Source organism: Marivita sp. S6314, from assembly GCF_023015985.1.
In the GTDB taxonomy this organism is placed as follows: domain Bacteria; phylum Pseudomonadota; class Alphaproteobacteria; order Rhodobacterales; family Rhodobacteraceae; genus Marivita.
Map to the genome: position 1 here is coordinate 338,247 of NZ_JALKAO010000004.1, position 57,409 is coordinate 395,655.

Genomic DNA, 57,409 nt, shown 5'->3' on the forward strand with positions numbered 1-57,409 from the left:
CCTTTTCGCACAGCCCGCCGGGCACTTCGGATTTCCAGCGACAGCGCGTCTGGAACGGGCACCCGGAGGGCGGGTTCATGGCTGACGGAATGTCGCCTTCCAGCACGATATGTTTCTTGTGCACCTTGGTATCGGCGATGGGCACCGCCGACAGCAGGGCTTCGGTATACGGATGGTAGGGCGGCGAGAACACCTGGTCCGTCGTGCCCAGTTCGACCACGTGTCCAAGATACATAACCATAACGCGATCAGACAGATAGCGCACGATGCTCAGGTCATGGCTGATGAACAGCAGCGTGGTTTTCTGTTCGCGCTGGATCTCCATCAACAGATCGGTCACCGCCGCCTGCACCGACACGTCCAAAGCAGACACCGGTTCATCCGCCACCACGATGCGCGCATTGCCCGCGAAGGCCCGCGCGATGCCGACGCGCTGTTTCTGACCGCCGGACAATTGGCGCGGCATGCGGTCGGCAAAGGCGCGGGGCAGTTTGACCAGATCCAGCAACTCCAACATGCGCTGTTTGCGCGCCGCGTCACTGTCACCGATGCCGAACACCTCAAGCGCCCGGATGATTTGGCGGCCCACGGTCATGGACGGGTTCAACGTGTCAAACGGGTTCTGGAACACCATCTGCACATCGGCAATCGTGCCGGTGTCGCGCTCTTCGATGGGGGTGGCTTCGATATTGCGGTTGTCGAGCAGGATCTGGCCTTCGGTGGCGGTTTCCAACCCCATCAGGACCTTGGCAAAGGTGGATTTCCCGCACCCGGACTCGCCCACAATCGCCAGCGTTTCGGATTCGCGGGCTTCAAAGCTCAGCGTTTCGTTGGCCTTTACGACCTTCTTTTCGCCGGAACTGCCAAACAGCGCGTTTGCCGCCACCTCGTAATATTTCTTGAGATTGTCCATCTTGAGAACCACCCGGCCCGGTTCGGGCTTTTCGGTGGTGTCGGCAAGCTCCAGCGGAGCGGCCCAGTCGATTTCCTGAAACCGCAGGCAGCGCGTTGTGTGGCGGTCATTGCCCGGCACAACCTTCATGCTGATGTCGGTGGCATCGCAGCGGTTCTTTTCGAAATAATCGCAGCGCGGACCAAAATTGCAGCCCGGTGGCCGTTCATGGGGCAGGGGGAAGTTGCCGGGAATGGCGCGCAACGGCTGGGCGTTCTTGTCGGCCCCCGGCAGCGGGATCGACCGGAACAACGCCTGCGTATAGGGGTGCTGCATTTCGTCGAACACGTCTTCGATCGACCCGCTTTCCACCGCCTCACCGGAATACATCACACAAAGCCGGTCACAGGTTTCCAGCACCAGACCAAGGTTGTGGCTGATGAACAGCATCGAGGTGCCGTATTTCTTGCCCAGCTCCTTTACCAGATCGACCACGGCGGCTTCGACCGTCACATCCAGCGCGGTGGTGGGCTCGTCCAGAATAAGCAGCGCCGGTTCCGCCATCAGCGCCATCGCAATCACGATGCGCTGCTGCTGGCCCCCTGACAGCTGGTGCGGATAGCTGTTCAGCATGCGTTTGGGGTCGGGCAGTTTCACATCCGTGACCACCTGCAGCGCGCGGTCGTAAGCCTCTTTTTCCGACACCCCGTTGTGGATCATCGGCACTTCCATCAACTGCTTGCCAATCTTCATCGCCGGGTTCAGGGAGGCCATCGGCTCCTGGTAGATCATCGCGATCTCGGACCCGCGGATCTGGCGCAGCTCTTCCTGGCTCATCGCATTCAGATCGCGGCCCTTGAACTTGATCGACCCGCCGACAATCTGGCCGTTCTTGCCAAGATCCTGCATCACCCCCAGCGCGACCGTGGATTTGCCACATCCGGATTCGCCCACAAGCCCCACCGCTTCGCCCGGCATGACCTTGACCGAAAAATCCATCACGGCGGGGATTTCGCGCAGGCGTGTGAAAAAGGAAATCGAAAGCTGGTCAATCTCAAGGATCGGACCGTCATAGCTGTCTTTCATGTCATCTCTCCCGGTTGGGATGGCAGGGCAGGTCCCCTGCTTCTTTGGTTCAAAAATACCTCGGGGGGTGTGGGGGGCTGGCCCCCCACCTCCGTCCAAAGATCAATCGCGCAACGATTCCTCGCGCAGACCATCGGCCAGCAAATTCAGACCCAACACCATGCTGAGCAGCGACAGCGCAGGCACAATCGCCGGATGCAGATAGATCTGCAGCAAGCGCCGCCCGTCATTGATCGTGGTGCCCCAGTCCGGGCTTTCGGGCGACAGCCCCAAGCCGAAAAAGCCCAACGTCCCCAGAAGGATGGTTGTGTAGCCAATCCGCAGGCAGAAATCGACGATCAGCGGACCCCGCGCGTTGGGCAGGATTTCCCACAGCATGATGTACCACGGGCCCTCGCCGCGCGTTTGGGCGGCGGCCACGTAGTCGCGCGTCTTGATGTCCATGGCGAGCCCCCGCACGATGCGGAACACCGTGGGCGAGTTCACAAAAACCACCGACACAAACACCACCAGAATGCCGCTTGAGACGTTGAACAGATCGAGGAAGTTCGGGATCAGCGCCACCTTTGTGCCGGTCTCCGAGATCAGTGACAGGTACAGCCATCCCATGATGCCCAACACGATGATCAGCATCGGCGTGCGCAGTTTGGGCTGTGTCTTGTAGCGCGAATTCAACAGCACGCCGACAAAGATCAGCGGGAAGATGAACAGCACCGTGGCCATGTAGCTTGGGATGCCGGTTTCCACGATTTCGGGAGTGACCAACAGGTAGAACAGCAAGATCACAGGGAAGGCGAGGATCAGGTTCGCCAGAAAGCTCAGGACCGTATCCAGACGGCCCCCGTAATAGCCGGCCGGCAGGCCCAGCGTGATGCCCACCATAAAGGCGAAGACCGTGGCCAGTGGTGCAATCTGCACCACGATCCACGCCCCGGCCACCATGCGGCTGAACACATCGCGGGCCAGGTTGTCGCCTCCAAACAGGTAATACGCGTATTGCCCGTCATCCGGGTTGCCCAACGGCGTGCCGGGCAATTTGTTCTTCATGCCCGACACCTGTGCCAGGGGGTCATGCGTGATGATCAGGTCCATCGCGCCGTAGATGCCGGTGAAGACCCAGAACATGACCAGGGCAAAGCCGATCATGCCAATGGTCGAGTCAAACAGCTTGCCATACAGCCCCAGCCGCCGCTTGTAGACGATCGACAGGGTAAAAAGCGCGACCAGCGACACCCAGACGGGCATGAACTGCAACAGGACGCGTGTGATGATTTCAAACCAGCTGAGCGGTTCCATAAGACTACTCCTTCCGCTCAGGTCACGCTGATGCGTGGGTTAAGATAGACGTAGCCGATGTCGGAGATGAGCTGGGTGACCAGCACGACAAAGACCGACACAACCGAGACGCCCAACAGCAGTTCGATATCGTTGTTGCTGGCAGCCTGAACCAGGGTCCAGCCAAAGCCCTTGTAGTTGAACAGCGTCTCGACAATCACCACGCCGTTCAGCAGCCATGGGAACTGCAGCATGATCACGGTGAAGGGGGCGATCAGCGCGTTGCGCAGCGCGTGTTTGATGACGATGTTGGGAAAACTCACACCTTTCAGCCGGGCGGTGCGGATGTACTGCGCGGTCATGACTTCGGCCATAGACGCGCGCGTCATGCGGGCGATATAGCCCATGCCGTACAGCGAAATGGTCAGCACCGGCAGGAAGAAGTTTTCAAAATTGGCGCTTTCCATCGCCGACGTCGCCGTACCCTTGAACCATTTGAGCCCCATCGTCGAGGACGCAAACACCGCGATCAGGATCACACCGGACACGTATTCGGGTGTGGCCGTGGTCGTGATCGCCACCGTGGACAGGGTTCGGTCGGTCTTGGACCCTTCGTTCATCCCCGAGAGCACCCCGAGGATCAGCGCCGAGGGCACCATCAGGACCATCACCCAGAACATCAATTTGGCGGTCAGGCCTAGCCGTGTGCCGATGATACTGCCCACCTCGTCCTTGAAGACGGTTGAAAAACCCCAGTGGCCTTGCAGAACACCGCAAAAGTTCGGCGCGTCTTCGGCAGACTGTCCGGGAAGAATACAGCGTCCCTGAATGCTGCCATCGGGGTTTTCGTGCCGGTAGGACGGCAACACGCCCAGCCATTCGCCGTATTTCACGGCCATCGGTTGCAGGTAGCCGCCTTTTTCAAGGAAACTCGACACCTCTTCGTCGCTCATCCGGAAGTTGCCCTGTGTCTTGGCGAGCTTTTCCAGGTTCGGATAGAGGTTGGTTAACGTAAAGACGAGAAACGTCAGGCACAGACCGGTAAGGATCATGATGCCAAGACGCCGGAGTATGAAAAGTCCCATGGTTCACCCTGTTGGTGGACGCCGCTTCGGTCACGACAGGTATTTTTTGGTTGTTGTTTTGTCTGGTCCGGACAAAAAACCGCGCCCCGTGGGGCGCGGCTTGGGGATCAAGGTCAGGCCTTGAAGCCGAACTTGTACAATTGCGGCAGGTCGGCGATGTGCTTTTCGACCCCCACAAGGTTGTCGCGGTGGTGACGCATGGCCGTGCGCCAGTAGGGCTGGATGGTCACGCCTTCGTCGATCATGATCGCCTGCAGCTTGCCCATGACCTCGCGGCGTGCCTCGACATCGGCCAGCGAATTGGCTTCGGCCAGCAACGCGTCGAACTCTTCGTTGGCAAAGCCTGCTTCGTTCCACGCCACGCCGGACTTGTAGGCCAGACCCAGAACCTGCGTGCCCAATGGGCGATGGTTCCAGTTGGTCGACGAGAACGCGTATTTGGTCCAGTCGTTCCAGAAGGTCGAGCCCGGCAGGACAGTGTGCTTGGCCTTGATGCCCGCGTCATTCAACTGCGCGACCACGGCGGCGGTGGTGTTGCGACGCCAGTCATCGTCAATTGACTGAACTTCATGTTCGAAATCACCCATGCCCGCTTCGTCCATCATGGCCTTGGCCTTGGCCGGATCAAAGGGCAGGCGGGTCACTTCGGCGTTGTGCTCGGGGTGCATCGGGCCAACATGGCAGTTGTCGGCCGGAATGCCGTAGCCCGCCATCCCCAGTTCCAGACAGACCTCGTTGTCGACCGCCATGGCAAGCGCCTGACGCACACGTTTGTCGCCGTAGATCTTGTTGCCGTTGTCGTCTTCGGCCAGCTGGTTCGGACGGATGACGATGGTAAAGCCGGACGGGATTTCTGACCGGGTCAGGCCAATCGCGTCGAACACGTCGATGAATTCACCAACGGATTCCCAGTTCATGTCGATCTCTTCGGATTCGAACGCAGCCAGGAACGCAGCCGGATCGGTGCCGTAGTCGATAAACTCGATCCGGTCGATATAGCCGCCCTTGCCAGCGGCGTAGCCCCACCAGTCAAAGTCTTCGTTGCGCACAAGCACGCCCTTGACGCCGACTTCGTGGCTTTCGGGAAGCATGAAACCGGTGCCGAGGGGGTTGGCCATCATGTTGTTGGCGTCAAAGCTCGAATGGACAATCGCGGCCGGATAGTCCGCCATGCCCGGCACCAGCGTGATGTCCGGCACATTCGCCTTGAGCAGAACCGTGTGACTGTCGACAACGGTGATCGCACCTTCGGCGGCTTTGCCGGTTGCTTCGTCAACCAGCGACGCCATGCGTGCGGCCATCGAGTTGCCTTCGAGCGTTGTATCGCACCAGCCTTCGATGTTGCGGGCCACGTCTTCGGCGGTGAAATCGTCGCCGTTGTTCCACTTTACGCCCTGACGCACCTTGAGCGTGTATTCGGTCGCGTCGTCGTTCGCTTCCCAGCTTTCCAGCAACATCGGTTCAAACGACCCGTCATTGTTGTACTCAACAAGATATTCCAGCCAACCGGCGGTAAAGGTCGCGATCTGGGTCCAGTCATAGGTGCGCGGGTCTTTGAGCGCGCGAACTTCCATCTGGTAGCGGATCGTGCCGCCCTGCTGCGCATGTGCCGCCGCCTGGACAGGCCGCGTCAGGCCGCCAAGTGCATAGGCCGCAGAGGCCGTCAGCCCAAGCGCAGTTGTGCGCGCCAGAAATTCGCGGCGGTCCATGTGACCTTCCTTGAATTCGCGTGCGTACATTTCGGCTGACGGATGCAGCCGATTAATCGGTGAGTGGTGCGTCATCTGTTTCTCCCTGTGACACGTTTTGTTCTTGTCAACGACGCGATTTTCCGGGGGACCACCGCACGTTTTGTTTATACCCGGCATTGCGCCCCATGTGCGCGCTGCCGTCAATCGTCACTTTAGACCTTTTGAGGTCTGATTGCGACATATGGATTGCCAAATAGCGACATTACGAACCATGTGCGCCGGATTGAGTGTGTGACGGGTTAGGTTTCCGTTGCGTCAATTCGTGTCCAGTTTTGCATACGTGACCGGAACCACGTGCGTTGACGTTTCGCGAATTGGCGGGTCAGGATCGTCGCCCGTTCGCAGCCTTGATCAAGCGTCTTTTCCCCGTCCAGAACCGCCATCAGTTCGGCGGCACCTATCGCCTTGGCCGAGGGTAGATCAGGGGACCAGGTTGGATGGTTCGCGCGCGCCTCGTCTAACGCGCCCAATGCGATCATCTGCGCAAAGCGGCGTTCGATGCGCGGCGTCAGCCAGTCCTTCGGGGCATCAAACACAAACGCCTGGGTGTCTGACAGCGGCAGGCGCGGGGGCGGGGTGTCGTCCTGCCAGTCCGCCAATCCTTTGCCGGTGGTCTGCAACACCTCCCAGGCGCGCTGCACCCGCATCGGGTTGTTCAGATCAATCCGCGCGCGGGTTTCCGGATCAAGCTCTTGGATCAGGCTCTGATACCCATCCTGCGCAATCCGCGCCATGGCCGTGTCGCGTGTCGCGGCGGGCGTTTCTGGGATCTGCGCCAGCCCTGCGGTCAGGGCCGAGAAATACAGCCCGGTGCCGCCTACGATGATCGGACGTGCCGGGCCGGTCAGATGCGGTTCCAGATCGCGCAACCAGTCGCCGACAGAATAGGGGATGTGCCCCGCGACATGCCCATAGAGCAGGTGCGGCGCGCGGGTTTCGTCCTCTTCGCTGGGACGGGCGGTCAGAATGCGCCAGTTTTCATAGACCTGGATCGCATCCGCATTGATTACGACACCGCCCTGCGCCTCGGCGATGCGCAGGGCCAGCTCGGATTTCCCGCTTGCCGTCGGGCCTGCAATCAGCACCGGACGAACCGGATCAAGGCTGGAAATGAGGTTTGAAAACTCCACGCTCACGCGTCTCTGCCCCTGTTTTGCGGCGGCCCTGTCATGTTGACGACAACGCGGTGTGACTTCGCCTTGCTCATAGCCGGGTTTTCCGACATTTTGCGCTCGACTTTAGACCCGCGACGAAACGGAGCGCAACATGACGGACGGCGATACCCCAAATCCCACATATAAACGTGTGATGCTCAAGATATCCGGCGAGGCACTTATGGGGGATCAGGGGTTCGGCCTGCACCCGCCCACGGTCGAACGGATCGCCCGCGAAGTGAAATCCGTGCATGATCTGGGGGTCGAGATCTGCATGGTCATCGGCGGCGGCAACATCTTTCGCGGCTTGCAAGGCTCGGCGCAGGGGATGGAACGCACCACCGCCGACTACATGGGGATGCTGGCCACGGTGATGAACGCGCTTGCGGTGCAATCTGCCTTGGAACAGTTGGGCGTCTTCACCCGCGTCATCAGCGCCATTCGCATGGATGAGGTGGCCGAACCCTATATCCGCCGCCGCGCCGTGCGCCACCTTGAGAAACAGCGGGTCTGCATCTTTGCCGCCGGAACCGGCAACCCGTATTTCACCACAGACACCGCGGCGACCCTGCGCGCCAACGAAATGGCCTGCGAGGCGATTTTCAAAGGCACCAAGGTTGACGGCGTCTATGACAAGGACCCGGCCAAACATGATGACGCGGTGCGCTATGACAAGGTGACCTATGACGAGGTGCTGCAAAAGCACTTGGGCGTGATGGATGCCTCTGCGATTGCGCTTGCGCGCGACAATAACCTACCGATCATCGTCTTTTCGCTGGATGAGCCGGGCGGATTCTGTGGCATTCTGGCGGGCGAGGGCACCTACACCATCGTGCATCCGGATACCTCCGCGACCGGTTAAGTCAAATTGCTTTGATCAAAGCGACACAGCAGGCGCGTCCTTTGGCGATTGCGTGCGCAAGACGCTATACTTTCGCACCCGCCTCGCTTAGAACCCAATAAAAGCACAAAAATCGATCTTGAGGGCCACATGGCAGACGACTTTCTTCTTGATACAGATGACCTCACGCGTCGTATGGATGGCGCGATGGCCAACCTGCGGACCGAGTTCGCGTCCCTGCGCACCGGCCGCGCCAGTGCGTCGATGCTAGAACCGGTGATGGTGGATGCCTATGGCAGCATGACCCCGATCAACCAGGTCGGCACCGTGAACGTGCCCGAACCGCGCATGGTGACGGTGAACGTGTGGGACAAGGGCTTGGTCGGCAAGGTCGAAAAAGCCATTCGTGAGAGTGGTTTGGGGATCAATCCTCAACTGAACGGCACGATCATCATGTTGCCGATTCCCGAACTGAACGAAGAACGCCGCCGCGAGCTGGGCAAGGTTGCGGGCAGCTATGCGGAACACGCCCGCGTGTCCGTGCGCAACATCCGCCGCGACGGGATGGACCAGATCAAGAAGGCCAAGGCCGACGGGTTGTCCGAGGATGATCAGAAGTTCTGGGAAGGCGAAGTTCAGGAACTCACCGATACGTATATCAAGAAAATCGACGCCGCTTTGGAGACAAAGCAGGAAGAGATCATGCAGGTCTGACGACCCGCAGGAAGGACCCCGGTACGATGGCACAGCCTCAGCCCAAACAAAGCGGTGATGGCCCGCGTCATGTGGCGATTATCATGGACGGCAATGGCCGATGGGCGACCCAACGCGGTCGCCCTCGCTTGTTTGGCCATCAGGCCGGCGCACGGCGGGTCCGCGAGATTGTCGAGGCCTGTCCGGACCTTGGGGTCGACTATCTGACGGTGTTTGCCTTCTCGACCGAGAACTGGAAGCGGACACAATCTGAAGTCGCGGGTCTGATGAGCCTGTTTCGCCGCTACATCACGCGCGAAGCCAAGGCGCTGAAGGCGAATGACGTCTGTGTACGGTTCATTGGCGACCGCGTGCGGCTGGACGCCAAGCTGGTGTCGATGATGGACGAACTTGAGGCGCTGACCGCCAATTGTCGGTCCGTGAACCTGACGATTGCGATCAATTACGGCGGTCGGGACGAGGTTGCCCGTGCGACCAAACGGTTGGCCCGGGATGTAGCCTTGGGCAAACTTGATCCTGAAGCAGTGGATGAAGAAACGCTGCCAAAGTATTTGGATACTTGTGTTCTTCCGGACCCTGACCTGGTCATTCGCACCAGTGGCGAAGCCCGGATTTCCAATTTCCTGCTATGGCAGTCGGCCTATGCCGAATATGAATTTGTCGACACGCTCTGGCCGGATTTTTCGGCCGAGGAGTTCCGCAAGACGGTGGGCGGGTTCGGCACCCGGGATCGCCGCTACGGTGCAGTGCGCGCATGAGCACAGGCAAGTGGGACGATCTCGCGCCACGATTGTTCTCTGCCGTGGCGATGGTGGGTATCGGCGCCCTTGGTGTCTGGCTTGGCGGTCTGTGGTTCCACGCGTTGATTTCTCTGTGCGTCGGCCTGATGGTCTGGGAACTGGTCAAGATGCTCGACACGGCGCGCAGCAAGTCGGCCTTGGTACTGGCGGTTGCGTCTGGTGCCGCCGCGATGCTGGCCATCGAATTGCCTCCGTCCTTCGCTCTGCCACTACTGTTGATCCCCTCCATGCTGGGCCTTGGCCGGATGGAGCAGGGGGGCGTGACCTATGCGGTGTTCACGGCGCTGATCATGCTGGCCGGCTACGGCCTGATGGCGCTGCGGGATGATTTCGGCCTGACATGGATGGTTTGGCTTTTGCTGATTGTGGTGGTGACCGACATCGCGGGATATTTTGCAGGTCGGATGATCGGCGGGCCAAAGCTCTGGCCGCGTGTCAGCCCCAAGAAAACATGGTCCGGCACCGTGGCAGGCTGGGTCGGTGCGACAGGAGTCGCGCTGTTGTTTGCCAAGTCAACGCAAGCCGGATTTGGACTGATCGGCGTCAGTATCGCGGTGAGCATGGCCAGCCAGATCGGAGATATCGCCGAAAGCGCCATCAAGCGGCGGTCCGGCGTCAAGGACAGCTCGAACTTGATCCCCGGTCATGGCGGTCTGCTGGACCGGTTTGACGGCATGCTGGGAGCCGCGATCTTTATCGTGATTGCGGGTCAACTCATCGGTTTCCCGCCGGGGTCGCAATGAGGCGGATCACGATTTTCGGCGCGACCGGGTCGATTGGCCAGAACACGCTTGATTTGATCGACCGCGACCGTGACGCGTATCAGGTGGTCGCGCTGACCGGCGGTCAGAACATTGACCAACTCGCCAAAGACGCCCGACATTTCAACGCAGAACTGGCGGTCACCGCGGATCCCAACCGTCTGGCCGAATTGCGCGAGGCGCTGTCCGGGTCCGGGGTGGACGCTGCGGCAGGGCCAGACGCGCTGATCGAGGCCGCCGCGCGTCCGGCGGATTGGGTGATGTCCTCCATTGTCGGGTCTGCGGGATTGGCCCCCGGCCTGCGCGCGCTTGAAAACGGGGCGGCGCTGGCGCTGGCGAACAAGGAAAGCATGGTCTGCGCCGGGGCGTTGATGCTTCGGACGGCCAAGACGCACGGCGGAACGATTCTGCCTGTGGACAGCGAACATTCGGCTGTGTTTCAGGCGCTGATTGGCGAAGACCTGGACGCCGTGGAGCGTGTTGTGATCACCGCATCCGGTGGCGCGTTCCGCGACTGGCCGCTGGAAGACCTTGCCAAGGCCACGCCAGAGCAGGCAGCGACGCATCCAAACTGGGACATGGGGCAACGGATCACCATCGACAGCGCATCGATGTTCAACAAGGCGCTGGAACTGATAGAAACCAAAGAGTTTTTCCAGATCGATCCTGCCAAGATCGAAGCCGTTGTGCACCCGGAATCGATGATCCACGCACTGGTCGGGTTCCGGGATGGCGCGCTGATGGCGCATGTTGGCCCACCCGACATGCGCCACGCGATCGGGTTCGCGCTGCACTATCCGGACCGCAAGACCCTGCCGGTTGAACGGCTTGATCTGGTGGCGTTGGGGCAGCTGACCTTCCGCCCGGCTGATGAGGTCCGCTGGCCCGCGCTGCGCCTTGCGCGCGATGTCATGGCGGCGGGTGGATTGTCGGGGGCGGTGTTCAACGCGGCCAAGGAACGGGCGCTGGACGGATTTCTGGATCGCCGCATCGGGTTTCAGCAAATTGCCGAGGTCGTGGAAGAGGTACTTTCCAGAGTTTCGGCCCAACCGGGCCACATTGATGCCCCCATCACTCTTGATAACGTGATGCATGCAGACCATCTCGCTCGGGTAAGGGCAGATGAAATCATGAACAAATAAAGAGGTTGAGCCGTGGATATTGCAGCGTTGCTGCCGCAGTTTGGTGGTGTGATCTGGACCATTCTGGCCTTTGTGATCGCCTTGTCTGTCATCGTCGCGATCCATGAATACGGGCATTACATCGTGGGCCGCTGGTCCGGGATTGATGCGGATGTGTTTTCACTGGGGTTTGGACCGGTTCTGTTTTCGCGCACCGACAAACGGGGCACGAAATGGCAATTCGCGCTGCTGCCCTTGGGCGGCTATGTCAAATTCAAGGGCGACAGCAACGCGTCGGGTGGCAAGGATGACGAAGCGATGTCCGCCCTGTCCGATGCCGAACGCCGCCGCACGATGAACGGTGCGCCGCTTTGGGCGCGCGCGGCAACCGTCGCGGCGGGTCCGGCGTTCAACTTTGCGCTGTCGATCCTGATTTTTATGGGGATCTTCATGTTCCGTGGCGAAGTCACGGACCCTGTCAAAGTCGGCGAATTGCGGGCGGTCCCGTCCCAGAGCGAGCTTCAGATCGGCGACGAACTTGTTGAAATCTCAGGGCTTCCGCTGCCGCCCTTCGACGACAGTGAACAGTTCGAGGCGTTCCTGAGCGAACTGCCGGAAACCGAACGCCTGCAATATACGGTGATCCGCAACGGCGACCGGCAGGTCGTGGATGGTCCGTATGTCTACCCGCCTGTGGCCACGCAGATCATCCCGCGCTCGGCGGCGGATGACGCGGGTTTCCGGCCCGGCGACATCGTCACGTCGATCAACGCACAAGAGATTTTTTCCTTTGATCAGCTGCGCGTCGCGGTGGAAGGGTCAGGGGGCGCAACGCTCGATCTGGAAGTGTGGCGCGACGGCGATGTGCGCGCACTGCAACTGACACCGCGCCGTACCGATGAACCCCAGCCCGACGGGTCGTTTCAGACGGTCTATCGGATGGGCATCATCGGCGGCATGTTCTTTGAACCCGCCACCGAATTTGCGGGTCCGGTCAGCGCGTTTGTGTCCGGCGTCGAACAGACCGGGCGCATCATCCAGGGATCGCTGTCCGGTCTTTACCACATGATCACTGGCGCGATCAGCACCTGCAACCTGTCCGGTCCCATCGGCATTGCCGAAACCTCGGGGTCCATGGCGTCGCAGGGCACGGCCAGTTTCATCTGGTTCATAGCCGTGCTCAGCACGGCGGTCGGGTTGCTGAACCTGTTCCCGATTCCGGTTCTGGACGGCGGGCACCTGGTGTTTCACGCCTACGAGGCCGTCACAGGCAAGCCGCCCAGCGACCAGGCGCTGCGGGTGTTGATGGGCATCGGTTTGACGATGTTGCTGTCATTGATGGTCTTTGCGTTAACAAACGACCTGTTCTGCCCGTGATTGGTGCGGGATTTTGCACAAGTCACAAAGAATCGCCTTAATTGAGGTCTGAATAGCGACACATTTCGGATGGAAAACGGGACACTGACCCAGACATCCGAGGTGTGTCATGCAAACAATTCAAGACGGCTACCGCAGCTTCAGCCTGCTTCTTTCGATCAATTGGGATCGTTTGCTTTATGTCTTTGCCATTGTTGCATCGCTGTTTCTGGGCGCATTCATCGGCTCGTTCATGATCGAGGCAATGACACACCCCGTCGGCTATTAAGCAAAGGCGCTTCTGCGCTTTTGACAAGCTAGGGCAATCTCGGTACTCACATCCCAAAAGGATGTCTGAGTAGGTTGCCACAATGACACATAAAACAGGCGGGCAGGTGACGCGACGAGCAGCGCGGAAACCCAAACTACGTCCATTCTTCATTGCTGCTTCTGTTGCTGCCACAGTCGGGTTCGTTGCCACCCCGGATATGGCGCTGGCACAGGATTTCCGGTTCAACGCGATTTCCGTCGAAGGAAACCAGCGGATCGAGGCGGGAACCATTGCCAGTTTCATCGGTGTGGCCCGGGGCGAAACCGTCTCGGCGGCTGAACTGAATGACGGCTATCAGCGCGTTCTGGCCTCTGGCCTGTTCGAAAGCGTTGAGATCATTCCGCAAGGCAACACGCTGGTGGTCCGGGTTGTGGAATTCCCAACGGTCAACCGCATCACCTTTGAAGGCAACCGGCGCGTCGATGACGAAACGCTGTCGACCATCATCCAAACCCAATCGCGCCGCGTGTTCAGCCCCTCTACGGCCGAGGCTGACGCGGCCCGCATCACCGAAGCCTATTCGCAGCAGGGCCGCATCGCCGCCCGCGTGCAGCCCAAGGTCATCCGCCGGTCCGACAACCGCGTCGATCTGGTGTTTGAAGTGTTCGAAGGTGGCGTGACCGAAATCGAACGCATCGGCTTTGCCGGCAACCAGGTGTTCAGCGACCGGCGTCTGCGCCGCGTTCTGGAAACCAAACAGGCCGGCCTGTTCCGCGCGCTGATCCAAAGCGACACCTTTATCGAAGACCGGATCGAATTTGACCGTCAGGTCCTGCGCGACTTCTACCAATCGCGCGGCTATGTCGATTTCCGCACCACGGGTGTGACATCGAACCTGAGCGAAGAACGCGACGGGTTCTTCGTGACGTTCAATGTCGAAGAGGGGCAGCAGTTCCGCTTTGGCGAAGTGACCGCGTCCTCCGATCTGGCCGAAGTGGACACGGACGTGTTTCAGCGGGCGATCCGCCTGCGTTCGGGGCGTGTGTATTCGCCGACCGATGTGGAAACGGAAATCGCGCGTTTGGAACGGCTGGCGATCCGCGAGGGCCTGAACTTCGTGCGTGTTGAACCGCGCGTGACCCGCAACGACCGCGATTTGACGCTGGATGTTGAATTCCTTCTGACGCGCGGCGAACGCGTGTTCGTCGAACGCATCGACATTGAAGGCAACACCACCACGCTGGACCGGGTTGTGCGCCGTCAGTTCCGCGTCGTCGAAGGGGATCCCTTCAACCCGCGCGAAATCCGCGAAAGCGCCGAACGCGTGCGCGCGCTTGGGTTCTTCAGCGACTCGAATGTCGAAGCCCGCGAAGGATCGACGCCGCAACAGGTGGTCATCGACGTGGATGTCGAAGAACGCCCCACAGGCTCGCTCAGCTTTGGTGGGTCGTATTCCACCAGCAGCGGCTTTGGTGCGGCCATCACGTTCAGCGAACGCAACTTCCTTGGTCGCGGCCAGCAATTGTCGCTTGGGGTGACCACGGGTGTGGATTCCTCGAACTACAGCTTCAGCTTCCGGGAACCGGCCTTCCTTGGCCGGGACGTGGCGTATAACTTCAACCTGAACTACCTCGAAACCGACAACGCCTCGGCCGAGTATGACACGGCAATCGGCAACTTCTCGACCGGCTTTACCTTCCCGGTTTCCGAAAACGGGCGTCTGAGCCTGCGCTACGGGGCGCGCTATTCCGACATCACCAACCTTGAATCCGAGGTCGGGTCCATCATCACGGCCGAAGCGGCACGTGGCGAGGTCTGGGACAGCTATGTTGGCTACCGCTACAGCTATGACACCCGCCGCACGGGCCTGAACCCCAACGCCGGTGTCCTGCTTGAATTCGGTCAGGACTTCGCCGGTCTTGGTGGCGACAACACCTACGTGGAATCGACCCTGCGCGCGGTCGCGCAAACCCGTGTCTGGAACGACGAGGTCACGCTGCGCGCCACGCTGCAAGCCGGTGCCCTTAGCTATTCCGAAGGATCGTCGCGTGTGACAGACCGTTTCACGCTGGGCTCCAACCTGATGCGCGGCTTTGAAGGCGGTGGCATTGGCCCACGTGAAGTGGGGCCGGGGGACGTCAACGACCCGCTGGGTGGCAACTATTTCGCCGTGGCCCGGTTCGAAGCGGAGTTCCCGCTGCCCTTGCCGGAAGAATACGGCATTTCGGGGGGTGTCTTCTATGACGTCGGCAGCCTCTGGGGGCTGGAGGAAACCAACGCCAACGTGCTTTACGATGACTTCACAGCCCGGCATGTCGTGGGTGTGTCGATCTTCTGGACCACGCCACTTGGCCCGCTGCGCTTCAACTTCAGCGAAGCGCTCAGCAAGGAAGACTTTGACGAAGCGCAAAGCTTTGATCTGACGATTTCGACGCAGTTCTAAATGCGTCGGATCTGGTTCACTCTGACAGGAGCGCTCCTCGGGGCGCTCTTGTGCGTCGGGGCCCCGGCATCTGCACAGCAGGATGGCGGGTTGTCGAACCTTGGTGTGGTGCAAAGCGTCATCCTGACCATTTCGCCCGACGCGCTGTTCAATCAAAGCGCCTTCGGCCAGCGTATCGCCCGCGAGATCGAAGCTGAAAGCGCGCAGATCGCCTCCGAAAACCGGCGGATCGAAGCAGAACTGACCTCGGAAGAACGCGAACTCACCGAACTGCGCGACACGCTGGCCCCGGCAGAATTTCGCGCGCGGGCGGATGCGTTTGACGAAAAGGTTCAGAAACTGCGCCGCGAACAGGACGAAAAGGCCCGCGCCCTTGGCCAGCGTACCGAAGAGGCGCGCCGCGCGCTGTTAAGCGCGGTGCAGCCGGTTCTGCTCCAGATCATGGTGGACAGCGGTGCCGTGGCCGTGCTTGACCGCCGCGCGGTGCTTCTGAGCGCCGACGCGGTGGATATCACCGAACAGGCGATCCAGCGGGTCAACGAAGAGTTCGGCGAAGGCACCAACATCGTGCCTTTACGCCCCTGACGCCTTGCCCCATCGCATCGAGATTGCTACTCACAACAGACCGAATTCAAAGGGACACCCCGATGAGCGACACGCTTCTCCGCGCCGATATCCAGTTGATCCAGCGTATCCTGCCGCACCGCTATCCTTTCCTTCTGGTGGATCGCGTCGAAGAGATTGACGGCACGCAATCCGCCCTTGGCATCAAGAACGTCACCATGAACGAGCCGCATTTTCAGGGCCATTTCCCCGGCATGCCGATCATGCCCGGTGTCACGATCATCGAAGCGATGGCACAGACCGCGGCGGTCATGGTGGGCACGACGCTTGACATGGCCGACAAGGAAATGAAGGTCTATTTCATGGCCATCGACAAATGCAAATTCCGCCGCAAGGTCATCCCGGGCGACCAGTTGCAGATGCGCCTGACCACGTTGCGCGGCAAGCCCGGCGGCAAGGTCTGGAAGTTCGGCGGCGTGGCGACGGTTGACGGCGAAATGGCCGCCGAAGCCGAGTTTTCCGCGATGATGGATTTGCCCACGTGACAGCAACCATCCATGCAAGCGCCATCATCGAAGACGGCGCGCAGATTGGCGACGGCTGCACAATCGGTCCGTTCTGCCATGTCGGCCCCGACGTGTCGCTGGCCAAGGGGGTGACGCTCAAAAGCCACGTGGTTGTGGCAGGCCGGACAAGCATCGGCGAAGACACGACGATCTTTCCCTTCGCCGTGATTGGCGAGATTCCACAGGACCTGAAGTTCGGCGGCGAAGACACCAGCCTTGTGATCGGCGCGCGCAACCGGATCCGCGAACATGTGACCATGAACACCGGCACCGAAGGGGGCGGGGGGGTCACCTCTATCGGCGATGACAACCTGTTCATGGCCGGCTGCCACGTGGCCCATGACGTTCAGATCGGAAACCGCGTGATCCTTGTGAACAACGCGGCGCTGGCCGGGCATTGCATCCTCGAAGATGACGTGATCGTGGGCGGGCTGTCCGGTGTTCACCAGTTCGTCCGCATCGGGCGCGGCGCGATCATCGGCGCCGTCACCATGGTCACCAATGACGTGATCCCCTTTGGTCTGGTGCAGGCAGAGCGTGGGCGTCTGGACGGGCTCAACCTTGTCGGCCTCAAGCGCAAGGGCGTTAGCCGCGCTGACATTACGGCGCTGCGCGCGGCCTTCCAGATGCTGGCACAGGGCGAAGGCGCGTTTCAGGATCGCGCGCGGCGGTTGGGCGAGGAAACCGACAGCGAATACGTTCACCAGATAGTCGACTTCATTCTGGGCGACACCGACCGGTCGTTCCTCACACCGGGCTGACTGATGTCACTGGCTCTGATCTGCGGGCAAGGCCGTCTTCCGCGTCTTGTGGCAGGGGCGCAGGACACGCGCCCGCTGGTCTGCGTGCTGGCCGGGTTCGAACCTGACGGGCTGAGCGCCGATCTGACCTTCCATCTGGAAACGCTTGGTAGCTTGCTGGCCGATCTCACCGCACGCGGCGTGACCGATGTGTGCCTGTGCGGGGCGATCCGCCGCCCCCCGATTGATCCCGCGCGACTGGATGCGGCGACCGCGCCACTGGTCCCGCGCCTGCAACAGGCGCTGACCTCGGGCGATGACGGGGCGCTGCGGATTGTGATGACGATCTTCGAAGAAGCCGGGTTCAGGATCGCGGCCGCGCATCAGCTGTTGGCAGACCTTCTGCCCGCTGCCGGGGTTCTGACCCTGAAATCCTACGCGCCGCAGACGGTTCTGGAAGCCCGCGTCGGCGACCGCACGGTCGCGGCCATGGGGGTGCGGGACACGGGGCAGGCCTGCGTGGTGCGCGGCGATATCGTGATCGCCCGCGAAGACGCGGCGGGCACGGACGCGATGCTGGCGCGACTGGCACGGGATCGCAATGCAGGTGGGGGTGATCTCTTGTCCAATCCGATCAGCACGGCAGGCGACATGTTTGGCGGCCTGCTGGGCGACGCCTCTGACTGGCTGTCGGGCGGTGCCACGCCCACCGAAGGCGGCATCCTGTTCAAGGCCCCCAAACCCGGTCAGGACCGGCGCGCGGATCTGCCGGTGATCGGGGCCGATACCCCGGATGCCGTTGCGGCCGCTGGACTGGCGGGCATTGTGATTGAAGCCAACGGCGTCATGGTGCTGGACCGCGCCAGAACCGTGGCGCGCTGTGACGATCTGGGCCTGTTCCTGTGGGTGCGCGACAAGGCCAGCCCATGAAGGTGTTTGTCGTCGCAGGAGAGGCATCAGGCGACAAGCTGGGGGCGGCGCTGATGGCGGGGCTGAAGGCCCATGTGCCCGATGTGACGTTTCACGGGATCGGCGGCGACCGCATGATCCGCGAAGGGTTGACCAGCCTGTTTCCCATGGACGAAATCTCGATCATGGGGATCACCGAGATCCTGTCGCAATACCGCCATCTGAAACGCCGCATCCTGGAAACGGCGGACGCGGTGATTGCGGCGCAGCCGGATGTCCTGATCACCATCGACCTGCCGGAGTTTGGCCTGCGCGTGGCCAAGCAGGTCAAAGCGCGCAGCACGATCCGCACGGTGCATTACGTGGCCCCCACCGTCTGGGCGTGGCGACCGGGCCGCGCCAGGAAAATGGCGGCGTATATTGATCAGGTGCTGGCCCTTCTGCCGTTCGAGCCGCCTTACATGCAGGCCGAAGGCATGCGCTGCGATTTCGTTGGTCACCCGGTGGTCACGGACCCGGTCGCATCAGCAGACGATATCGTCGGGTTCCGTCACCGGCACGGGTTTGGGGACAATCCGATTGCGCTCGTCCTGCCGGGATCGCGGCGCAGCGAAGTGTCTCGCCTGTTGCCGATCTTTCAGGACGTGGTGCAAATGCTGAGTGCCGCGCGTCCCGATCTCGGGTTTGTGTTGCCTGCGGCCCCGAACGTAGCGGATACCATTGCGGCGGCTGTGAAGGACTGGTCCGTCAAACCCATCCTCCTGCACACCGCCAGCGACACCGGGCGCAAGGAAAAGACCGCCGCGTTCTTTGCGGCCGATGTGGCCATAGCGGCGTCAGGGACGGTGTCGCTGGAACTGGCTGCGGCCAACACGCCAATGGTGGTGGCCTATGACATGAACTGGCTGTCCCGCCAGATCATCGGGCGGATGTTGCGGGTCGACACCGTGACGCTGGTCAACCTTGTCTCCGACACCCGCGCCGTGCCGGAGTTTATTGGCAAAGCGTGCGAGCCCGCCGCGATTGCCAAGGCAGTTGGTGACGTTCTGGACAATCCGGACGCCCAGACCGACGCCATGGCGCTGACCATGGCGCGCTTGGGTCGCGGGGGGCGTGCCCCCGGCGAACGCGCCGCGCTGGCGGTGCTGGAGGGGTTGGGCAAAGAAAAAGGGCCAGGCATGTCTGCCTGACCCTTAAAAAACCCGGTGTGCGGATTTACTGCCGCTGTTTTTCAAGCTCTGTGATTTCGTCAAACGCGGCGGTAAAGCCGGTCAGCGACATGGTCACGTTGACCTTTTGATCGGGGGCCAGCGCAGGCACGATTGTGACATTGGCCACATTGCCCCGGCGAAACGCTGCAACGTCGTCATTGGTAAAGCCCACGCGCGCATAACAGCCGACGGTTGTGCAGAACGAAAAGTCATAGCGCTTGGCCTGACCGGAATCGACCCGCATGGTCAGCTTCTCGGTCAACAGCGTTTCAAGCGGGACCACATAGGTGCCACCTGCTGCAACTTGACCGCCATTGGTCAGGCGGAAGATGCTGACCTCGGCCACGCTGCCGCCATTCTCATCCTTGAGAAGCTGGTACATCTGGCAGGGTTCCGGACCTTCGGCCACCCGCAGGCACTGAACCGCCCAGTCGCCATGGGTCGATTTCACATAGGTTTCGTCACCGCGCCCGGGCGCGGCGGTGTCACCAACCGGTTCCCCGGTGTCCAGAACCGACAGATCAGCATTCGGGGCTGGGGCCTCGGTTTCTGTCGGTTCGGCGTCCGAGGTGGTCTCTTGCGCTGTTGCCCAGCCCGCCAGAGTAAGGCTTGCAACAGTGGTCAGAAGAAACAGGGGCTTGATCATAAAATCCTCTCCGAAGGAACGGGTCACTTTGAAAGATGCGTTATCACGGCACAAAGGGAGTGTCAGGTCCAAACGCAAAAAGTTGACCACAGGTTTGGCGGAAACCCGCGTCTGACGCGAGGCGGCGTGACACAAACCGTCGCTTTGCGTGTTCCGTTAAAGATGTATGCGAAGTGCCTGAAATCAAAAGGGAAGACACGTTGCGTATCTTCCCCTTATCTCTCCCTGTCGGACCGGCCGACTATTATTGAGCAGACGCTACGAAATGAAATCCCCAGCGTCAACAGGCAAATTTCAAACTTCAATTCACAAATAAAAAGAGGCCGCGCATCTCAGCGCGGCCAGTCCAACAGGGAGGATCGCCAGGGTTGTAAGAGGATCAAGTCAACCCGGACAAAAAACAGACTGGCAGCAAAAGGTTAAGTTTGTATGTTCAAACTCTGAACGCAGGCGGGAAGGGAAGCGCATGGAAAACGGTGTCTTTGTGGGCGGTGGCGGCAAGGCTTACGGCGAAAAGCAATGGCTGCGTCTGGATTACGCAAACCGGCATGGTTTGATCGCCGGGGCCACGGGCACGGGCAAAACCGTGACGCTTCAAATCCTGGCCGAAGGATTTTCGGCCCAGGGGGTTCCGGTGTTCATGGCGGACGTCAAAGGTGATCTGTCGGGGCTGGCCAAACCGGGCAGCGCAGAGTTCAAACTGCACCAGCCCTTCATGGACCGCGCGCAGACCATCGGGTTTGACGACTATACGTATACCGATTTCCCGGTCACCTTCTGGGATCTCTTCGCCGATCAGGGCCATCCGATCCGCACAACCGTTGCCGAAATGGGCCCATTGTTGATTTCGCGTCTGCTGGAATTGTCAGAGGCACAGGAAGGCATCCTGAACATCGCCTTCCGCGTGGCCGACGAAGAAGGCCTGCCGCTGCTTGATCTCAAGGACCTGCAATCCATGCTGGTCTGGCTGGGGGAAAACCGGCAAACCGTGTCCCTGCGATACGGCAACATCTCGGTGCAATCGGTCGGGGCGATCCAGCGCCGGTTGCTGGTGCTGGAAAATCAGGGTGGCGCGGACTTCTTCGGCGAACCGGCACTGGACCTGCGCGACCTGATGCGCACCGCGCCGGACGGGCGGGGGCAGATCAACATTTTGGCTGCCAACAAACTCATGGGCGCGCCGCGGCTTTACGCAACTTTCCTGCTCTGGCTCTTGTCTGAGCTTTTCGAAGAATTGCCGGAAGTGGGCGATCCGGACAAACCCAAGCTGGTGTTCTTTTTCGACGAGGCGCATCTGCTGTTCGATGACGCGCCCAAGGCGCTGGTCGACAAGGTGGAACAGGTGGCACGTCTGATCCGGTCCAAGGGCGTCGGCGTTTATTTCATCACCCAAAACCCCGACGACATTCCCGAAGACATCCTTGGCCAGTTGGGCAACCGCGTACAGCACGCCTTGCGGGCGTTTACCGCGCGCGACAAGAAAGCCCTGCGCATGGCGGCAGAGACCTATCGTGACAACCCGGATTTCGACACAGAAGAGGCCATCCGCGAAGTTGGCGTCGGTGAAGCCGTGACTTCCATGCTGGAACGCAAGGGCATTCCCGGTGTCGTGCAGCGCACGTTGATCCGCCCGCCATCGTCACAGCTTGGGCCGATCACCCCGGCGGAACGGGGTGGTGTCATGGGGGCAAGCCCGTTCGGCGAAAAATATGGCCAGACGCTTGATCGCAATTCCGCCTTTGAAATCCTGGCCAAGCGCACCAAGGACGCCGCCGCCGCAGCCGAACAGGCCGAAGCCAAAGAGGCCGAACTGGACGCCGCCATGCGCGAATACAGCTCCGGACGGCGCTATTCCGGGTCTCGTGTCGGCCGCTCGACATCGCAACCGCAACGCCGCGCGCGCAAGGGCGACAGCTTTGGCGAAGCGATGGCCAAAGTGGTGGTCAAGGAACTGAAAGGCACCACCGGACGCCGGATCGTCCGTGGCATCCTTGGGGGGCTGTTCAAGGGGCGTTGATCGCTGGTCCTTCCGCGCCCGTCGCGGTAAGGGAGGGGCTTAGCCCATGATGAAAGCCAGCACATGCCAGCAGACACCACCACCGACGCAGAAATCGCCGCAAACGAACGCCGGTCCGGCCTTCGCACGATCCGCAAGGTGGGGCCGTATCTTTGGCCAGAGGGCAAACCCTGGGTCAAGCAACGGGTTGTCATCGCGCTCACCTGTCTGGTGCTTGCCAAACTCGTCAACGTCATGGCACCGCTGCTGTTCGGACGGGCGGTGGACGCGCTCAGCGGCGAGGTGTCGGACCTCATGCTGGGGGGCATTGGCCTGACACTGGCCTATGGCTTTGCCCGGTTGATGAATGTCGGGTTCCAGCAATTGCGCGACGGGGTCTTTGCCCGCGTCGGCCAACGCGCCTTGCGGTCGCTGGCGATCGAAACCTTCACCCATATCCACCGCCTGTCCATGCGCTATCACATCACGCGCAAGACCGGCGGGTTAAGCCGGATCATCGAACGCGGGGTCAAGGGTGTCGATTTCCTGTTGCGGTTCATGTTGTTCAGCGTCGGGCCGCTGATCCTTGAACTGACGCTGATCATGATCTTCCTGACGGTGCTGCTGGACGCGCGCTACATGGGCGTCGTTCTGGTGACCATTGTGGTCTATGTCTGGTTCACCTTCAAAATCACCGAATGGCGGGTGCGACTGCGGCGCGAGATGAACCAGCAGGACACCGAGGCCAACCAAAAGGCCATCGACAGCCTGTTGAACTTTGAAACGGTCAAGTATTTCGGCGCAGAACAGCGCGAAGCGGACCGGTATGACCAGTCGATGGAAGCCTATGAAGGTGCGGCGATCAAAACAGCGACGTCGCTGGCGATGCTCAATTTCGGGCAAAGCCTGATCATCACGGCGGGGCTGATTGCCGTCATGGTGATGGCGGCCATCGGCGTGCAGAACGGCACCCTGACGGTGGGCGATTTCGTGATGGTCAACGCCTACATGATCCAGATCACCATGCCGCTGAATTTCCTTGGGACCGTCTACCGCGAGATCCGCCAGAGCCTTGTCGATATGGGCGAGATGTTCGACCTGCTGGAACAGCCGCAGGACGTATCCGACAAACCGGGCGCGCCGGACCTGCGGGTCCAGAAGGGCGAAGTGCGGTTCGACAATGTGCAGTTCGGCTACGACGCCGCGCGCCCGATCCTCAAAGGGGTGACGTTGCATGTCGATGCCGGTCAGAACGTGGCGCTGGTCGGGCCGTCGGGATCGGGCAAATCCACCATCGGACGGCTGTTGTTCCGCTTTTACGATGTGAATGGCGGTGCGGTGCGGATCGACGGGCAGGATGTGCGCGACGTCACCCAAGACAGCCTGCATGATGCGATTGGCGTCGTGCCGCAGGACACGGTGCTGTTCAACGACACCATCCGCTACAATATCGCCTATGGTCGGGCAGGGGCCAGTGAGGCGGACATCATTGCGGCCGCCGAATCCGCCCGGATCCACGATTTCATCCTGTCCCTGCCGGACGGCTATGACACGATGGTGGGCGAACGCGGGCTCAAGCTGTCAGGCGGTGAAAAACAGCGCGTCGGCATCGCGCGCACGCTGCTCAAGAACCCGCCGATCCTGATATTGGACGAGGCCACCTCGGCGCTCGATTCCGAAACCGAGGCGTCGATTCAGGGCGCGCTGAAACGGGCGGGCGAAGGCCGCACGGTGATCACCATTGCGCACCGGCTGTCGACCATTGCCGATGCCGACCGGATCGTTGTGCTTGAGGACGGGCAGGTCGCCGAAGAGGGCACCCATGATGCGCTGTTGGCGCGGAACGGGCGCTATGCGGCGCTCTGGCACCGCCAGATGCAGGATGAAGAGGCCGCGTAGACCGCTTTGACAAAGCGGTGGCAGAGCCGGTCCCGGCTCTGCGCAAGCGTCTTGCAAGACGCTTATTCCGCCGCCTGAACCGGGGGCTCTGAATCGTTGGCGCGGCTGCGCTGCAGAACCTTTTTAAGATCCTCCAGCTTTGGCGCGCCGGTCAGCCCGTCTTCGTAATCGGTTCCGGGCGTTTCTTCGTCTTCCCACAGGATCGTCGGTGATTTGACCTTCTTGGCGGCGCGTTGCAGGGCCCAGTCCCGGCCCGCACGGCTTGCGCGACCGCCACCCAGACGCGCCAGCAAGCGGAACAACCAGCTTGCATAGGTCGAGAACCACACCCGCAGCGCCAGCATCGACGGCGTAAACACCAGCGTCAGCACGGTCGCGATGCCAAGGCCGAACACCACAGCCGTGGCCAGTTGCTTCCACCACAGCGCGGTCGGGCTGTTGATGGAATAGCCACCGCCAAAGAAATCAAGACTGAGGCCGAACATCATCGGCGCCAGGCCCGCCATCGTGGTGATCGTGGTCAGCAGCACCGGACGAATACGGTCTTCGGCCGTGCGCACGATCGCCTCGATCCGCGGCATGTAGCGCGAATATTCCTGATAGGTGTCGATCAGAACAATGTTGTTGTTCACCACGATCCCCGCCAAAGCGACAATCCCTGTCCCGGTCATGATGATGCTGAAGGTCTGGTCCATCACCAGCATGCCGATGAGCACACCCGTGGTGGACAGGATGACCGCCAGAAGCACCAGCACCGCGTTGTAAAAGCTGTTGAACTGGGCCAGCAGGATGATGAACATCAGCCCCAGCGCCGCCCCGAAGGCCTGTCCAAGGAACGCCTGGCTTTCTGCCTGTTCTTCCTGATCGCCGGTCCATTCCCAATCCACGCCGGGCAGGGGGCTGGTGTCCAGCCACTTGGTCAGTTCCGCGATCCGTTCATTGGCATTGACCGGAATCAGGCGCGCGCCCTCATCCAGCGCCGTTTGCACAGCGTCTGCAGATGCGTCGGTCTCGCTGCTGATCACCTCAAAGCGCTGTTCACTTGCCGCCGTGATCTTCCCGTCCGGTGCGGCCTGCACCACGGCCAGCGTCACGTCCCCATCGGGGCCAGCGGTCACAACCTTGCTCAGCCCGGTCAGCACATCCGCCTTCACATCGAAATACCGTTTCTGATCGACGCGGTTTATCTCGGCCAGCTTGGCCACCGGTTTGCGGGTGATGAAGTTCGACAGCGGCACAAGCCCGTCCGCCGTGCGCACGCGCAAGGTGTCCAGCGTGGTGAGATACCGGTCCTCTTCCGGCAGGCGCACGCGGATGTCGATCTCTTCGTCCGAGCTTGGCACCCGCATCGTATCCAGCAGAATGCCGCGTGTGATCAGCTGCACCATCGCGCCAACGGTGGCGACATCCGCGCCATACCGGCCCGCTTTTTCGACATCGACGTCGATCTGCCAGTCAATGCCGGGCAGGGGACGGGTGTCCTCGATCAGGGTCAATCCCGGTGTCGCCTCAAAGGTCTGCCGCGCGGTGTCTGTCGCGGCGTACAGCGTGTCCCAGTCATCCGCTTTCAGGCGTAGATGCACGGGTTTGCCGCTTGCCGGGCCTTGCTCCAGCCCCTTGATTTCAACTTCGATGCCCGGAAGCGTCGCAACCGACGCGTTCAGTTCCGCGATGATGATGTCGCCATCCAGATCCGGCCGGTCGGCGCGATCTTCCCAGGGAATGGTTTCGAACTGGACCTGACCAATCGTGTCGCCGGGGATCGCGGCCCCGCTGGCATCGGTGTTCAATCCACCGTCACCGGCAAAGGAAAACGCGTTGATCACACCCGGATGCGCCAGAACGATGTCCTCGACCCGCCGGACCAGCGCGTCCTTTTCGTTCAGGCTCAGGTTGCCCCGCGCGCGGACATAGGCCACTGCTTGTTCGGGCTCGGATTCCACGAAGAACTCAACGCCGTTGTTGTTCTCGCCGAAATAGGTGAACACGCTGAACACAAAGCCCAGCACCGCTGCACCGGCCACAATCGGCATGACCGGGTTGCCCGCGATAAACTTGATGAAATAGCCAAAGATCGTGCGACGACGACGGCCTTCCACGCGCTTGCGCCGCCAGCTGATAGAGGCCGCGTCCAGCACAATCGACGCCAGAACCGCCCCGACAAGGAACAGCACGATCCCCGGCAGATGGGCAACGATGCCTTCCCCAATCGGCGGGAACAGAAAGCCGGGCTGCAGCAGCATCATCGCGCCAAGAAACAGCATGGTGAGCACAACCGGCACTAGTGCGGCGCGAATGATCCATGGCACGTTTGCGCGCATGGATTCCGACGCGTGCTCCAACACCCGCGAGAACCGCCCGGTCACCCCGCCCATCACCGGCAGATAAACCAGCGCCACAACAAGCGAAGCCGACAGAACAAAGATCAGCGTCACCGGCAACATGCCCATGAATTCACCCGGCACACCGGGCCAGAACAGCATCGGCAGGAAGGCACAAAGGGTTGTGGCGGTGGAACTGACCACCGGCCAGAACATCCGTTTGGCCGCTTCGACATAGGCGTGCATCGGGCCCGAGCCCTCTTTGATGCGCTTGTCGGCGTATTCCACCACCACAATCGCGCCATCCACCAACATGCCCACGGCCAGGATCAGACCGAACATCACGATATTCGAGATGTTCACCCCCATGATCGACAGGAACACAAAGCACAGCAGGAACGATGTCGGAATCGCAAACCCCACCAGAAGTGCCGCGCGCAGGCCAAGTGCGGCCAGAACCACGATCATCACCAGCGCCACCGCGGTCAGGACCGAGCCTTCAAGTTGGCTCACCATGCTGTCGACGATCCGCGACTGGTCGTTCGAACTGCCCACATCCACCGCGGCACGCAGTTCCGGGGGCCAGTTGGCCTCGGCTGCGGCGATTTCGGCCTTCACCATGTTGGCGGTGTCGATCAGGTTGAAGCCCTTGCGTTTGACCACCTGCAGCGCCAGCGTCTTTTCACCGTTGAACCGGGCCGTGCCTTCACGGTCCTCAAAGGTCAGGTTGATGGTCGCCAGGTCGCCCAGCGTCACAACGCGGTCGCCGTTCACCTTGACCGGCAGATCATACACATCGGACTGGTCGTCGAAACTGGACGGCACCTTGACCGCAAATGCGCCCTGATCGCTGCGCAATTCACCGGCGGCTATCAACTGGTTGTTGTTCTGCACAACGCTGATCAATTCGCCCGCCGTCACGTTGTAGCTTTCCAGCCGCAGCGGATCGATCACCACCTCAAGCATCTCGTCCCGGTTGCCCGCCAGACCGGCCTCAAGCACCGCATCAAGCGATTCCAGCCGGTCCTGCAGATCCTTGGCGACCCGCGCCATCGTGCGTTCCGGGACCGGGCCGGTCAGGTTGATAATGATGATGGGAAATTCGGAAAAGTTGATCTCGGTGATCGAATACTGTTCAGCGCCTGCCGGGAACTGCGATTGCGCCTTGTTCATCGCGTCGCGCACATCCGCCATCACCTGGGTCTTGTCCCAGCCAAACTCGAACTCCAGCGCCACACCGGCATAGCCTTCGGCAGCGGTGCCCGACAACGTCTTCAGACCGTCAAGATCGGCCAGCTCGGTCTCCATCGGTTTGACCAGCAGCGTTTCGCTGTCGGCCGCCGAAATGCCCGGAAACACGGTCGAGACAAACAGGGCAGGGATCTCGATATCGGGCTCACCTTCTTTCGGCAGCCCGATATAGGCCGCCGTCCCGATTGTCAGCGACAGCGCAATGAACGCCAGCACCATGCGGGCGCGTTCTGCGGCCCAATCGACAATACCGGTCATTGGATGACCTCTTCAAAACTGGGGGCGACAGGAACACCATCGGTGACAAATTCCTGTCCCACGGTGATCACGTCCACCTGATCGGGCAGTCCGCTCAGATAAATCCCCTCGGGGGCATCGCGCAGCACCGTGACCGGAACAAACTGGGCTTGGGAATTGGCATCAATGGTGCGCACACCAAGCGTGCCTTCATCGTTCAGCGTCAGCACAGAGGATGCCAGCACATGCGCCATGACGCCCTGCGACTGGATCAGGATCTCTGCGGTCTGCCCGTCACGGATCGCAAGCTCGGGGTTTGGTACGGTCAACTCAACGCGGAAGGTCCGGGTTGTCATATCGGCGGATCGTGAAAGGAATGTCACCCGCGCCTGAACCTCTACGCCATCATTCAGACGCGCGCCCGCCATCGCGCCCACTTCCACGCGGTTGATCTCGGATTCCGGCACAAAGCCAACCACCTTGATCGGATCAAGTTGGATCACGGTGGCGCATAGCGCGCCGGGCTGAAGCAGGCTGCCGATCTCGGCGGTGTCGGATTCCAGAACACCGGAAAAGGGTGCCTTGATCCTCAGCTTGCTGATTTCGGTCTGTGCCCGCGCAACAGAGGCCTGCGCGCTTTCGATATTGGCCTGCAGCGTGTCCAAGCCGGCCTCGGCGGCTTTGACACCAGCCTCCGCGCTGACGATGGCCGCCTGCGCGCTTTGCACGGCGGCTTCGGTATTGGCGACCCGTGTGTCGCTGGCAAATCCGCCCTGGCTCAACCGTTTGGCGGCGTTTGCATTGATGTTGGCCTCTTCCAGCCGCGCCTGCGCTTCCACCAATCGGGCGCGCGCTTCGGGAATGCGGGCGTCCACTTCGGGACGGCGCGCCACGGCCTCTGCAAGCCGCGCTTCGGCTTCGGCCAAGGACGCGGCACTTGTGCCGGGGTCCAGTTCGCACATCAACTGGCCTTCCTCGACAAACGCGCCCTTGCGCAATGGGTCCGAGATAACGCGCCCGCTGGCTTCGGACAAAATCGACACCTGCCGCGCCGCTTCGGTCTGGCCGCGCAACCGCACCTGCGTGTCAATCTCGCGCGCCACGGACCGTGTGGCCATCACCCGGACGACACCGTCATCCACGGGATCGTCGGCAACCTCTTCGACCTCTGGCGTAGCCTCGGGCGTTTCGGCCATGTCTTCGCTGACCTCGTCGCGTGGGCTCAGGTCATTGACCAGCGCAAACAGGCGATCCCGCTCGATCACCAGTCCAAAAAGAAAAGCCGCAACCAATACAGCGGTGATAAGGGGTACTATGCGCATCAAATTGGCCTTCTGCCTGCACTCAAGTCATCAGATCGGTTGCCCCGATCAAAGGTGTCGCTGCCGTAATCTAAATCTGTGACCGACAAAAGAGATACGGTGAACTAATCAGTTTAGATTACGTATTGTGTGTTTTTTTTCAAGGTGAACTGATCGGTTCATTTTAAGATTCGACGGTTGCCGGCAGAGTTTTGCGCGGATTTTGGGCAGATTTGCGGCCCCGACCGCGTTTTTCGATGCGCACCGGCGTTGGAACGGTGTGTCTTGGCACCTGTCCTCAGGCGCGGTAAGAGGGGCGAAAATCCGTGGCCAGGACATTGGCACGGAGGCGTCAGGGGAGTGTTCGGGTGAGCGACACAGACAGCTTTATCGACGAGGTGACCGAAGAGGTCCGGCGCGACCGTCTTTTCGGTTTGATGCGCCGCTATGGCTGGATCGCGGTTCTGGCGGTCCTGCTGCTTGTCGGCGGCACCGCCTACCGCGAATACGTGCGCGCCTCCGAAGAGGCCCGCGCGCAGGCGTTTGGCGATGCGGTTCTGGCGGCGCTTGAAAACGACGACGCCGCGGACCGGGTTGCTGCGCTTGATCAGATCGACGCGCCCACCGCCGAAGGGGACGCGGTGCTGAACATGCTGATCGCTGCCGAAGAGGCGGTGCAGGACAACGGGGCCGCTGCCGCGGACCGCCTTGGCCAGACGGCCACCAATGGCGATTTGCCCGAGATCTACCGTCAGATCGCCAGCTACAAATCGCTGACCCGTCCGGAAAGCACGCTGAGCGCCGATGAAAAGCGTGTCGCCTTTGAGGCGATGGCCGCTCCCGGTTCGCAATTGCGCCTGCTTGCCGAAGAGCAACTGGCGCTGCTTGAGATCGAGGCCGGTGACACGGAGGCCGCAATTGCGCGTTTGAACCGCATTATGGTCGATGCCGGGGTCACACCGGGCTTGCGTAGACGCGCATCTCAGTTGATTGTGGCGCTAGGCGGGGAAATCGCCGCCTCTTGACGTCGGCCGCTGCAGCAGACCGGCGCGAAAAAAAACGAGGGCATGGCAGTGCAAACAAAACTCTTGGTGGCCGGCGCAGTTGTAACCAGCATTCTGGCCGGGTGTACGGACCGTGAAATCATCCTGCCCGGCGAACGCGTTGGCGTGCGTGAGGTCTTGCAGGACAGTGAAACCACCGGGGCCGAGACGCGCGAGAACACCACCCGCAGCGCCAACCTGCCAGCGATCACGAACAATGCCTCATGGGCGCAAAGCCATGTCAGCCCCTTTGCCCGCGTCAGCAACGCGGCCCTGTCGGCCAACCTGACGCCGGTCTGGTCCACGTCGATCGGTCAGGGCGACAAACGCCGTGCGCGCATCATCACAGACCCTGTGGTCGCCGATGGCCGCATCTTCACCATCGACAGCGCAGGCCGCGTGTCGGCCACCTCCACCAGCGGGGCGGCGCTTTGGTCCTACAGTCTTGTGCCCCTGCGCGATGATGCATCGGACGCGTTGGCGGGCGGGCTCGCCTATAACAACGGTCGGCTTTACGTGACATCGGGCTTCGGCACGGTGTCTGCGGTCGACGCGGCAACCGGTCAGGAGATCTGGACCCAGCGCCTGCAAACCTCGGCCACCGGCGCGCCCACCGTCTTTGGCGGTCTGGTCTATGTCGTCGCCGGGGACAGCACGGCCTGGGCCATCGAAGAAGACGACGGCCGCGTGCGCTGGCAAACCGACGGTCTGGGCGATGTCGGCAATGTTGCCGGGGCAGCGCCGCCTGCGGTGAATGACCGGCATGTGGTCTTTGCCTTCGGCAGCGGTGCCGTGCAGGGCGCGTTCCGTCAGGGCGGCCTCAACCTCTGGAGCGCCGACATCGTGGGCGCGCGGCGCGGCTTTGCCATCTCACTGATTGACGACATCACGGGTTACCCGGTGATCGACGGCCAGACGGCGTATGCCGGCAACCATTCGGGTCGGCTCGTGGCGCTCAACGTCAATTCCGGCGAACGGCTCTGGACCGCACAGGACGGGGCGTTGAATCCGGTCTGGCCAGCAGGCGGGTCGGTCTATTTCGTCTCGGACCTGAACCAGTTGATCCGCCTCGATGCCGCCGATGGCACCCAGATCTGGTCGGTGGACCTGCCGGGCTACGAACCCGTCCGTCGCCCGCAACGTCGCCGCGACAGTGCCTTTACCAATCACGGCCCGATCCTTGCGGGTGGGCGTTTGATCGTTGCTTCGTCTGACGGTCTGATCCGCTCCTTCGATCCGGCTTCGGGCGATCTGCTGTCGCAGACCGAGATTCGCGGCGGCGCAACCACCCGTCCGGTGGTCGCCGGGGGCACGCTTTACGTGGTGTCGACGGCCGGGGTTCTGCACGCCTATCGGTGACCCCTTTCGCGGGCGCGGAAAATGCGGTACGCGGGCGGCTTGATCTGATCCGGAGCCGTGTGCACAGATGTCTTTCACCCTTGCCATCGTCGGTCGCCCCAATGTGGGCAAGTCGACATTGTTCAATCGTTTGGTCGGCAAACGCCTTGCCCTGGTCGATGACCAGCCGGGCGTGACGCGCGATCTGCGCGAAGGGGCGGCGCGTCTGGGGGATCTGCGGTTCACCGTCATCGACACCGCCGGTCTGGAAGAGGCCACCGATGAAAGCCTGCCGGGCCGGATGCGCAAACTCACCGAACGCGCGGTGGACATGGCCGATATCTGCCTGTTCCTGATCGACGGGCGTGTCGGCGTAACGCCATCCGATGAAATGCTGGCCGAAATCCTGCGAAAGCGGTCAAAACACGTGATCCTGGGCGTCAACAAGGCCGAAGGCAGTGCCGCAGATGGCGGTGTGATCGACGCCTATGGGCTTGGTCTTGGCGAACCGCTGCGCCTGTCGGCAGAACACGGCGAAGGCCTGCCGGACCTTTATGCCATGCTGCAACCGCTGGCCGATGAGTTCGACAAACGCGCTTTGCTGGACGCGCCTGAGACCGAGGTGGATGTCGGCGAAGATGATCCGGACGCCCCCCGCGCCATCACCAAAGCCCGGCCATTGCAAATCGCCGTGGTGGGCCGCCCGAACGCGGGCAAGTCCACGCTGATCAACCAGATCCTTGGCGAAGACCGCCTGCTGACCGGACCCGAGGCGGGAATCACCCGCGACGCCATTTCGGTACAAACCGAATGGGGCGGCACCCATATGCGCATCTTTGACACCGCAGGCATGCGCAAAAAGGCCAAGGTGCAGGAAAAGCTGGAAAAGCTGTCTGTCTCCGACGGCGTGCGCGCGGTGAAATTCGCCGAAGTGGTCGTTGTCCTGCTTGATGCCGCCATCCCGTTTGAATCCCAGGACCTGCGCATCGCCGATCTGGCCGAACGCGAAGGCCGTGCGGTCGTCATTGCAGTAAACAAATGGGACATGGAAGACGACAAGCAGGACAAGCTGAAAATGCTGAAAGAGGAGTTCGAACGCCTCTTGCCACAGTTGCGCGGCGCGCCCCTGATCACGGTGTCTGCCAAAACCGGTCGCGGGCTGGATCGCCTGCAAGCAGCCATCCTCAAAGCGCATGACATCTGGAACCGCCGCGTCACCACGGCGCAACTCAACCGCTGGCTGGCGGGGATGCTCGAACAGCACCCGCCACCCGCGCCACAGGGCAAGCGGATCAAGCTGCGCTACATGACGCAGGCGAAAACCCGGCCACCGGGGTTCGTGGTCATGTGCTCGCATCCCGACAAGATGCCCGACAGTTACAAGCGCTACCTGGTGAACGGGCTGCGGCAGGATTTCGACATGCCCGGCACGCCGATTCGACTGACGCTGCGCGGGCAGGGGGACAAGAACCCCTATAAGGGCCGCCGCGAAAAGAACGCCGGAGCCTTGCGCAAACACCTGGGCAAGAACCGGGGGTAAGGGGTTTGCAAACCCTTAGCCGCGCGCTTTGCTGTAGGTTATACCGCTGTTGCGTCAGATGATCTCGTCTTCGTCAAACAGCGGGGCCTCTTCCAACTGCAGCGCCAGGTCATCCACCGCAGCTTCGGCCACATCCGCAGATTTCACCGCCGCAACGTGAAAAAGCGCGTCGCCTTCATGCACGATGGGCATCACCGCCCGGCCCACGATAATCCCGCCGTTGCGGGCCAGCACGTCGATTTCCCCGTCTCCAAACGGATCCGAGATGGCGGCAACGGTGTCGCCTTCATGGATCACGTCGCCTTCGCTTTTGTACATGCGCAGCAACCCACCGGCAGGCGCGCGCAGCCAACTGCTGTTTGCACATAACAGCGGCTGGGCCTTCGGCTTGGCAATGCCGGCCCGGGGCAGCATCCCGATCTCTTTAAGCACCCGCAGACACCCGGCCAGTCCTGCGCGCACCGACATCTCGTCAAAGCGCATGCCCTCACCGGCTTCGTACAAAAGAACATCGACGCCCATTTTCTTGGCTTCCTGCCGCAGGCTGCCGTCGCGCAATGCGCTGGTCAGAATCACCGGTGCTCCGAAAACATGGGCCAGCTTCATGGTGTTGGCATTGTTTGCCGACACGCGGATCTGGGGCAGGTTGATGCGGTTGATCGCGGCCGAGTGCAGATCAATGCCCAGCGAACAGCGCGTCACGATTTCGGTCAGAAAGATATGTGCAAGCCGCGAACCCAGCGACCCGTTCGGCGAGCCGGGAAAACACCGGTTCAGATCGCGGCGATCGGGCAGGTATCGCGAATGGCTCAGAAACCCGAACGTGTTGACGATGGGCACCACGATCAACGTCCCGCGCAGCGATTTCAATGCCTTGGCCCGCAGCAACCGGCGCACGATTTCAACCCCGATCACCTCGTCGCCGTGAATCCCCGCGCTGACAAAGGTCACCGGGCCGTCACGACTGCCGTGGATGACATGCGCCGACAGCGTGACCGGCGTGTGATCGGACAGGGTGCTGACAGGAATATGTACGGTTTGCCGGGTGCCTGCGGCAATGCCGACATCGGCAATTTCGAAATCGGGCCGTTTCGTCATCCTTTGCCCTTGGTCTTCGTCGCGTTGGGTTTTGCGTGCTTCTCCATATAGGCAATGACCTTGCCCGCGATATCGAGGCCCGTGGCCTTCTCGACGCCCTCCAATCCGGGGGACGAGTTGACCTCCATCACCACCGGTCCGTGATTGGCCCGCAGCATGTCGACACCGCACACGTTCAGCCCCATCGCCTTGGCAGCGCGCACAGCGGTTGACCGTTCTTCCGGCGACAGTTTGATCACTTCGGCGGATCCTCCCCGATGCAGGTTCGACCGGAAATCCCCCTGTGCGCCGGTTCGCATCATGGACGCCACCACCCGACCCCCAACCACAATCGCGCGAATGTCGGTGCCGCCAGCTTCCTTGATAAACTCCTGTAGCAGGATGTTCACACCCGCACCGCGAAACGCCTCGACCACGGACTTGGCCGACCGTTTGGTATCTGCCAGAACCACGCCGATGCCCTGGGTGCCTTCCAGCAACTTGATGACCACAGGCGCGCCACCCGCCAATTCAAGCACCTCTTCGGTCTGTTTGGGATCATGCGCAAATGTCGTGACCGGCAGGCCGATCCCGTCGCGCGCCAGCAATTGCATCGACCGCAATTTGTCGCGCGACCGGCCAATCGCCACGCTTTCGTTCAACGGAAACACGCCCTGCATTTCGAACTGCCGCAGCACCGCCATGCCATAGAACGTGATCGACGCGCCGATCCTTGGAATAACCGCATCATATCCGACCAGCTTTTCACCGTTGTAATACACCTCCGGCCGTCGCGACGCGATGTTCATGTAGCAGCGCAGCGTGTTGATGATGTCCAACGTGTGGCCACGCTCTTCTGCCGCTTCTTTCAGCCGCTTATGCGTATAAAGATTCGGATTGCGGGCAAGCATGGCAATTTTCATGGCGTTGGTCCTTCAAACTGGGGTTTTTCGCTCACGAGATACGAGCGACCTGGGTCGACCAAGATGTTCTTTTTGCGCAACGCCCGGCGGCCCAGGATAAGGGGAAACCGCATCGTGCCCCGGTCGGTCAGCGAGATGTCGATGGTCCAGCGCCGTCCGGCAAGCACCATCGGGGTCCGGATGACGATCCGCGTCTCGGGCGATCCGCTGGTGTTGGTGATCGCCCGTTGGGTCACCACCGGGAAAGAGCACATGCGCTGCGGCGATCCCGGAACATCGGGACAGCGAAACCGCACCCAATCCGCGTCATCCTTGCGAAAGGTCTCGATATCGTCGGCATGCAGCGCGGTGGTTTTGGCGCCGGTGTCGATCTTCACCGCAAAGTCCTTCAGATGAAGTTTTGGCAGGCTGATACACTCATGCCAACCGATCACCATCGGGCGATCTGCCGAATATCTTGTGGTGCTGGTCATGAAACGGTCTTTTCCTCCAAATGCCCGACCCACATTGCGCCATCGCGCGGGCGGACACCACCGCTGTCTTGAGCAAAGACATGTGCAGGCGTCCACGCGGCCCGAAACGCCCGATTTGAAATGGAGGCTGGGAACCCGCATGCATTTTGCCTATCGTGAACCAAAGGCGCGCTGAACACGACGGGGGGGCAGGGCGCCGCATCACTGCCGTGTGCGACAGCGACCGGACCGACCGCTGATCATCCAATGGTCTTATATGACCTTGAGGTTCAACCCCCTAGGCTGGCGCTCAGAAGAAGGACCAAGCCCATGCACATGACCGATTCCCGCGTGATCGCTGCCCCCCCAGACGAGGTCTGGTCAGCAATCCTTGATCCAGAGGTTCTCAAGGAATGTGTGCCCGGATGTCAGGAAATGCACGGCTCTGCCGAAGAGGGATTCGAGGCGGTTGTGGTGCAGAAGGTCGGGCCGGTGAAGGCAACCTTCAAAGGCACCGTGGTCCTGTCTGATCTTGTCCCCGGCCAATCCCTGACCCTGACCGGCGAAGGCAAGGGCGGTGCGGCAGGGTTCGCCAAGGGCGGCGCGGATGTGCGTCTGGTCCCGGTCGAGGGCGGAACCGAACTGCAATACGACGTCGAGGCCAAGGTCGGCGGCAAGCTTGCGCAGCTGGGCAGCCGGATCATCGACGGGTTCGCCAAGAAAATGGCCGACCAGTTCTTCAGCAATTTCCAGAAAGCCGTCGAAGGTCCGGCAGACACCGACGCTGCGCCCGCCGACGAGGGCGGGGAAGACGGCGAAAAGAAAAAAGGCTGGTTCAAGAAGCTCGTGTCTTGAGACATGGGCGGTTTTGAAACACGCTGAATAAACGACATCAACGGGAGGAGCTTGATGACAAAGGTAACAATGACGGTGAACGGAAAATCCGTCTCCGGCGAGGTCAAGGGCAACACGCTTTTGTCCGATTTCCTGCGCGAAGATCTGCGCCTGACGGGAACCCATGTGGGCTGTGACACGTCCCAATGCGGCGCGTGCGTTGTGCATGTGAACGGCGAAGCGGTCAAATCCTGCACCATGTTCGCCGCCGAAGCGGACGGGGCCGAAGTGGGCACCATCGAAGGTCAGAGCAACGAAGACGGATCGCTCAACGTGATCCAGCAGGCGTTCCAGGACCATCACGGCCTGCAATGCGGCTTCTGCACACCGGGCATGGTGATGTCGGCGGCAGCCCTGCTCAAGGACAATCCGAAACCGTCCGAGGCGGAAATCCGGGATTACCTTGAAGGCAATATCTGCCGCTGCACGGGATACCACAACATCGTCAAAGCGATCATGGCCGCGTCCGGACAGGACGTGCCCGCCGTCGCCGCTGAATAATCAACTCATGTAGGGTGTGTGCTCGCACGCACCGCTCCTAGGGAGGAGATACACTATGCCGAAGGATCATGGCATTGGCGCAAGCCCGAAGCGGCGCGAAGACGTCCGCTTTCTGACCGGCGCCGGCAATTATACCGACGACATCAACGTACATGGCCAGGCCTATGTGCATTTCTTGCGCTCTGACGTGGCGCATGGAACCATCAAGGCCATCGACACCAGCGCGGCCGAAAGCATGCCGGGCGTCGTAAAGATCTTCACCGGTGCCGATTTCGAAGGCGTCGGCGGTCTGCCCTGCGGCTGGCAGGTGACCGACAAGCATGGCGAGCCCATGAAGGAACCGGCCCACCCGGTTCTATGTCAGGGCAAGGTGCGCCATGTGGGTGATCCCATCGCTGCGGTTGTCGCCGACAGTCTTGAAGAGGCCCGCACCGCTGCCGAAGCCATCGACGTCGATATCGAAGAGCTTCCTGCCGTGGTTGACATGGGCGCGGCACTGGAATCCGGCGCGACCAAGGTGCACGACGATCTGGACGACAACCTTTGCTACGACTGGCAGTTCGGCACCGACACCGAAACCACGGACGCCGCCTTTGCCAAGGCCGCACATGTGACGACGCTTGAACTGGTGAACAATCGCCTAGTCGCCAACCCGATGGAGCCGCGCGTGGCCGTGGGGGACTATTCCCGCGCCAATGATGAACACACGCTCTATACCACGTCGCAGAACCCGCACGTGATCCGCCTTCTGATGGGCGCGTTCGTGCTGGGTATTCCGGAACACAAGCTGCGCGTTGTCGCGCCGGATGTGGGTGGTGGTTTTGGCACCAAGATCTTCCACTACGCGGAAGAGGCGTTCTGCACCTTCGCCGCCAAGGCCTGCAACCGCCCGGTCAAGTGGACCTCGACCCGCTCCGAGGCGTTCATGTCCGACGCTCATGGCCGCGATCACGTGACCAAGATCGAACTGGCGCTGGATGCCGACAACAACTTCATCGGCGTGCGCACCGATACCAAGGCGAATATGGGCGCGTACCTGTCCACGTTCTCGTCCTCGGTGCCGACCTGGCTGCACGGCACATTGATGGCGGGCAATTACAAGACACCCGCTGTGCAGGTGAACGTGAAGGCCGTCTTCACCAACACCGTGCCGGTGGATGCGTACCGTGGCGCAGGCCGCCCCGAAGCGACGTTCCAGTTGGAGCGCGTGATCGACAAGGCCGCGCGCGAACTGGGTGTCGATCCGATTGCCCTGCGCCGTCAGAACTTCATCACGCAATTCCCCTATGCCACGCCTGTCGCCGTTGAATATGACACCGGCGATTACGAAGCGACGATGGCCAAGATGGAAGAGCTGATGGACATTCCCGGCTTCGCCGCCCGGCGTGCCGAGTCCGAAAAGAACGGCATGCTCCGGGGCCTTGGCGTCAACTGCTTCATCGAGGCTTGCGGCATCGCGCCGTCGAACCTTGTGGGCCAACTTGGCGCGCGCGCCGGTCTTTACGACGCGGCAACCGTCCGGGTGAACGCCACCGGCTCCATCTCGGTGATGGTCGGCGCACACAGCCACGGGCAGGGGCACGAAACCGTGTTCCCGCAAGTGGTGGCCGAAATGCTCGGCATCGACGAGTCGATGATCGACATCGTCCATGGCGACACGTCCAAGATCCCCTTCGGCATGGGCACCTACGGCTCCCGGTCCCTGGCTGTTTGCGGGTCAGCGATGGTTCGGGCGACCGAGAAGATTATCAACAAAGCCAAGAAGATCGCCGGCCATCTGTTGGAGGCGTCCGACAGCGATATCGAGCTCAAGGACGGTCAGTTCACCGTTGCAGGCACCGACAAATCGGTCGCCTGGGGGGATGTGACGCTGGCGGCCTACGTGCCACACAATTACCCGCTCGAAGATATCGAACCGGGGCTAGAGGAAACCGCGTTCTACGATCCGGCCAACTTCACCTACCCGGCAGGGGCCTATGCCTGCGAGGTCGAGGTGGATCCCGACACGGGCAAAGTGACCATCGAAAAGTTCGTCTCGGCGGATGATTTCGGCAACGTCGTGAACCCGATGATCGTTGAAGGCCAGGTGCATGGCGGCATCGCGCAAGGCATTGGTCAGGCATTGCTTGAAAACTGTGCCTATGACGAAAACGGCCAGCTTCTGTCGGCGTCCTACATGGATTACGCCATGCCCCGCGCAGATGATCTGCCGCACATGGCGGATTACGTGGTGGACCATTCCTGCCAGACCCCCTGCACGCACAACCCGCTGGGGGTGAAAGGCTGCGGCGAGGCCGGGGCCATCGGTTCCCCCCCCACGGTAGTCAACGCGGTCATCGACGCGCTGCATTCGGGTGGTCACACCCACGTTTCCCATATCGACATGCCCGTCACGCCATCGCGTGTCTGGGCAGCGATCAACGGCCAGTAAGGAGGGCTTAGGATATGTATAGCTTTGACATTCAACGGCCCTCGACTGTGGCAGACGCGGTGGCGGCACTTGCCACGGACGAAGCACAACCGCTGGGCGGAGGGCAAACCCTGATCCCGACGCTGAAACAGCGTCTGGCGGCACCATCTGTTCTGGTCAGCCTGTCGGGCATTGCCGAAATGAAAGGCATCTGCACCGGAGATGATGGATCGCTGTGCATCGGCGGTGGCACCACCCACGCCACCGTTGCCGCAGAGGCGGGGGCCTATCTGGGCCTTGCGTCGCTTGCGGGCAATATCGGTGACCCGGCGGTGCGCAATCGCGGCACCATCGGCGGATCACTGGCCAACAACGACCCCTCCGCCTGCTATCCGGCGGCGGCCCTGGCGTCGGGGGCGACGATCGTCACCAACAGTCGTGAAATCGCAGCGGATGACTATTTTCAGGGCATGTTCGCCACCGCTCTGGAGGAAGGCGAGATCGTCACCGAGGTCCGGTTCCCGGTGCCCGAGAAATCAGCCTATATGAAGTTCGAACAACCCGCCTCGCGCTTTGCGCTCGTCGGCGTGTTTGTTGCCAAATACGCCGATGGCGTGCGGGTCGCCGTCACCGGCGCGTCTGAAGAGGGGGTGTTCCGCTGGTCCGAGGCTGAGGCGGCGCTGTCGTCCAACTTCTCGGCAGATGCGCTGGAGGGTTTGTCGGTTTCGGGTGATGGAATGATCTCGGACCTGCACGGATCGGGCGCGTACCGCGCGCATCTGGTGGGTGTGATGACCAAACGGGCGGTTGTCGCAGCGCGGTGATCCGGCCTTGTTTTGTTGGGAAAGCCCCGGCCATCTGGCTGGGGCTTTTTCGGTTTCGAACGGCGCTGCGCGCCGTCCGACCGATGGGGGGCGCTGCCCCCCAAACCCCCCGAGGTATTTGAAAACCAGAGAAGATCAGAGCGTGGTGACGTCCCCCTCTGCACCGACCAGCGTGATGCGGTGCAGCTTGGCGCGGCGTTTCAGGCCCCGCAATTCGTCCCGCGTCATGAACACCGCGGCGGTGGACAGCGCATCGGCCAGGGTTGCCGACTGGGCCTCGATGCTGACCGTCGACCAGCGCGCGGCGTCTCCCTTGGGGCTGAGCAAGTGACTATGCGCGCCAAACCGCAGCGCGCCTGGGGAGGACGTGGCGATGGCCCTGTCGTTCAGATCCCGCGTGCCGATCTGTCCGTGCTCGGGATCGACAACGCCAAGGGTGAAGGGGCCGCCCATCGCCGCCTGTTCGCCGATATTGATCAGCGCCTCTGTGGCACCGTGTTGCGCCAGTAAAAGCCGCATCACATCGGTGGCAAAGCCTTGGGCGATGCCGTTGAAGGTCAGCGACTGTCCGGTCTGCAATTCGATCATGTCATCCGACGACCGGACGCGGTGCCAACCAATGGCGGCGCGCGCCCGCGCCGTATCGCGTCCGCGCGCCATCGCGTCCCAGACGGGCTGCACCGTCGGGTCAAACACGCCCCCTGTCAGCCGGTAGGCCTGATCGGCGCGCGCCATCAATGTGCGCATCAGCGCGTTTGGCTGCCGCAGCCGACCCATCATGTTCAGCTTGGACAGGGACGAGGTCGGTTGAAACAGGCTGAAGCTTTGCTCGAAATTGACCAGCAGGCGCGGCACGTCTGCCAGGGCGCGCTGCGTCAGCTCGGGTGGGCCATGCAGGGTGACGGACACATCTGCCCCCAGCGCCCGTCCGCTCCAGGTGTCGGCGCGGCCCAGCGTCGGGGCGCAGACGAAGGCGGCGGACAGGGCCAGGAACCGGCGTCGCTGCATCATGATGCACGCCCTGCGGCGCGGTCTCGTTTGGCATGCGGCCCAAGGAATGCCCCGGTTCGCGCCGCTTTTGAACGCTCGAAACCCGTCATGGACCCGACCATAAAAGCGCGCCGTCCTTGCCCCTATGCGACCTTGGTCTGACGCGTGGGCCGCACCTGCGCCGCTTGGCACACATGCCCCTAGACCTCTGGGTCCGCTGTGCTATCACGCCGGTAACCACAGACCACCCGGAGCCGTTTGCCATGACCTCGACCAGACGCATCGTCCTTTCCAGCGATCACGCCGCCATTGATCTGCGTCAGGCGGTGGCCCGCCATATCGCGGCCAAGGGCTGGGACGTGGTGGATATCGGCCCCACCACCCCGGAAAGCACCCATTACCCCAAACACGGTCAGGCTGCGGCAGAGCGCGTGACATCAGGTGATTGTGCGCTTGGGATTGTCCTGTGTGGCACGGGGCAGGGGATCATGATGGCCGCCAACAAGGTTCCGGGGATTCGCTGCGGCGTCTGCGCCGATCCCTTCTCGGCCCGCATGATCCGCGCGCATAACGACGCCAACATGATGTCGCTTGGCGCACGGGTGATCGGCGAGGGTCTGGCGCTTGAGATCGTCGATGCCTTTCTTGACACCGCGTTCGAGGGCGGTCGCCACGCCACCCGTGTCGACATGATCGAACAGGCGTCCTGAGCCCGGAACCGGGGATGCATTTGCGCCGCACCCTATCCCTTTGCGCCCGGGTTACCCCATCCGCGCCATAGACCCGCGCGCGTTGGTCTTTTATGACAAGGGCCAACCCCGTCTGCAGAGGCCGCACATATCATGGGCAGGACAAAAAGCGCATTGTCGATACTGCTGCTATGCGCAGCCTGCACGGCCTATGACCGGCCCGACAACCTGGAACCCGTCGCACAGGGCGACGCTTACCAGGCGCAATGGCGCGAACCCGATGTGTCCCGCAACGACGCCAGCTTCCTGCGCTCGGCCGACATCAACGCCCGCAAATGCCGTCCGCTGGGCGCGGAGGGTGGCAAGGGCAGCACCGTCGCTGCTTCTGCGCTGACCGGCGAGCGGCTGACCCGCAATGATCTGATCGATGTGCGCATCGGCGATGACGAAACCTTCAACGGCGATTACGTCATTTCCCGCGATGGCACCTTGAAACTGCCTTTCCTGTCGCCGATCCGCGCGCAGGGCCGCAGCACCGCCCAGATCGAGGCCGACATTGCCCGCCAACTGGTGTCCAAGGACTTCTACGTCGATCCGCCGCGCATCTCGGTCCGGGCCGCGGATTTCGCGTCAGTCACCGTGGGGGTCTCGGGGGCGGTTTTTGAACCGCGCGCGGTTGAAATCGGCGGTGTCTCGGGGGACCGGCTTGATACGCGGCGGCAAGAGGCGCTCGGGGCCTCCACCGAAGCCCGCAACCTGTCTGCCGCGCTGCGTGCCGCCGGTGGGGTGCGCCCGGATGCCGATATCTCGGCCGTGCAGGTGCGACGTGGTGGGACTGTCTACCGGCTTGATATGCGCGGCGTGTTCGAGGGACAGAACGCGGTCGACATCATGCTGCTCACAGGGGACGAGGTCACCGTGCCGTCGCGCCAGTGTTTTCAGGATCACCTGATGCGGCCCAGCCCGATCAGCCCGCCGGGGGTCAGCCTGTACCTGTCCAACCTCACGCAACCGGCGGCCAACAATGCCGCATCGGCCATCGGCCAGACGGTCCGCGAAGTGCCCTATGGCGCGCGCTACATGCAGGCGGTGATTGACGCCAACTGCGTAGGCGGCCCGCGCAGCACAAGTGCGGATCGCTCTGCGGTGCTCTTCACCCGCAACCCGGTCACGGGGGTGTCCGCGGTGATCGAACGCGACATCGAAGACCTGCTGCGCCGGGCCGACCGGGATGATTACGATCCGTATCTGCTGCCGGGGGATGCGCTGGCCTGCTATGACAGCACGATCACCAACATTGCCGAAATCGCCCGGGTGATCGGTGTAGTGGGCGTGGTCGCGGCGCTGCAATAGCCGGAACGCCTCGGACTGCGGGGACACCTGTGCTATACCGGATCAATGGCACGGCGCAGGAGGACCCCCATGGCCCGGTATCGAGACAGCTTTCCACATGTCGATGCACTCGTGATGCTGGCCTATGTCGGCATGGAGACCGACCTGATCTTCACGCAGGGGATCGACCTGCCGGGCTTTGCCTCCTATCCGCTTTTGGAACATGCCGACGGACGCCAGCGTCTTTTAACCTACTACCGTGACCTCATCACGCTTGGGACCCAAGAGAACGCCGGCGTTATTCTGGAAAGCCCGACATGGGTCGCCAACCGGGATCGCGGTGCAGAGCTTGGCTATACGCCCGAGACCTTGATGCGCCTCAATCAAGAGGCACTTGCCCTGATGGCGCAAGCGCGTGTGCAGTTTGGCGATGCGCCGACGGTGCTCAGCGCCAATATCGGCCCCCGCAACGACGCCTATGCGCCGGATGTGCAGATGACCGCAGACGCGGCAGAGCAGTACCATGCGGAACAGATTTCAGCACTGGCGCAGACAGAAGTGGACGTGATCAGCGCCTACACGCTGGCCTATCCTGCCGAAGCCATCGGCATCACCCGCACAGCACGGCATCACGGCCTGCCGGTGGTGATCGCGTTCACCGTCGAAACAGACGGGCGCTTGCCCACGGGCGCGTCCCTGCAGGACGCCATTGCCGAAGTGGACGCAGCGACAGACGCCTACGCGGCCTATTTCATGATCAACTGCGCGCATCCCGATCATTTCGAAGGGGCGCTGTCAGACGCCGCATGGATGTCCCGCGTGAAAGGTCTGGTCGCCAATGCGTCGCGCTGCAGCCATGCCGAACTGGACAACGCCGACACATTGGACGATGGCGATCCCGAAGAACTGGCGGATCAACTGGCCGGTCTGAAGACGCGCTTTCCGCATCTGCAGGTTTTTGGCGGCTGTTGTGGCACCGATATGCGGCATATGACAAGGATTGCCAAAGCGGTACGCCAAGCGACCTCGGAATAGACCCCGGCATCACTTTGCTTGATCGGTCTTTGCCTGCGTTTGCGATGTCGGGGTCCGTCGTGCCTTGGCCCAGGCAGCGTAGCGATCGACCAGTTCATGTTCGCAGATCTTGAACACCAGCCAGCAGAACAGCGACAGCGATCCCCACAGCGTCAGCTCGATAACCTGCAGCAAGGCGCCATGCCGGATCGCCTCGGCCCCGAAGGTCTGCAGGAAGGTCAGGCTGGCCATGGCCTGTGAAAACAGGTTCACCGTGACAAAGGCAAACAGCGCCGCCGTGCACCCCGCCAGCAGGAACACAAGAACACTTGGCCATCGGGTCAGGTTCAGCAGCGCCATGTCGTCTCCTTTGCCAACCGGGGTAGCGCGTCATTCATATCCGGGCAAGTCGCGCGGCTGATCACCAAGCCCCCTGTCACTTAACGATTTCCATCACCGCAAATGAATTGGTCTGGTGGATGCCGGGCAGCGTGTTGATCTTGTCCCCCAGCACCTGCCGGAAATGCGCGATGTCGCGGGTGCGCACCGTCAGCAGGTAATCGAACGACCCCGCCACCATCAGGCAACGTTCGATCTCGGGCACATGCGCCACCGCGTCATTGAACGCGTCCAGCGAATTGTCGCCGCCGGTTGCCGACAGCGACACCTGCACCACGGTCAGGTGGCCCAACCCCAGCTTGTCGCGGTTCACCACCGCCCGGTAGCCATCGATATAGCCCGCGCGCTCCAGCCGCTTCACCCGCTCGGAACACGGCGTGTTGGTCAGGTTCACCCGCGCCGCAAGATCGACAATCGACAACCGCCCGTCAGATTCCAGCTCTTCCAGAATGCGGTGGTCGATCCTGTCTAAATCCCTGCTCACCAGTGAATATCCCTGCAAAATTTCCATCAATTAAGAAAAGTTCCCAAAATTAGGCTGAGAAAATGCCCATTGTCTAGTGATTGTCACTGATACTGGTCATGGGCGATCAGCCATTGACCACGCTGTTCTGTCCCAAATCCGGGGGCGCAGACCCCCCAATTCAACAATGAAAAACGATCCAAAACCGGAGGACAGTATGTCAGTCAAAATCGTCATAGGACTTGACGGGACGGACACCGGCGAACGCGCATTGGCGTTTGCAAAAGACTTGGCGTCTAAAATGGACGCGTGCGAGTTGCTGGTGATCTACGTCATCGAATGGTCACCCTTTACGTTCCAGACCGCAGAAGAAAACGCCAAACGTCACAAGCGCCGCGAGGAAGAGATTGACCTTGCAAAAACGCGCATCGTGGATCCGGCAGTCAAGGCGCTCACCGATGCGGGCTATTCCGCCAGCGGTATCGTCCGCCATGGCGACGTGGCCGAAACGCTCAACCGCCTCACGGTCGAAAACGGCGGGTCGCAGATCATCGTCGGGCGCGGATCGTCTGACGGCTTCACCAAGCGGGTGTTCGGCACCTCCACGCAAAACCTCGTGATGCACGCTGACGTGCCCGTCACGGTTGTTGGGTAAGAGGATCACATGAACAAGACATCGACATTCTGGCTGACCGCACTGGGTGCAGCCGCAGCCTCCAGCCCCCTTGCCGCGCAAGAGGCGGTGGGCATCGACGCCCGGGTCAACGAAATCTTTGCCAATCTCACCGGCCCTTTCGTCAACCTGATCTTTGCGCCGTTTCCGGGCACAAGCTTTCCGTGGATCGTGATGTGGCTGGTGATCGCCGCAACAATCTTCACCTTCTACTTCGGCTTTGTGCAGTTCCGGTTCTTCAAACACTCCGTGCAACTGGTCAAAGGCGACTATTCCGATCCCAATGACGCAGGTGAGGTCAGCCACTTTCAGGCCCTTGCCACAGCCCTGTCCGGCACGGTCGGTCTTGGCAATATCGCCGGCGTCGCGGTGGCGGTCGGCATTGGCGGGCCGGGGGCCACGTTCTGGATGATCCTTGCCGGTCTTCTGGGCATGGCGTCCAAGTTCACCGAGTGTACGCTGGGCGTGAAGTACCGCAACGAATACCCCGATGGCACCGTGTCCGGTGGCCCGATGTACTACATTTCCAAGGGCTTTTCGGAACTGGGCCTGCCGGGCGGCAAGATCCTTGCGGTCCTGTTCTCGGTCTTCTGTATTCTGGGTGCCCTGGGTGGCGGCAACATGTTCCAGGCCAATCAGGCACATGCGCAGATTTCCGGCATTGTCGGCGATTACCCCGGCTGGATCACCGGCATCATCTTTGCCGCAGTGGTTTTCGCGGTGATCGTCGGCGGCATCAAATCCATCGCCAACGTGACCGAAAAGGTCGTGCCGTTCATGGGTCTTCTCTATGTCGGTGCCGCGCTGATCATCCTGATCGTCAACTACGACAAAATCGGCTGGGCCTTTGGCCAGATCTTCGCCGGGGCCTTCACCGGTCTGGGTGTCGCGGGCGGCTTTGTCGGTGCTCTGATCCAGGGCTTCAAACGGGCGGCCTTCTCGAACGAAGCGGGCGTCGGCTCGGCGGCGATTGCGCACTCTGCGGTGAAAACCAAGGAACCGATCACCGAAGGCTTCGTGTCCCTGCTGGAACCGCTGATCGACACAGTGGTGATCTGCACCATGACAGCGCTGGTGATCGTGATCTCGCAGCAACTGATCATTGATCCGGCCACCGGCAACTACGTGCTGAACGAAGCGGGCACCGCCATTGCCACGGTCGACGGCAATTCCGGGGTGTCCCTGACATCAGCGGCCTTTGCCTCCGGCATCAGTTGGTTCCCCTATGTGCTGGCGATTGCAGTGGTGCTCTTTGCCTTCTCCACCATGATCTCCTGGAGCTATTATGGCCTCAAGGCATGGACCTACCTCTTTGGCGAAGGCAAGACGACGGAACTGGTCTTCAAGGTCATCTTCTGCATCTTCATCGTCATCGGGGCGGCGGCCAGCCTTGGTCCGGTCATCGACTTCTCGGATGCAGCGATCTTTGCGATGGCGGTGGTCAACATCTTCTGCCTCTATTTCCTGATGAAGCTCGTCAAGAAAGAGCTGGGCTCCTACGCCGCGCGTTTGCAAAGCGGTGAAATCAAGAAGTTCACGCACTAACAAACATCCCCCGCCGCGCGTTTCGTGCGGCGGGGTCACTTTTCCGGGTTACACCATCGCTGTCGCCTCGATTTCAAACATCAGGCCGGGCAGGGCCAGCCGGGTCACCCCCAGTAAGGTCATCGGCGGGGAGGCATGCACCGGCCCGAACCGCTGCCCCAGCAGATCGAAGTTCTTCAGCGCCTCATCCACATCTGTCGCAAACACACCCAGTCGGGTGATGTCGCCCAATCCCATACCGGCGTCTGCCAGCACGGCTTCCAGATTGCGCAGCGCCAGATCAATCTGCCCGCGCATGTCCCCCGGGCATTGCGGCGCGCCGTTTTCATCCACGGCGGTTTGACCCGCACAAGTCAGCTGGCGCGACGCGCCGTCGATGATCTCGGCCTGATTGTAGCCAAGGTTGAGGGACCAATTCCACGGGTTGACTGGGGTACGTTGCATGTCGGGATTCTCCTTGTTCAGATGCATGCAAACCGCTTAGACATAAATAGTGCCAAAATTTGTCACCAATGATGCTATGGTGACCAAATGAACATTCGCTCCCGCCACGACGCCATCGTCCGCACCCTGCGCCGCAACGGCACATCCACCATTGATGATCTGGCCGATGAGGTCGGCGCGTCCCGTCGCACCGTGCTGCGCGATATCGGCGCGCTGCGCGATCAGGGCTTTGTCATCCATTCCGAATGCGGGCGCGGCGGTGGGGTGCAGCTTGACCCGCAATCCGTCCAAACCACCGCGCGGCTGTCTGTGTCCGAGGTGTTCGCCCTTCTGATCAGCGTCGCCGCCATGCGCGCGGCGGGCAGCCTGCCGTTCTCGGATCTCGCCGATGCAGGGCTCGCCAAGATCGAAAAAGCGCTGCCCTCCGACAAGGTCCGTGATCTGCGCCGCTTTCTCGATTGCCTGCATGTCGGGACACTGTCACCGCAGCAGGACATCTCGCAGATCGGCACGATGGACCCGGATCTTCTGCCCGCGTTCGAGACCGCGTTTCTTCAACGGCAGCATCTGCGCTTTCAGTATCGTGACGCCAAAGGGGCCATCACCCAGCGTGAAGTTGAACCGCAAGCGATGCTCATCCTGCCGCCGCTTTGGTATCTTGTGGCGTGGGATCCGGCGCGCGAGGACTTCCGCCATTTCCGGATGGATCGGATCAGCACACCCGAATGCCTTGAAGGGGTGCCCTTCCGTCAACGTCACGTGCCGTTTGAAGATGACGTCTGTCCCTACAGTGATTTGCCCCGGTAACGTGGGGCTGAGTGTTAAAGTTGCTGGTGTACGGTTCAACCGTACAAAACGGACAATCCGCACAAAGATTAACAAGGGGTTAATGGGTCCGATCCGGACCCAATGTTTCGCGCGCGAAACAATTTGAACCGGTTTGGCCGCTGGCAAATGACCTGTTCGGGGGACAGGTCGAGGACAGATTGGTCGGAGCCCGGTTCTGTGCTGACCTTTCTGATCCGCCATGCTACAGCACCTGCAACAGCAGCCACCGGTGACAACATGGCCAAGACCCCAAGCGGCAAAAACACGTCCGGCCGCGGACAACGTGACCTCAAGGTCAAGGTAAAATCGGCCCGAGGTCGCAAGCTCAGCTCAACCCGATGGTTGCAGCGGCAGTTGAACGATCCCTATGTCAAACGCGCCCAGACCGACGGGTATCGCGGGCGCGCAGCCTATAAGATACTGGAACTCGACGAAAAATACCGCTTCCTGGTGCCCGGCGCGCGGGTCGTCGATCTGGGATGCGCGCCCGGCGGCTGGTGTCAGGTGGCGGTCAAACGGGTGAATGCGCTGGGGGAAAAACAGGGCAAGAAGATCGGCACCGTGCTGGGCATCGACCTGCAAGAGGTCGAACCCATCGCCGGGGCCGAGATCCATGTGCTTGATTTTCTTGAAGACGGGGCCGACGACAAGGTCAAGGAATGGCTGGGCGGCAAGGCGGATGTGGTGATGTCCGATATGGCCGCGTCAAGCTCCGGCCACAAGCAAACCGACCACTTGCGCATCATTCATCTGTGCGAAACAGCCGCTTACTTTGCCTTTGACGTGCTCGAAGAAGGCGGCACCTTTGTCGCCAAGGTTCTGGCCGGGGGCGCGGAAGGTGAGCTGCAAAAGCTGCTAAAACAACGCTTTACCAAAGTCATGAACGTCAAGCCGCCAGCGTCGCGCTCTGACAGTTCTGAAAAGTTCGTTGTGGCAACGGGTTATCGCGGCTTGTCCGACTGACGCGGTCGCAAAGACTGCACCGCCTTGGCGCGCAGTCCCAATGCCACATCCGCCCGCAACGTGTCTGGCTGGCCGTAACAGCGGCCGCCACCCGTTTGCAGGGCATCCTGCCGGTGTAATTCAAACAATCGCGCCACGCCCTTCACCGGCGGGCCCGCGCGATGCAGGTCACGTTCATGTCGCATAAAGCCTCCCCAGGCGGTCTGACATAAACGTGTTGGTAAAGAATGAATGCGGCCCTTTTACGCCTGCTTTATGGCGGTTTCGCCGCGAAACGCCCTTGGTGCCGCCCCAAACCGGGTCCGAAACGCGCGGGTCAGGGCGGTCGGGTCTTCGTATCCGCATCGGACGGCGATCTCGGAAATGCTGAGGGTCGAGCTTTCCACCAGGTGCCGCGCGGCGCTCAGGCGAATGTGGCGGCACAATTGCCCCGGTGTCATTCCCAGCGCAGATTGGCAGCGCCGGGTCAAGGTGCGCGGGCTGGTGTTCAACGCGTCCGCCAGGTGATCCAGACGCAACGGCGCTTCGACATTTTCCCGCATCAGCCGCGTCGCACGTGCCACCAAGGAATCGCGCACCGCAGGCAGTGTTTCGCTGCGCACGGGCGGGGTGAACAGCCCGTCCACATCCAGCGCGATGGCGGGGCTGATATCTTCGGCGATCAGGTGGCGGCTCAGCTCTAGCGTGGCCGATGCCCCGGCGCAGGTCAGCACGTCGCGGTCGGCGATCCAGGTGGCGTGTTCAACCGTCACATCCAGAAAGCGTTCGGAAAACGCATCAAGAATATCCCAGTGGATCGTCGCTTTGCGGCCCTTCAGCAACCCGGAAGAGGCCAGCAACCACGCCCCGGCATCCAGCCCGAACACGCGATCCGCCTTGCGCGCCGCCGCCTGCAAGGCGCGGCGCATATGGGGCGTGTCGTTTTCCAGATGCCCGTAGCTGGAAATCACGTAGAGCCGGTCGACATGGCTGAGCCCTCCGATGGCCCCATCGGGCATCACCTGCAGTCCGGAACTGGACCGCACGGGCGCACCATCAAGGCTGTAGAAGTGCCACGTATAGACCGGCTGCGCCGCAAACCCGTTGGCCGCGCGCAACGGCTCAAGCGCGTTCGACAGGCAGAGGTTGGAAAACCGATCCACCAGAAGGTAGGCGATTTTTATCTGGTCCTCCGGCGATTTTGGCGGAATGAGCATGGTGATGACCATAAGTGCATGGTTGGTGGGAAATCCAGTGGCAGACTTACCCGAAATCGAGGGAGGGATGTGCATGCCATTGGCAATGAACAAAGAGGTTTTCATCACCTGCGCGGTCACAGGCTCGGGCAGCACCCAAGACCGCAGTCCCCATGTGCCCCGGTCGCCGCAAGAGATTGCAGACAGCGCGATTGACGCCGCAAGGGCCGGAGCCGCGATTGTGCACTGCCATGTGCGGGACCCCGAGACCGGCGCGCCGTCGCGCAAGCTGGAGTACTACCGCGAAGTGACGGACCGCATCCGGGACGCCGATGTGGATGTGGTGCTCAACCTGACGGCTGGTATGGGCGGTGACATCACCTTTGGTCCCACCAGCGCGCCGATGCCGGTGAATGCGGCTGGCACCGACATGATCAGCGCCGAGGAACGGGTCGCACATGTGGCCGAATGTCTGCCCGAAATCTGCACGCTGGATTGCGGCACGATGAACTTTGCCGAAGCCGATTACGTGATGACCAACACGCCCGGCATGTTGCGGGCCATGGGCCAGATGATGACCGATCTGGGCGTGAAACCCGAGATCGAGGCGTTTGACACCGGGCATCTGTGGTTTGCCAAGGAACTGGTGAAGGAAGGCGTGTTGGAAGATCCGGCCCTTGTGCAATTGTGCATGGGCGTGCCTTGGGGTGCGCCGGATGATCTTAATACGTTCATGGTCATGGTGAACAACGTGCCGGAGCACTGGACATTCAGTGCGTTTTCGCTGGGCCGCAACCAGATGGCCTATGCCGCTGCGGCAACCCTGGCCGGGGGCAATGTGCGGGTCGGTTTGGAAGACAATCTGTGGCTGGACAAGGGCGTGCTGGCCACCAATGCGCAATTGGTCGAACGCGCGGTGGGCGTGGTCGAGGGCATGGGCGCAACGGTCATTGGCCCCGAAGAGGTGCGCCGCAAACTGGACCTGACAAAGCGCGCGCCGGTATGACCCGGCTGGCGCTGATCCTGACGCTGGCGGTGTCCACCACAGCGCACGCCGAAATCCCGGCATGGGCGGGGTATTGGGCCGCTGATCCGGCTTGGTGCGCGAATGCGGCACAGGTGGGAGAGGTGACGCCCGCGCCGATCTACCTCGCGGATACGGAACTTCTTGGCTACGAAAACACCTGTGACATCATCAGCGCGGACGCCGTTGGTCCGGCCGGGGCCTGGGTATTGTCGCTGTCCTGCTTTGCGGAAGGGGACAGCTATGACGAAGAGCAGCTTATCCTTTTGTCACCCGATCAACGCACCTTGTCGATGTGGGATGGTGCCAGCCTGATCCACTTTCAGCGCTGCCAGTAGGAGACAGCTATGCGCACGATCCTGTGTTACGGCGACAGCAACACCCACGGCACCAAGCCGCTGACCGAACTTGGCCAGTTTGCCCGCTACGACCCGGACGACCGCTGGCCGGATGTTATGGCGCGCGCCTTGGGGCCGCAGCATGGCGTGATCTCGGAAGGGTTACCTGGGCGAACCACGGTGCATGACGATCCGGTCGAAGGTGGAATGCGCAACGGTCTGACGGTGCTGCCTGCCATTCTTCACAGCCATACGCCGATTGATCTGATGGTGCTGATGCTGGGGACAAATGACCTCAAGCATCGGTTTTCCGTCACCGCGTTCGAGATCGTGCGGTCCGTGGAACGGTTGGTGATGGCGACCAAGGCCGAAGGCGTTGTCGAGGACATCCTGATCGTGGCCCCGGCGCCGGTGCGGGAAGCGGGTGTTTTGGCGGATGTGTTCGTCGGGGCCGAGCAGCGGCAGACGGGATTGACGGAGCATCTCTTGGCTGCGGCCGAGCGGCAGGGCTGCGGCTTTGCGGCGGCCGGGCAATCGGTGGCGGTGTCACCGGTGGACGGTGTGCATTGGGAGGCCGCCGCGCATCAGGCGTTTGGTGCGGTGATGGCGCGCACGATTAAGGAGCGGTTGGCATGAACAACGTCGCAGCGATTATCGGGGGCGGTGTGATCGGCGGCGGCTGGATCGCGCGGTTCGCGTTGATGGGCTGGGAGGTGCGGGTGTTTGACCCCGACCCGGAGGCCGAACGCAAGATCGGGGAGGTCATGGCGAACGCCGCGCGCGTGTTGCCGATGCTTTATGAAGCGCCGATGCCTGTGCGGGGGGCGGTGCGGTTTGTTGGATCCGTGGCGGAGGCTGTAGAGGGTGCTGCATGGGTGCAGGAAAGCGTGCCGGAACGGCTCGACATCAAGCATCGGGTTTTGGCCGAGATACAGGCGGCGTGCCCGGTTGAGGCAGTGATCGGGTCCTCGACCTCGGGGTTCAAGCCATCCGAGCTGCAAGAGGGTGCTGCACGGCCTGAGCAGATCATGGTCACGCATCCGTTCAACCCGGTGTACCTCCTGCCGTTGGTAGAGGTGGTTCCTGGCGGTGCGTCCGATGCCCATGCGGCGCGGGCGAAAGAGGTGCTGACGTCTTTGGGCATGTACCCGTTGCATGTCCGGGCCGAGATTGACGCGCATATCGCGGATCGGTTCCTTGAGGCCGTCTGGCGCGAGGCGTTGTGGCTGGTCAAGGACGGGATCGCGACCACCGAGGAGATCGACAACGCGATCCGCTATGGGTTCGGGCTTCGCTGGGCGCAGATGGGGCTGTTCGAGACCTATCGCGTGGCTGGTGGCGAGGCCGGGATGCGGCATTTCATGGCGCAGTTCGGGCCGTGTTTGCAGTGGCCGTGGACCAAGCTGATGGATGTGCCGGAGTTCACGGATGAGCTGGTGGACCTGATTGCGGATCAGTCGGATCAGCAATCCGGGGCTTTGAGCATCCGTGAATTGGAACGCCTGCGCGACAACAACCTTGTGGCCATCCTGCGCGGCCTGAAGCAGCAAGAGGCGGCGGCGGGTAAGCTGATCAAGGCGCATGACGATACGCTGCGCGGGCCTTTGGGGGACGAGGTGCCTCTGGTCACGGTGCGCCGGGTTGTGCCGGTCGATTGGACCGATGTGAACGGGCATATGAACGAAGGCCGGTACGGGCAGTTGTTCAGCGATGCGTCTGAGGAATTGATGACCCATGTGGGAGCAGATCGGGCGTATATTGATGCCGGTAACAGTTACTTCACGGCGGAAACCTCGGTGAAGTATCTGAACGAAACCCATGCGGGTGAGGACATCTATGTGACGACACGGGTTGTCCTGGGGAAGGGCAAGAAGCTGCGGCTTTGGCACGAGATGTGCCGCGCGGCGGATGATGCGGTCTTGGCGACCTGTGACCAATTTCTGCTGCACGTGTCGTTGGAGACGCGAAGGTCTTGTCCGCCGTTGCCCGTAGTTTTGGAAGCGGTGGAGCGGTTGGCATTGAAGCATGGAGAGGCGTCATGAATTTCGGTTTGAGCGACGAGCAGGAGATGATCGTCTCTACCGTGCGCGACTTTGTCGAACGCGAGATTTACCCGTACGAGGCAGAGGTGGAGCGCACAGGGGAGGTGCCGGCGGAGATCGCGCAGGAGATCAAGCGCAAGGTCATCGATCTGGGGTTCTACGCCTGCAACTTCCCAGAAGAGGTGGGCGGGGCCGGTTTGGGCCATGTCGATTTCGCTCTGGTTGAGCGGGAACTCGGTCGTGGGTCGATGGCGCTGACGCATTTCTTTGGACGCCCGCAGAACATCCTGATGGCCTGTGAGGGAGATCAGAAAGAGCGGTATTTGCTGCCCGCCGTGCGCGGGGAGCGGATGGACGCGCTGGCCATGACCGAACCCGAGGCCGGATCAGACGTGCGCGGCATGGCCTGCACCGCGCGGCGCGATGGCGGCGATTGGGTCGTGGATGGGACCAAGCATTTCATCTCGGGCGCGGATCATGCGGATTTCTTTATCGTGTTCGTGGCGACGGGTGTGGATGACACGCCGAAAGGGCCGAAGAAGCGGATCACCTGTTTTCTGGTCGATCGCGGGCATCCGGGGTTCACGGTGCGGGATGGGTACAGGTCGGTCAGTCATCGGGGGTACAAGAATTGTATTCTGGAGTTTGACGACTGCCGCCTGAGCGATGCGCAGGTGCTGGGCGCGGTCGATGGCGGGTTCGAGGTGATGAACACCTGGCTGTATGCCACCCGCATCACGGTTGCCACGATGAGCGTTGGCCGCGCGCGGCGGGTCTTTGACCATGCGCTCAACTATGCGGCGGAGCGCAAGCAGTTCGGCCAACAGATCGGCAAGTTTCAGGGGGTGAGTTTCCAGATCGCCGACATGATCACCGAGATCGACGCGGCAGACTGGCTAACGCTGGCGTCGGCGTGGCGGTTGGATCAGGGGTTGCCTGCAAACCGGGAGATTGCGAGCGCGAAGCTCTATGCGACCGAGATGCTGGCGCGGGTGACGGATGCGACGTTGCAACTTCATGGCGGGATGGGGTTGATGGATGACTATCCCATCGAACGCTTCTGGCGTGATGCGCGGGTGGAGCGGATTTGGGATGGGACATCGGAAATCCAGCGCCACATCATCAGCCGGGACCTTTTACGTCCGCTTGGGGCCTAGTGCGGGTGGCTGTTCACTTTTTATTAGCCGGGGAGACAGATTCTTCGGAGAAGAATCTGGGCGCGCCCAGTAAATTCTTGGAGCCGTGGACGGGCGGTCGGGGGACTTTTCCCTCGGTCTGTTCAAACCTGATTTTCCGGAGCGCCGCATGACCCGCACGGCGTTGGAGCGCTTGTTTACGCCGCACTCCATCGCCGTGATTGGGGGCGGGGCATGGTGCCGGTCGGTTCTGGGGGCGCTCTCGCATGGCGGGTTCGCTGGTCCGGTGTGGCATGTGCATCCGACAGCGGACGGGGCATTGCGCGACATTGCTTCACTGCCGCAAGCTCCGGACGCGTGTTTCATTGGCGTGAATCGCGACGCAACGGTGGATGTCGTTGACCAGCTGTCTGCCATCGGGGCGGGTGGGGCCGTTTGTTTTGCCAGCGGGTTCGCCGAGACCGAGGACGGCAAAGCGCATAGCGACGGGCTGATTACCGCGGCGCGTGAGATGGCGATTGTCGGACCCAATTGCTACGGGTTCGTGAATGCGTTGGACGGCGTTGCCGTGTGGCCGGACGTCCATGGGTTGATCCCGGTTGACAGCGGCGTCGCTGTTCTGACCCAGAGTTCCAACATCGCGTTGAACCTGTCGATGCAACAGCGCGGTTTGCCGATCGGATTTCTGGGCACCGCCGGCAACCAGGCGCAGATCGGGGTGGCGGATATGGCGCTTCATCTGTTGCAGGACCCGCAGATCACCGCACTGGGCCTTTACCTTGAAGGTGTCGGCAATGTGCACCGGATGCAGGCCGTCGCCTGCGCGGCGCAGCGACTTGGCAAGCCGATTATTGCGCTGAAATCCGGTCGGTCCGAAGCGGCGCAATCCGCAGCACTGTCGCATACCGCGTCGATGGCCGGGTCAGATGCCGGGGCCGGGGCGCTGTTCGCGCGTCTGGGGATCGTGCGCGTGCGATCTCTTGACGCGATGATCGAGGCCCTGAAACATGCGCATCTCTACGGGCCCGCCACACCGGGGCCGATTGCGTCCTTGTCTTGTTCCGGAGGTGAGGCCAGCTTGATGGCAGATGGGGGGGACGCGCGCGGCTTGGCCTATGCCCCCCTGACCGACGATCAGGACAGCGCGTTGAACGCGGTGCTTGGGCCGCTGGTGACGCGGAGCAATCCGCTTGATTACCAAACATTCATCTGGAACGACGCGGCGCGCATGGGCGAGGTGTATTCCATCATGGCGGCAGGGCCTGCAGAATTGACCGCGATTGTCGTCGATTACCCGCGCGAGGATCGGTGTGTGACGTCAGCCTGGGCTTGCGTGGAAGACGCCGCCGTAACGGCGCGCCGCGCATCCGGCAAACCTGTCGCGCTTTTGGCGTCTCTGCCAGAGTCGTTGTCCGAAACCCGCGCTCAGCGGCTGATGGCGGCGGGGGTGTTGCCGCTCAACGGGTTGGAAGCCGGGTTGGATGCCCTGGCGGCGCTGTATGCTCCGCAGGTCACTCCAGATCCGGACCGGGACATCCCAATGCCGGTGGCATTGGAGGGCCCGCGCGTTCTGGACGAAGCAGCGGCGAAAACCGCTCTGGCAGAGCACGGTGCCGATGTGCCGCGCCACGTTATTGCGTCTTCGGTTGAGGATGCGGTGTCGGGCTGTGCGTCTTTGCTGCCTGTAGCGCTGAAAGCCTGCGGGTTGGCGCATAAATCCGAACATGGTGGCGTCGTGTTGGACCTGCCGACGCAAAGCCACGTGGAAGACGCGGCGCGGCGCATGGGCTGCGACCGCTTCTTGTTGGAAGAGATGATCTCGGACGGCATCGCGGAACTGCTGGTCAGCGTGGTGGCGGATGAAGCGCATGGATATGTGCTGACCCTTGGGGCAGGGGGCGTGTGGACCGAGCTTTGGCAGGATACCTTACATCTGCTGATGCCCGCGACCGGGACAGAGATTGATGCCGCCCTCAAGCGCCTGCGCATCGCGCCGCTTTTGGAGGGGTATCGCGGCAAGCCAGCGGCCAATCGCGCGGCAGTGGTTGCCGCCATCATGGCGATACAGGACTATGTGACAGCGCAGTCCGGTCGTGTGGCCGAGGTTGAGGTCAATCCGTTGATCGTCACGCCGACGCGGGCGGTTGTTGCGGATGCATTA

At 61.6% G+C, this 57,409-nt stretch carries 52 protein-coding genes (2 of these 52 only partly in view); 35 read left to right on the top strand and 17 right to left on the bottom strand.

Features of this window, described 5'->3' with window-relative positions; translation table 11 throughout:
- The 5 genes from MWU54_RS13930 to miaA all read right to left on the bottom strand — a co-directional run.
- A protein-coding gene (locus MWU54_RS13930; RefSeq protein WP_247084864.1) for an ABC transporter ATP-binding protein crosses the window boundary here: on the bottom strand, positions 1-1,978 show its 5' portion. The gene continues 107 nt to the left of window position 1, outside the view; 1,978 of the gene's 2,085 nt are visible here — the first part of the coding sequence; its start codon is at positions 1,976-1,978; its stop codon lies off the left edge, out of view.
- A gap of 102 nt (positions 1,979-2,080) precedes the next feature.
- Positions 2,081-3,274, bottom strand: coding sequence for an ABC transporter permease (locus MWU54_RS13935; protein ID WP_247084865.1), 1,194 nt, complete (start codon positions 3,272-3,274; stop codon positions 2,081-2,083).
- Between the two features lie 17 nt (positions 3,275-3,291).
- Positions 3,292-4,338, bottom strand: coding sequence for an ABC transporter permease (locus tag MWU54_RS13940; RefSeq protein WP_247084866.1), 1,047 nt, complete (start codon positions 4,336-4,338; stop codon positions 3,292-3,294).
- Between the two features lie 113 nt (positions 4,339-4,451).
- Complete coding sequence (locus tag MWU54_RS13945; RefSeq protein WP_247084867.1) at positions 4,452-6,122, bottom strand: ABC transporter substrate-binding protein; 1,671 nt, start codon at positions 6,120-6,122, stop codon at positions 4,452-4,454.
- A gap of 206 nt (positions 6,123-6,328) precedes the next feature.
- A complete protein-coding gene (gene miaA / locus MWU54_RS13950; protein ID WP_247084868.1) occupies positions 6,329-7,225 on the bottom strand; it encodes a tRNA (adenosine(37)-N6)-dimethylallyltransferase MiaA in 897 nt (298 codons plus the stop codon).
- Positions 7,226-7,355: 130 nt separating this feature from the next.
- Between miaA and pyrH the strand changes: the two genes are divergently transcribed.
- The 13 genes from pyrH (at position 7,356) to lpxB (ending at position 19,519) form a co-directional block, all read left to right on the top strand.
- Positions 7,356-8,105: a UMP kinase gene (gene pyrH, locus MWU54_RS13955; RefSeq protein ID WP_247084869.1), complete on the top strand. Its 750-nt coding sequence runs from the start codon at positions 7,356-7,358 to the stop codon at positions 8,103-8,105.
- Positions 8,106-8,234: 129 nt separating this feature from the next.
- Complete coding sequence (frr, locus tag MWU54_RS13960; protein ID WP_247084870.1) at positions 8,235-8,798, top strand: ribosome recycling factor; 564 nt, start codon at positions 8,235-8,237, stop codon at positions 8,796-8,798.
- 26 nt (positions 8,799-8,824) lie between these two features.
- Complete coding sequence (gene uppS / locus MWU54_RS13965; protein WP_247084871.1) at positions 8,825-9,556, top strand: polyprenyl diphosphate synthase; 732 nt, start codon at positions 8,825-8,827, stop codon at positions 9,554-9,556.
- Positions 9,553-10,341 carry a phosphatidate cytidylyltransferase gene (locus MWU54_RS13970; protein WP_247084873.1) on the top strand — a complete coding sequence of 263 codons (789 nt, stop codon included), beginning with the start codon at positions 9,553-9,555 and terminating at the stop codon, positions 10,339-10,341. Before uppS ends, MWU54_RS13970 begins: the two co-directional genes overlap by 4 nt.
- Positions 10,338-11,501 carry a 1-deoxy-D-xylulose-5-phosphate reductoisomerase gene (gene dxr, locus MWU54_RS13975; protein WP_247084875.1) on the top strand — a complete coding sequence of 388 codons (1,164 nt, stop codon included), beginning with the start codon at positions 10,338-10,340 and terminating at the stop codon, positions 11,499-11,501. Before MWU54_RS13970 ends, dxr begins: the two co-directional genes overlap by 4 nt.
- 12 nt (positions 11,502-11,513) lie before the next feature.
- The gene (gene rseP, locus MWU54_RS13980; protein WP_247084876.1) at positions 11,514-12,857 is read left to right on the top strand and encodes an RIP metalloprotease RseP; all 1,344 of its coding nucleotides are present in this window, start codon (positions 11,514-11,516) and stop codon (positions 12,855-12,857) included.
- A 109-nt stretch (positions 12,858-12,966) separates the two neighbouring features.
- Positions 12,967-13,125, top strand: coding sequence for a hypothetical protein (locus MWU54_RS13985; protein WP_247084878.1), 159 nt, complete (start codon positions 12,967-12,969; stop codon positions 13,123-13,125).
- An 82-nt stretch (positions 13,126-13,207) separates the two neighbouring features.
- Entirely contained in the window at positions 13,208-15,550 is a 2,343-nt protein-coding gene (bamA, locus tag MWU54_RS13990; protein ID WP_247084880.1) for an outer membrane protein assembly factor BamA, read from the top strand.
- Positions 15,551-16,135, top strand: coding sequence for an OmpH family outer membrane protein (locus MWU54_RS13995; RefSeq protein WP_247084882.1), 585 nt, complete (start codon positions 15,551-15,553; stop codon positions 16,133-16,135).
- A gap of 62 nt (positions 16,136-16,197) precedes the next feature.
- Complete coding sequence (gene fabZ, locus MWU54_RS14000; protein ID WP_247084884.1) at positions 16,198-16,659, top strand: 3-hydroxyacyl-ACP dehydratase FabZ; 462 nt, start codon at positions 16,198-16,200, stop codon at positions 16,657-16,659.
- Positions 16,656-17,441, top strand: coding sequence for an acyl-ACP--UDP-N-acetylglucosamine O-acyltransferase (lpxA, locus tag MWU54_RS14005; RefSeq protein WP_247084886.1), 786 nt, complete (start codon positions 16,656-16,658; stop codon positions 17,439-17,441). Before fabZ ends, lpxA begins: the two co-directional genes overlap by 4 nt.
- A gap of 3 nt (positions 17,442-17,444) precedes the next feature.
- A complete protein-coding gene (gene lpxI / locus MWU54_RS14010) occupies positions 17,445-18,350 on the top strand; it encodes a UDP-2,3-diacylglucosamine diphosphatase LpxI (RefSeq protein WP_247084888.1) in 906 nt (301 codons plus the stop codon).
- Positions 18,347-19,519, top strand: coding sequence for a lipid-A-disaccharide synthase (gene lpxB / locus MWU54_RS14015; protein WP_247084890.1), 1,173 nt, complete (start codon positions 18,347-18,349; stop codon positions 19,517-19,519). The genes lpxI and lpxB overlap by 4 nt, the downstream gene beginning before the upstream one ends.
- Before the next feature lie 25 nt (positions 19,520-19,544).
- On the opposite strand, the gene MWU54_RS14020 is transcribed toward lpxB, so the two are convergent.
- Positions 19,545-20,186, bottom strand: a complete 642-nt coding sequence (locus MWU54_RS14020) for an invasion associated locus B family protein (protein WP_247084892.1) — start codon at positions 20,184-20,186, stop codon at positions 19,545-19,547.
- A 466-nt stretch (positions 20,187-20,652) separates the two neighbouring features.
- On the opposite strand from MWU54_RS14020, the gene MWU54_RS14025 reads away from it, so the two are divergent.
- Positions 20,653-22,203 (top strand): helicase HerA-like domain-containing protein, encoded by a 1,551-nt coding sequence (locus tag MWU54_RS14025; protein ID WP_247084894.1) that lies wholly within the window; start codon positions 20,653-20,655, stop codon positions 22,201-22,203.
- 63 nt (positions 22,204-22,266) lie between these two features.
- Positions 22,267-24,081: an ABC transporter ATP-binding protein/permease gene (locus MWU54_RS14030; protein ID WP_247084896.1), complete on the top strand. Its 1,815-nt coding sequence runs from the start codon at positions 22,267-22,269 to the stop codon at positions 24,079-24,081.
- Positions 24,082-24,143: 62 nt separating this feature from the next.
- Here the strand turns inward: MWU54_RS14030 and MWU54_RS14035 are convergent, their stop codons facing one another.
- Positions 24,144-27,911, bottom strand: coding sequence for an efflux RND transporter permease subunit (locus MWU54_RS14035; protein ID WP_247084898.1), 3,768 nt, complete (start codon positions 27,909-27,911; stop codon positions 24,144-24,146).
- Complete coding sequence (locus MWU54_RS14040; protein ID WP_247084900.1) at positions 27,908-29,212, bottom strand: efflux RND transporter periplasmic adaptor subunit; 1,305 nt, start codon at positions 29,210-29,212, stop codon at positions 27,908-27,910. The genes MWU54_RS14035 and MWU54_RS14040 overlap by 4 nt, the downstream gene beginning before the upstream one ends.
- Before the next feature lie 347 nt (positions 29,213-29,559).
- Here MWU54_RS14040 and MWU54_RS14045 point away from each other — a divergent pair, with 347 nt between their 5' ends.
- From MWU54_RS14045 to der, 3 genes are all read left to right on the top strand, one after another.
- Positions 29,560-30,216, top strand: coding sequence for a hypothetical protein (locus MWU54_RS14045; protein WP_247084902.1), 657 nt, complete (start codon positions 29,560-29,562; stop codon positions 30,214-30,216).
- Positions 30,217-30,258: 42 nt separating this feature from the next.
- On the top strand, positions 30,259-31,593 hold the full coding sequence (locus tag MWU54_RS14050) for a PQQ-like beta-propeller repeat protein (protein ID WP_247084904.1): 1,335 nt from the start codon (positions 30,259-30,261) through the stop codon (positions 31,591-31,593).
- Between the two features lie 67 nt (positions 31,594-31,660).
- Complete coding sequence (der, locus tag MWU54_RS14055; protein WP_247084906.1) at positions 31,661-33,112, top strand: ribosome biogenesis GTPase Der; 1,452 nt, start codon at positions 31,661-31,663, stop codon at positions 33,110-33,112.
- Between the two features lie 54 nt (positions 33,113-33,166).
- On the opposite strand, the gene MWU54_RS14060 is transcribed toward der, so the two are convergent.
- Genes MWU54_RS14060 through MWU54_RS14070 form a run of 3 tightly spaced genes read right to left on the bottom strand, consistent with a single transcriptional unit; the run spans position 33,167 to position 35,585 of the window.
- Complete coding sequence (locus tag MWU54_RS14060) at positions 33,167-34,210, bottom strand: succinylglutamate desuccinylase/aspartoacylase family protein (RefSeq protein WP_247084908.1); 1,044 nt, start codon at positions 34,208-34,210, stop codon at positions 33,167-33,169.
- Positions 34,207-35,112 carry a 30S ribosomal protein S6--L-glutamate ligase gene (gene rimK / locus MWU54_RS14065; RefSeq protein ID WP_247084910.1) on the bottom strand — a complete coding sequence of 302 codons (906 nt, stop codon included), beginning with the start codon at positions 35,110-35,112 and terminating at the stop codon, positions 34,207-34,209. The genes MWU54_RS14060 and rimK overlap by 4 nt, the downstream gene beginning before the upstream one ends.
- The gene (locus MWU54_RS14070) at positions 35,109-35,585 is read right to left on the bottom strand and encodes a RimK/LysX family protein (protein WP_247084912.1); all 477 of its coding nucleotides are present in this window, start codon (positions 35,583-35,585) and stop codon (positions 35,109-35,111) included. The genes rimK and MWU54_RS14070 overlap by 4 nt, the downstream gene beginning before the upstream one ends.
- A 309-nt stretch (positions 35,586-35,894) precedes the next feature.
- Here MWU54_RS14070 and MWU54_RS14075 point away from each other — a divergent pair, with 309 nt between their 5' ends.
- The 4 genes from MWU54_RS14075 to MWU54_RS14090 are packed head-to-tail and all read left to right on the top strand — an operon-like array spanning position 35,895 to position 40,193.
- A complete protein-coding gene (locus MWU54_RS14075; RefSeq protein ID WP_247084914.1) occupies positions 35,895-36,419 on the top strand; it encodes a carbon monoxide dehydrogenase subunit G in 525 nt (174 codons plus the stop codon).
- A gap of 54 nt (positions 36,420-36,473) precedes the next feature.
- On the top strand, positions 36,474-36,959 hold the full coding sequence (locus MWU54_RS14080) for a (2Fe-2S)-binding protein (RefSeq protein WP_247084916.1): 486 nt from the start codon (positions 36,474-36,476) through the stop codon (positions 36,957-36,959).
- A gap of 55 nt (positions 36,960-37,014) precedes the next feature.
- Complete coding sequence (locus MWU54_RS14085; RefSeq protein WP_247084918.1) at positions 37,015-39,390, top strand: xanthine dehydrogenase family protein molybdopterin-binding subunit; 2,376 nt, start codon at positions 37,015-37,017, stop codon at positions 39,388-39,390.
- A 14-nt stretch (positions 39,391-39,404) separates the two neighbouring features.
- Positions 39,405-40,193: a xanthine dehydrogenase family protein subunit M gene (locus MWU54_RS14090; protein ID WP_247084920.1), complete on the top strand. Its 789-nt coding sequence runs from the start codon at positions 39,405-39,407 to the stop codon at positions 40,191-40,193.
- 135 nt (positions 40,194-40,328) lie between these two features.
- Here MWU54_RS14090 and MWU54_RS14095 read toward each other — a convergent pair whose 3' ends face one another.
- Positions 40,329-41,204 (bottom strand): FAD:protein FMN transferase, encoded by an 876-nt coding sequence (locus MWU54_RS14095; RefSeq protein ID WP_247084922.1) that lies wholly within the window; start codon positions 41,202-41,204, stop codon positions 40,329-40,331.
- 242 nt (positions 41,205-41,446) lie between these two features.
- Between MWU54_RS14095 and rpiB the strand changes: the two genes are divergently transcribed.
- The 3 genes from rpiB to MWU54_RS14110 all read left to right on the top strand — a co-directional run bounded on the left by rpiB (position 41,447) and on the right by MWU54_RS14110 (position 44,239).
- Positions 41,447-41,893, top strand: a complete 447-nt coding sequence (rpiB, locus tag MWU54_RS14100; RefSeq protein WP_247084924.1) for a ribose 5-phosphate isomerase B — start codon at positions 41,447-41,449, stop codon at positions 41,891-41,893.
- A 132-nt stretch (positions 41,894-42,025) separates the two neighbouring features.
- Positions 42,026-43,225: a polysaccharide biosynthesis/export family protein gene (locus MWU54_RS14105; RefSeq protein WP_247084926.1), complete on the top strand. Its 1,200-nt coding sequence runs from the start codon at positions 42,026-42,028 to the stop codon at positions 43,223-43,225.
- A gap of 69 nt (positions 43,226-43,294) precedes the next feature.
- Entirely contained in the window at positions 43,295-44,239 is a 945-nt protein-coding gene (locus tag MWU54_RS14110; protein ID WP_247084928.1) for a homocysteine S-methyltransferase family protein, read from the top strand.
- Between the two features lie 9 nt (positions 44,240-44,248).
- Here MWU54_RS14110 and MWU54_RS14115 read toward each other — a convergent pair whose 3' ends face one another.
- On the bottom strand, positions 44,249-44,578 hold the full coding sequence (locus tag MWU54_RS14115; protein WP_247084930.1) for a hypothetical protein: 330 nt from the start codon (positions 44,576-44,578) through the stop codon (positions 44,249-44,251).
- Positions 44,579-44,654: 76 nt separating this feature from the next.
- The gene (locus MWU54_RS14120) at positions 44,655-45,101 is read right to left on the bottom strand and encodes an Lrp/AsnC ligand binding domain-containing protein (protein WP_247084932.1); all 447 of its coding nucleotides are present in this window, start codon (positions 45,099-45,101) and stop codon (positions 44,655-44,657) included.
- Between the two features lie 196 nt (positions 45,102-45,297).
- Here MWU54_RS14120 and MWU54_RS14125 point away from each other — a divergent pair, with 196 nt between their 5' ends.
- Positions 45,298-45,735, top strand: coding sequence for a universal stress protein (locus MWU54_RS14125; RefSeq protein WP_247084934.1), 438 nt, complete (start codon positions 45,298-45,300; stop codon positions 45,733-45,735).
- A gap of 9 nt (positions 45,736-45,744) precedes the next feature.
- Positions 45,745-47,298, top strand: coding sequence for an alanine/glycine:cation symporter family protein (locus tag MWU54_RS14130; RefSeq protein WP_247084936.1), 1,554 nt, complete (start codon positions 45,745-45,747; stop codon positions 47,296-47,298).
- A 48-nt stretch (positions 47,299-47,346) separates the two neighbouring features.
- On the opposite strand, the gene MWU54_RS14135 is transcribed toward MWU54_RS14130, so the two are convergent.
- Positions 47,347-47,742 carry a RidA family protein gene (locus MWU54_RS14135; RefSeq protein ID WP_247084938.1) on the bottom strand — a complete coding sequence of 132 codons (396 nt, stop codon included), beginning with the start codon at positions 47,740-47,742 and terminating at the stop codon, positions 47,347-47,349.
- 87 nt (positions 47,743-47,829) lie between these two features.
- Here MWU54_RS14135 and MWU54_RS14140 point away from each other — a divergent pair, with 87 nt between their 5' ends.
- Both MWU54_RS14140 and MWU54_RS14145 read left to right on the top strand, forming a co-directional pair.
- Positions 47,830-48,549, top strand: coding sequence for a WYL domain-containing protein (locus MWU54_RS14140; RefSeq protein WP_247084940.1), 720 nt, complete (start codon positions 47,830-47,832; stop codon positions 48,547-48,549).
- Between the two features lie 258 nt (positions 48,550-48,807).
- Positions 48,808-49,533, top strand: coding sequence for an RlmE family RNA methyltransferase (locus MWU54_RS14145; protein ID WP_247084942.1), 726 nt, complete (start codon positions 48,808-48,810; stop codon positions 49,531-49,533).
- On the opposite strand, the gene MWU54_RS14150 is transcribed toward MWU54_RS14145, so the two are convergent.
- Positions 49,512-49,718, bottom strand: coding sequence for a hypothetical protein (locus MWU54_RS14150; RefSeq protein ID WP_247084944.1), 207 nt, complete (start codon positions 49,716-49,718; stop codon positions 49,512-49,514). The genes MWU54_RS14145 and MWU54_RS14150 overlap by 22 nt on opposite strands.
- Positions 49,719-49,775: 57 nt before the next feature.
- The gene (locus tag MWU54_RS14155; RefSeq protein WP_247084946.1) at positions 49,776-50,804 is read right to left on the bottom strand and encodes a GlxA family transcriptional regulator; all 1,029 of its coding nucleotides are present in this window, start codon (positions 50,802-50,804) and stop codon (positions 49,776-49,778) included.
- Between MWU54_RS14155 and MWU54_RS14160 the strand changes: the two genes are divergently transcribed.
- The 6 genes from MWU54_RS14160 to MWU54_RS14185 all read left to right on the top strand — a co-directional run.
- Positions 50,803-51,714 carry a 3-keto-5-aminohexanoate cleavage protein gene (locus MWU54_RS14160; protein WP_247084948.1) on the top strand — a complete coding sequence of 304 codons (912 nt, stop codon included), beginning with the start codon at positions 50,803-50,805 and terminating at the stop codon, positions 51,712-51,714. The genes MWU54_RS14155 and MWU54_RS14160 overlap by 2 nt on opposite strands.
- Positions 51,711-52,070: a hypothetical protein gene (locus tag MWU54_RS14165; protein ID WP_247084950.1), complete on the top strand. Its 360-nt coding sequence runs from the start codon at positions 51,711-51,713 to the stop codon at positions 52,068-52,070. Before MWU54_RS14160 ends, MWU54_RS14165 begins: the two co-directional genes overlap by 4 nt.
- Before the next feature lie 9 nt (positions 52,071-52,079).
- Positions 52,080-52,706 (top strand): SGNH/GDSL hydrolase family protein, encoded by a 627-nt coding sequence (locus tag MWU54_RS14170; protein ID WP_247084952.1) that lies wholly within the window; start codon positions 52,080-52,082, stop codon positions 52,704-52,706.
- Entirely contained in the window at positions 52,703-54,112 is a 1,410-nt protein-coding gene (locus MWU54_RS14175) for a carnitine 3-dehydrogenase (RefSeq protein ID WP_247084954.1), read from the top strand. Before MWU54_RS14170 ends, MWU54_RS14175 begins: the two co-directional genes overlap by 4 nt.
- On the top strand, positions 54,109-55,269 hold the full coding sequence (locus tag MWU54_RS14180; RefSeq protein WP_247084956.1) for an acyl-CoA dehydrogenase family protein: 1,161 nt from the start codon (positions 54,109-54,111) through the stop codon (positions 55,267-55,269). Before MWU54_RS14175 ends, MWU54_RS14180 begins: the two co-directional genes overlap by 4 nt.
- Before the next feature lie 148 nt (positions 55,270-55,417).
- Positions 55,418-57,409, top strand: the 5' portion of a protein-coding gene (locus MWU54_RS14185; protein ID WP_247084958.1) for an acetate--CoA ligase family protein. 18 nt of this gene lie beyond the right edge of the window; 1,992 of the gene's 2,010 nt are visible here — the first part of the coding sequence; its start codon is at positions 55,418-55,420; its stop codon lies beyond the right edge, outside the window.

Bases quoted from the DNA above. Each gene is read 5' to 3' on its own strand.
- MWU54_RS13935 (WP_247084865.1), bottom strand. From the start codon at position 3,274: ATGGAACCGCTCAGCTGGTTTGAAATCATCACACGCGTCCTGTTGCAG.
- MWU54_RS13940 (WP_247084866.1), bottom strand. From the start codon at position 4,338: ATGGGACTTTTCATACTCCGGCGTCTTGGCATCATGATCCTTACCGGT.
- MWU54_RS13945 (WP_247084867.1), bottom strand. From the start codon at position 6,122: ATGACGCACCACTCACCGATTAATCGGCTGCATCCGTCAGCCGAAATG.
- pyrH (WP_247084869.1), top strand. From the start codon at position 7,356: ATGACGGACGGCGATACCCCAAATCCCACATATAAACGTGTGATGCTC.
- frr (WP_247084870.1), top strand. From the start codon at position 8,235: ATGGCAGACGACTTTCTTCTTGATACAGATGACCTCACGCGTCGTATG.
- uppS (WP_247084871.1), top strand. From the start codon at position 8,825: ATGGCACAGCCTCAGCCCAAACAAAGCGGTGATGGCCCGCGTCATGTG.
- MWU54_RS13970 (WP_247084873.1), top strand. From the start codon at position 9,553: ATGAGCACAGGCAAGTGGGACGATCTCGCGCCACGATTGTTCTCTGCC.
- dxr (WP_247084875.1), top strand. From the start codon at position 10,338: ATGAGGCGGATCACGATTTTCGGCGCGACCGGGTCGATTGGCCAGAAC.
- MWU54_RS13985 (WP_247084878.1), top strand. From the start codon at position 12,967: ATGCAAACAATTCAAGACGGCTACCGCAGCTTCAGCCTGCTTCTTTCG.
- bamA (WP_247084880.1), top strand. From the start codon at position 13,208: ATGACACATAAAACAGGCGGGCAGGTGACGCGACGAGCAGCGCGGAAA.
- MWU54_RS13995 (WP_247084882.1), top strand. From the start codon at position 15,551: ATGCGTCGGATCTGGTTCACTCTGACAGGAGCGCTCCTCGGGGCGCTC.
- fabZ (WP_247084884.1), top strand. From the start codon at position 16,198: ATGAGCGACACGCTTCTCCGCGCCGATATCCAGTTGATCCAGCGTATC.
- lpxI (WP_247084888.1), top strand. From the start codon at position 17,445: ATGTCACTGGCTCTGATCTGCGGGCAAGGCCGTCTTCCGCGTCTTGTG.
- lpxB (WP_247084890.1), top strand. From the start codon at position 18,347: ATGAAGGTGTTTGTCGTCGCAGGAGAGGCATCAGGCGACAAGCTGGGG.
- MWU54_RS14020 (WP_247084892.1), bottom strand. From the start codon at position 20,186: ATGATCAAGCCCCTGTTTCTTCTGACCACTGTTGCAAGCCTTACTCTG.
- MWU54_RS14025 (WP_247084894.1), top strand. From the start codon at position 20,653: ATGGAAAACGGTGTCTTTGTGGGCGGTGGCGGCAAGGCTTACGGCGAA.
- MWU54_RS14030 (WP_247084896.1), top strand. From the start codon at position 22,267: ATGCCAGCAGACACCACCACCGACGCAGAAATCGCCGCAAACGAACGC.
- MWU54_RS14035 (WP_247084898.1), bottom strand. From the start codon at position 27,911: ATGACCGGTATTGTCGATTGGGCCGCAGAACGCGCCCGCATGGTGCTG.
- MWU54_RS14040 (WP_247084900.1), bottom strand. From the start codon at position 29,212: ATGCGCATAGTACCCCTTATCACCGCTGTATTGGTTGCGGCTTTTCTT.
- MWU54_RS14050 (WP_247084904.1), top strand. From the start codon at position 30,259: ATGGCAGTGCAAACAAAACTCTTGGTGGCCGGCGCAGTTGTAACCAGC.
- der (WP_247084906.1), top strand. From the start codon at position 31,661: ATGTCTTTCACCCTTGCCATCGTCGGTCGCCCCAATGTGGGCAAGTCG.
- MWU54_RS14060 (WP_247084908.1), bottom strand. From the start codon at position 34,210: ATGACGAAACGGCCCGATTTCGAAATTGCCGATGTCGGCATTGCCGCA.
- rimK (WP_247084910.1), bottom strand. From the start codon at position 35,112: ATGAAAATTGCCATGCTTGCCCGCAATCCGAATCTTTATACGCATAAG.
- MWU54_RS14070 (WP_247084912.1), bottom strand. From the start codon at position 35,585: ATGACCAGCACCACAAGATATTCGGCAGATCGCCCGATGGTGATCGGT.
- MWU54_RS14075 (WP_247084914.1), top strand. From the start codon at position 35,895: ATGCACATGACCGATTCCCGCGTGATCGCTGCCCCCCCAGACGAGGTC.
- MWU54_RS14080 (WP_247084916.1), top strand. From the start codon at position 36,474: ATGACAAAGGTAACAATGACGGTGAACGGAAAATCCGTCTCCGGCGAG.
- MWU54_RS14085 (WP_247084918.1), top strand. From the start codon at position 37,015: ATGCCGAAGGATCATGGCATTGGCGCAAGCCCGAAGCGGCGCGAAGAC.
- MWU54_RS14090 (WP_247084920.1), top strand. From the start codon at position 39,405: ATGTATAGCTTTGACATTCAACGGCCCTCGACTGTGGCAGACGCGGTG.
- MWU54_RS14095 (WP_247084922.1), bottom strand. From the start codon at position 41,204: ATGATGCAGCGACGCCGGTTCCTGGCCCTGTCCGCCGCCTTCGTCTGC.
- rpiB (WP_247084924.1), top strand. From the start codon at position 41,447: ATGACCTCGACCAGACGCATCGTCCTTTCCAGCGATCACGCCGCCATT.
- MWU54_RS14105 (WP_247084926.1), top strand. From the start codon at position 42,026: ATGGGCAGGACAAAAAGCGCATTGTCGATACTGCTGCTATGCGCAGCC.
- MWU54_RS14110 (WP_247084928.1), top strand. From the start codon at position 43,295: ATGGCCCGGTATCGAGACAGCTTTCCACATGTCGATGCACTCGTGATG.
- MWU54_RS14115 (WP_247084930.1), bottom strand. From the start codon at position 44,578: ATGGCGCTGCTGAACCTGACCCGATGGCCAAGTGTTCTTGTGTTCCTG.
- MWU54_RS14125 (WP_247084934.1), top strand. From the start codon at position 45,298: ATGTCAGTCAAAATCGTCATAGGACTTGACGGGACGGACACCGGCGAA.
- MWU54_RS14130 (WP_247084936.1), top strand. From the start codon at position 45,745: ATGAACAAGACATCGACATTCTGGCTGACCGCACTGGGTGCAGCCGCA.
- MWU54_RS14135 (WP_247084938.1), bottom strand. From the start codon at position 47,742: ATGCAACGTACCCCAGTCAACCCGTGGAATTGGTCCCTCAACCTTGGC.
- MWU54_RS14140 (WP_247084940.1), top strand. From the start codon at position 47,830: ATGAACATTCGCTCCCGCCACGACGCCATCGTCCGCACCCTGCGCCGC.
- MWU54_RS14145 (WP_247084942.1), top strand. From the start codon at position 48,808: ATGGCCAAGACCCCAAGCGGCAAAAACACGTCCGGCCGCGGACAACGT.
- MWU54_RS14150 (WP_247084944.1), bottom strand. From the start codon at position 49,718: ATGCGACATGAACGTGACCTGCATCGCGCGGGCCCGCCGGTGAAGGGC.
- MWU54_RS14160 (WP_247084948.1), top strand. From the start codon at position 50,803: ATGCCATTGGCAATGAACAAAGAGGTTTTCATCACCTGCGCGGTCACA.
- MWU54_RS14155 (WP_247084946.1), bottom strand. From the start codon at position 50,804: ATGCACATCCCTCCCTCGATTTCGGGTAAGTCTGCCACTGGATTTCCC.
- MWU54_RS14165 (WP_247084950.1), top strand. From the start codon at position 51,711: ATGACCCGGCTGGCGCTGATCCTGACGCTGGCGGTGTCCACCACAGCG.
- MWU54_RS14170 (WP_247084952.1), top strand. From the start codon at position 52,080: ATGCGCACGATCCTGTGTTACGGCGACAGCAACACCCACGGCACCAAG.
- MWU54_RS14175 (WP_247084954.1), top strand. From the start codon at position 52,703: ATGAACAACGTCGCAGCGATTATCGGGGGCGGTGTGATCGGCGGCGGC.
- MWU54_RS14180 (WP_247084956.1), top strand. From the start codon at position 54,109: ATGAATTTCGGTTTGAGCGACGAGCAGGAGATGATCGTCTCTACCGTG.